We start from the raw sequence: 57,281 nt of genomic DNA on the forward strand, positions 1-57,281 counted from the left end.
GGTGGAGTCGGCCGGTGCGGCGGAGTGCGCGGCGGCGGGACGGGAGGGGGACGGCGGCACGCCGGGAGGGATCGGTGGAGTCGGCCGGTGCGGCGGAGTGCGCGGCGGCGGGACGGGAGGGGGACGGCGATACCATGGCCGTAAAGGTAACCGATGGTTCACTAGTTAACAATAGGATCGGTGAGGGCCCGTGCAGGACGGACGCCCAAGCCGCACCCCAAGCCCCGATCGAAGCCCCTGCAAGCTCTGAAGTCCCTGAAGTCCCGAAAGCGAGAACAAGAGCCGCATGTCGCCCTCTCCCACCGACGTCCGCGCGCAGTGGACCGAGCACAACCCCGGCCTCGACACCTCCCCCATGGAGTTGATCGGCCTGCTCAAGCACGCCACCGGCCTCCTGAACCGGGCGGTGGAACCCCTCTACGCGGGCGCCGCACTCACCGCGCCCGAGGTCGACATGCTGATCCCGCTGCGCCACGCCACCGAACCGGTGATCGCCCGCCGGCTCGCCGAGTGGCTGGGCCTGTCCCGGGCGGGGGTCAGCAAGGCCCTGGGCAAGCTGGAGAAGCGCGGCTTCATCGCCCGTACCCCGAATCCGGCCGACCGGCGGGCCGCACTGGTGACCATCACCCCGGCCGGAGCCAAGGCCGTGGACGAGCTGTTCCCCCGCCAACTAGCCGCCGAAGTGCACCTGTTGGCAGGCCTGGGCGAGGACCGGGACCGGGTACTGAACGCGCTGGAGCGTCTCGTGGAGGTCATGGAGCGCCAAGTCGGGCGCGCGTGAGCGACTCTGACGATCCGTCAGACTGGGGCGTCCCACCGCACATGAAGCGTCGGCGGTTTGCGGAAGACCAGCCCTTGTGGGGCGGTCGGGTGGTCCGGGTCGAGGCGCAGGGCGGGGAGCCCGTCGAGCAGGTGGTGGAGGGCGATACGGGTTTCCAGCCGGGCGAGGTGCGCGGCGAGGCAGTAGTGCGGGCCGTGGGCGAAGGCGAGTTGGAGGCGGGCGTTCTCGCGGCGGACGTCGAAGCGGTCGGGATCGGGGAAGACCGCCGGGTCGCGATTGGCGCCGGTGAGGGAGACGGTGACCAGGTCGCCCTCGCGGATCGCGGCCGGGCCGAGGACGGTGTCGCGGGTGGCGTAGCGGTCCACGACGGCCGCGCCGGGTTCGAGGCGCAGCGACTCCTCGATGGCACCGTCCAGCAGACCCATGTCAGCGCGGACCAGGGCGAGTTGGTCGGGGTGCCGGAGCAGGTGCAGCAGCGCGTTGGTGATCATCGCCTCGGTGGTCTCGATGCCGCCGAACATCAACACAGCCGCGTTGGACGCCACTTCGGGCACCGTCAGCCGCCCGGCGGCCGAGACCAGGAGTGAGGCTCCGCCCCGGTCGGCGACGGTGGCCTCGACGGCCGCCCGCAGTTCCGCGTAGGCGGCTGTACCGGCCGCTCCCGCCTCGTGCCCGGCGGTGATGTCCGAGACCGACCGCACGATGGCGTCGTACCAGGAGAGCACGGTGGACGGGGTGGTGCCGGTCAGGCCGAGCGCCTCGGTCACGACGGCTACCGCCAGGGGGCCGGCGAAGGCGCGTCGCAGTTCGCCGGTGCCCGCCGGTCGCAGCGTGGTGACGAGCCGGTCGGTCTCCCGCTCGATGAACGAGGCGAAGCCGTCCCGCACTTCGCGCGGGCGGAAGGGTGCGGTGAAGGGTTCGCGGTGGCGGGTGTGCCGCTCCCCGTCGAGGGAGAGCATGCTCGGGCCGACGACCTGGGCGGTGGAGAAGCGGGGATCGTCCACCGTGAAGGTGGTGGCGTCCCGCATCACGGCGAGCGCGAGGTCGCGCCGGGTCACCAGCCAGCCGTCCAACTCGGGCAGCCAGGAAACGGGTTCGCTCTCACGGAGCCGCGCCAGCCGTGGATGCGGGTCGCGGGCGAGTTCGGCGAGCGTGGTCCCGGCACCGAGCGGGTAGGCGGCGGCGACCGCACTCATCGCGCTCCAGGTCGGGGCAGAGGGAAACTGGCCATGGCCGAGGCTAACAATCCGGGCACGGCCGACCACGGGTGGGGCCGTACGGCGAGACGGCCGTCACCGCATGCCACCCCGCACTCACCGTGTGTTCCACCACCCGGTCGGTCACCGCCGACGAATACGGGCAACAGATCGAATTCGCCCCGCGCGGGGCGGAGTTTGCGCCATCCTGAACGCCACGAGACGCGGACCCGGTCACAGGAGCACGTCGGGCCTCAACTCCTCTGTCACAACTGCGCACTCAACGCCCTGGACCGGCACCCTCGGCCCGACCCGACGACACCGCACCGCGCCCAGCTCCCGCCACTGAAACCGATACCGACACTTGAGTCACTCTTGATCACTTCATCAGACCCCGACGGACCGGCGATACCCGTGCCTCTCCAGCCCATCCCGTCCGCCCAGGTGACCCCGGCCGCGTCCTGGCGCATTCTTGCTGTGTCACCCACACGGCGCCACAGGGACGAGGTAGAGCCCCGATGACTGGGAGTGCCCAGCGCGAGAAGGGGACGCCCGGACGGCTCGCCGACCTGCTCATCGACGCCTCGACGGAGGCGATCGACGCGGCCGGCGGCCACTCCGGGGGCGTCTACCTGCGGTCGAGCACGCCCGGACTGCTGCGCCTCGCGGTGCTGGCGGGGCTGCCGGGGCCGCTGTTCCGCCCCTGGAACCGGCTGAGCGTCGACAACAAGTTCCCCGTCGCGGACGCCTTCCGGCTCGGCGTCCAGGTGGTCCTGCCGAACGCCACGGAGTGCATGCGCCGCTACCCCCAGTTCGCCGCGAGTCTGCCCTTCCAGTTCGGCTCGCAGTACGTGCCGGTCATGAGCGGGTCGACGACGTACGGCGTGCTCACCGTGTTGCGGCCGTCCGCCGCGGACACCACTTCGGTGCTGTCCGGCCTCGACCGCATGACACGGCTGGCCGAGGAGCTGGGTGCGGCGCTGCGGGCACTGGAGGACGAGCACAAGGACGAGGAGGGGCCCTGCGTCGCCTGGGACGGCGAGCCGGTGTGCGTCCGGACGGCGGCCACGCGCCGCCCCGAGGGCCGGATGGCCCGCTTCGTGTGGGACCCGGCGACGGCCGTCGTCACCGGGGACAGCGCTCTTCACACCCTGCTGGGCGTCGGGCCCGGCGAGTCCCCCGGTACGGCGCAGGCCATCGCGGACGCCCTGGCCCCGAGCGACACGTACCAGGTCATGGCGGCGCTGCGGGCGACCGCCGCCGGGAAGCCGCCGCCGCTGCCCCTGCGGGTGCGGGCGGCGGACGGCTCGGTCCGGCTGCTGGACCTGTGGACGCCCGCCACCGGCCCCGCCCCGCCCGGCGGCGGACATCCGGTCAGCGGTGTCGTCCTGGACCCGGGCCCCGCCCCGGTCTCGGACAGCGCGGCCGATCTGCTGCCGGACGGCGTGTTCTGCCTGGACCGGCTGGGGCTGGTCACCTACGCCAATCCGCGCGCCGCCCAGCTGCTGGGCAGCCCGCGCGAGGAGCTGCTCGGGCGCCCCCTGTGGGAGGGCGTGCCCTGGCTCAACCAGATCGGCTGCGAGGACCAGCTGCGCGCCGCCCTGCTGTCGCTGGGGTCGGTGAACTTCCACGTCCGGCGTCCGGAGGGGCACAAGCAGCCGCCGGAGCCGTACGAGGGCGACTGGCTCGCGCTGGCGGTCCATCCGGGCCACGACCAGCTGACCTGCACGGTCGCACCGTCGACCCGGGTGTCGGGACCGCCGATCCCGCTGGTGCCGGTGCACCCCGAGGGGACGGATGTCCCGGGGAACGGTGTCACCTCCCTCGCTCCGCTGTACCGGCCGATCGTGCTCGCCATCGCGCTGACGGAGGCGGTCACCGCCCGCCAGGTGTCCGCGGTGGTCATGAAGGAGCTGCTGCCCGCCTTCGGCGGCCGCCGGCTCGCGATCTACCTGCTGCAGGAGCGCCATCTGTACCTGGCCTGGGAGACCGGTTTCCCGCAGGGCTTCCTCGCCCCCTTCGACGGGGTCGGTCTCGACACCCGGCTGCCGGGCGTCGAGACCCTCACCACCGGACGCCCGCTCTTCTTCGACTCCATGCAGCAGCTCGCGGAGGCCTATCCGGGTATCCCGCTGGACGCGGAGGTGGGCGCCCGCGCGTTCCTGCCGCTGATCGCGTCCGGCCGCCCGGTCGGCTCCGCCATCCTCGGCTTCGACCGGAACCGCAGCTTCAGCGGCGAGGAGCGCGCGGTGCTCACCGCCCTCGCCGGACTGATCGCCCACGCGATGGAGAAGGCCCAGCGCTACGACTCGGAGGCCGCGCTCGCCCGCGGCCTCCAGCAGGCCCTGCTCCCCCGCCGGCTGTCGGTCCACCCGCAGGTGGAGACCGCCGGCCGCTATCTGCCGGGCACCCAGGGCATGGAGGTGGGCGGCGACTGGTACGACGTCGTGGAGTCCGGCGACGGCCTGGCGCTGGTGATCGGCGACGTCCAGGGGCACGGTGTCCAGGCCGCCGCCACCATGGGTCAACTCCGCAGTGCGGTAAGGGCGTTCGCGCTGGGCGACCGGCCGCCCGACGAGGTGATGAGCGGCACCAACCATCTCCTCATCGACCTCGACCCGGGCCAGTTCGCGAGCTGCTGCTACCTCCGTCTCGACCCGGCGAGCGGGCTGGTCCAGGTCGCCAGGGCCGGGCATCCGCCGCCGCTGATCCGTACCCCGGACGGCCGTACCCGGGTCTGGGACATTCCCGGGGGTGTCGTACTCGGGGTGGATCCGCACGCGCAGTACCCCGTGACGGAACTCCAGCTGGAGCCCGACTCCATCCTGGCGCTCTACACCGACGGCCTCGTCGAGCGGCCCGGCGTCGACATCGACGACGGCATCGCCGCCCTGCGGGTCGCCCTGGCGAAGGCGGGCGGTCCCGCCGCACGGCCGGGCGGGCGTTCCCTGGCCGGTGTCGCCGACCGGCTCACCACGGCGGCCCGGCACACGGCCGACCGTCCCGACGACATCGCGCTGCTGCTCGCGGCCCGGCGCGCCAAGCCCGGCAGGCACCCTTGATCCCGGTTCGGCCCCGGCCCGTCACCGGGTGTGATGCCCCTCGCCTCCTGAGGGCGGGCAGTGTAGACATGGGCTCATGGTCCGCCTGACGGGTCGACCAAGGGCCCGGTCGACCCACCGCCCCGACGGTCTGCGCGCGCAGCGCCCGTACGACCGTGCCCGTCGGGCGCGCGAACACCGGCACCGGCGGACCGGTCTGGCCGGCCGCAGCGTCGCCGGGCAGGTGTTCGTGCTCCAGGTGGTGATCGTGCTGCTGCTGGTCGTGTCGGCCGTGGTGGCACAGGTCCTCCAGGTGCGGCACGACAGCACGCAGGAGGCCCGCAACCGGTCGGTGGCCGTCGCCGAGACCTTCGCCAACGCGCCGGGCACGGTCGCGGCCCTGAAGAGCGCCGACCCCACGGCGATCCTGCAGCCCAGCGCCGAGGCTGCCCGCAAGACGTCCAAGGTCGACTTCATCGTCGTCATGAACACCGACGGGATCCGCTACACCCACCCCAAGCCGGACCGCATCGGCAAGAAGTTCGTCGGGAACATCGCCCCGGCGCTGGCCGGGCACGTAGTCACCGAGGAGATCATCGGCACCATCGGACCGCTGGTGCAGGCGGTGGTGCCGGTCAAGGGCCCCGGCGGCAAGGTCGTGGGCCTGGTGTCGGCGGGGGTGACGAAGGCGAACGTCGGCGGCACCGCCGACCAGCAGCTGCCGCTCCTGCTGACCGCTGCGGGGGTGGCGCTCGGCCTCGCCCTCGGCGGCACGGCCCTGGTCACCAGACGCCTCCAGCACCAGACGCACGGTCTGGGCCCGCACGAGATGACCCGGATGTACGAGCACCACGACGCGGTCCTGCACGCCGTGCGGGAGGGCGTGATCATCGTCAGCGGCGAGGGCCGGCTCCTGCTCGCCAACGACGAGGCACGCCAACTGCTCGACCTGCCCGAGAACGGCGAGGGACGCCTGGTCCTCGACCTCGGACTCGACGCCGAGATGACGGCCCTGCTGGCCTCCGCGCGCGTCGCGACGGACGAGGTCCACCGCGTCGGCGGCCGACTCCTCGCCGTCAACCAGCGCCCCACCGACCTGGAGGGCGGCCCGCCCGGCAGCGTCACCACACTGCGCGACTCCACCGAACTGCGCGCCCTCTCCGGCCGCGCCGAGGTCGCCCGCGAACGCCTCAACATGCTCTACGACGCCGGAGTGGGTATCGGCACCAGCCTGGACGTCACCCGCACCGCCGAGGAACTCGCCGAACTGGCCGTCCCCCGCTTCGCCGACTTCGTCACGGTCGACCTCTACGACGCCGTCCTCAGCGGCGAGGAACCCCAGCCCGGCACCGAGCTGCGCCGCACGGCCTACAGCGGAGTCCGCGACGACGCCCCGCTGTACCCGGTCGGCAAGCAGATCCAGTTCGTGGAGTCCGCCCCGCAGGCGCGCAGCCTCGACACCGGGGACGCGGTCGTCGAACCCCGGCTCGGCGAGGCCCCCGGCTGGCTCACCCAGGATCCGGAACGCACCGCGCAGGTCGTCGAGTACGGCATCCACTCGCTGATCACCGTGCCGCTGCGGGCCGGGGCCCTGATCCTCGGCGTGGTCAACTTCTGGCGCTCCGACAAGCCCGAGCCCTTCGACTCGGAGGAGCTGGCCCTCGCCGAGGAACTGGTCGCACGCGCCGCCGTGTCCATCGACAACGCCCGCCGGTACACCCGCGAGCACGGCATGGCGGTGACCCTCCAGCGCAGCCTGCTGCCCCGCCGCCTCCCCGAGCAGACCGCGCTGGACGTCGCCTACCGCTATCTGCCCGCGAAGGCCGGAGTGGGCGGCGACTGGTTCGACGTCCTGCCCCTCTCCGGCGCACGAGTAGCACTGGTCGTGGGCGACGTCGTAGGCCACGGCCTGCACGCGGCGGCCACCATGGGACGGCTGCGCACCGCCGTCCTCAACTTCTCCGCCCTCGACCTGCCACCGGACGAACTCCTCGGCCTGCTGGACGAGTTGGTCGGCCGCATCGACCAGGACGAGACGACCGAGGACAGCGGCGCCCCGGTCACCGGCGCGACCTGCCTCTACGCCATCTACGACCCGGTCACCCTGCGCTGCACCGTCGCCCGCGCCGGCCATCCGCCCCCGGCGCTGATCCGCCCGGACGGCACCGTCGAGTTCCCCGACGTCCCCGCAGGACCCCCGCTCGGACTCGGCGGACTGCCTTTCGAGACCGCCGAGTTGAAGCTCGACGAGGGCAGCCGACTGGTCCTCTACACGGACGGACTGGTCGAGGACCGGGAACGCGACATCGACGTGGGCCTGGAGATGCTCCGCACGGCCCTCACCCGGGCGGGCGACTCCCCCGAGGACACCTGCCGGGCAGTCCTCGACTCGGAGTTGTCGGTTCGGCCGAGCGACGACATCGCCCTGATCGTCGCCCGCACCCGCGCCCTCGGCGCCGACCGGATCGCCGAATGGCAGGTGCCGTCCGACCCCGCGGCCGTCTCCGACATGCGCGCCTCGGTCACCCGCCAACTCACCCACTGGGGCCTGGACGACCTCACGTTCACCACCGAACTCATCCTCAGCGAACTGGTCACCAACGCCATCCGTTACGGCAACGACCCCGTCCGCGTCCGCCTGTTGCGCGACCGCACCCTGATCTGCGAGGTCTACGACGGCAGCACCACGTCACCGCATCTGCGGTACGCGGCGATGACGGACGAGGGCGGCCGGGGCCTGTTCCTGGTGGCCCAGCTGTCGGAGCGGTGGGGTACCCGGTACACCCCGGCGGGCAAGGTCATCTGGGCCGAACAGGCGTTGTGAGCCCTAGACTTCGCCGAGAATCTCCGCCATCGCCTCACGCCACCAGGACGGCGCGCGCGATCCGGTGCGGCGCAACTCGGCCGGGAGGGCGATCTCGGCTCCGCGCCGAGCGGGCGTCCACATCAGCGGACCGTCCGCGCCCTTCGAGAGCCGTCCGGGTCGCCAACGGCCGTCCCGCTCGGGCCACTTCAGCATGCAGACGGGCCCGCGCCCGACGTCACGGCCCGGCGCAGTCGCATCCTGCGCGTGACCCGGTCGGCGACGAAGACGCCCAGCACGAGGACCACCAGCGCTACCACCATGCGCACATCCAACCAGGTCGCACGGCGGCGCCCGCACCGACTGCGGGCGCCGCCGTGCTCCTCGTCACTCGTCGATCGCCGCCCCGAAACGGGCCGCCTTCGCCGCGCCGCCGAGGTCCGCCGCGCCGTACAGCGAAGAGCCCTCCGCGAGCAGGCCGTTCGGGCCCGCCGGCAGCAACCAGACATAGCCGTCACCGGAGTTCTCGCCCGGTGCGGAGGCGACCAGTTCGGATCGGCCGTCGCGGTTCGTGTCGGCCAGGCGGACCTGGGAGCCCCAGGCGTCGTCGGCCTCGGCGGTGCCGGGGATGTTCGCGGTGTTCTGGTCGAAGGACTGGGCGCCGGTCGCGGTCACACCGTCGCGCGAACCGCGCAACAGCCAGACGGCGCCCGCGTCCTGGACGGTGCCGACGTCCTCGCCGGGCGCGCCGACGGCCACGTCCGCGTAGCCGTCGCCGTCCACGTCACCGACGGACAGGTCGTTGCCCCAGGCATCGCCGTGCTCCGAAGTGCCGGGCACGCCCGGGGAGTTCTGCGACCACCAGTCCGCGGGGCCGGTCGGGCCCGCCGAACTGCCGTAGTAGACAGCGATCTTGCCGCCGTCGTCGCCCTCGGCCCTGTCGTCGGCACTGCTGAGCTGGCCGAGCACCAGGTCGTCGTAGCCGTCGTGGTTGATGTCGCCGGAGGCGGTGCCGAGGCCGCCGTTGAGGTCCTGACGGTACGTCAGCGAGGTCTCGCCGCCCGCGTAGAGGGCCGACCAGCCCTGCTGGTAGTCGTCGTCGGGGCTGTAGCCGGAGATGACCAGGTCGGCGAAGCCGTTGCGGTCGTAGTCGCCGGTGGTGAGGTAGGCGGGCTGGAGGCGGTGGCCGCCCGGGTGGGTGGTCGTGTTCAGGGCGCCCATCGTGTGCAGGATGCCGGTGTGGTAGGCGAAGATCTGGGCACCGTTGTTGTCGAGCACGGCCATCTCGTCGGTGTCGGTCGCCCCGGTGAAGCGGGCCGCCGCCACGGACTGGCCGAACCGGTCGCCCGCCTTCGGGGTCGCGGAGGTGAAGGAGTCGTTGGTCTCGGCTCCGAGGCCCGCCTTCGAGCCGTAGAGGACGGTGACGCGGCCCGCGTCCTCGACACTGCCCTCGTCCTCGCCGGGCGCGCCGATGATCGCGTCGTCGTAGCCGTCGCCGTCCACGTCGCCGGTGGCGATCGCCTGACCGAAGGAGTCGTAGGTCTCCGAGGTGCCGGGGACGCCGGGCGTGGACTGGCTGATGACGGCCGTACGGCCCTTGGGGACCGTGTTGTTGGTGGCGATGCCGTTCGGGGCGCCGTACTGCACGGTGACGTATCCGGCGCCCTCCTTGCCGTCTACGGTGCCGCCCGGCGCGCCGATCAGGACGTCGTCGTAGCCGTCCCCGTTGAAGTCGCTGTTGCGGTCGACGGCGCTGGTGCCGCCCGGGACGCCCGCGTAGCTGGCCGGGGCGGCGACGATGCCGGCGCCGGCCAGGAGCAGGAAGGTCGCGGACGCGACGGCGGCGGAGACCTTCTTGCGTGACACGTTCGTCATGATGTGTTCCCCCGTGGGTCAAATTTGTTGCGGTCAGGGGGTTCGACACGGGACATGACACGGGAGTTGTGGTGCCTCGGTGTGCTGTGACACCTCGGTGACAACTGTTGCGTGGCACAGACGGATCAGCCGAGCGCCCGGTCCAGGTTGAACGCGGCGCTGATCAGGGCGAGATGGGTGAACGCCTGGGGGAAGTTGCCCTGTTGCTCGCCGGTGCGGCCGATCTCCTCGGCGTACAGGCCGAGATGGTTGGCGTAGGTGAGCATCTTCTCGAAGGCGAGCCGGGCCTCGTCGACGCGGCCGGCGCGGACCAGGGCCTCGACGTACCAGAAGGAGCAGATGGAGAACGTGCCCTCGTCGCCACGGAGTCCGTCGGGGCTGGCCTGCGGGTTGTAGCGGTAGACGAGGGAGTCGGAGACCAGTTCCTCGGTCAACGCGTCCAGTGTGGAGAGCCACTTGGGATCGGTGGGTGCGATGAACTTCGCCAACGGCATCATCAGCAGCGCGGCGTCGAGGACGTCGCTGCCCTCGTACTGAACGAAGGCCTGGCGGGTCTCGGACCAGCCGCGGTCCATGATGCGGCGGTAGATGGTGTCGCGGCAACCGCCCCAGTACGGCAGGTTGGCGGGCAGGCCGCGGCGGCTCGCGAGGCGGATCGCGCGCTCGATCGCCACCCAGCACATCAGGCGTGAGTAGAGGAAGTTCTTGCGGCCGCCGCGGGTCTCCCAGACACCCTCGTCGGGCTGGTCCCAGTGGACGCAGACCCAGTCGACCAGGGCGCACACGTCGTCCCACTGGGCGCTGGAGATGGGCTCGGCCCACTTGTCGTAGAGGTAGATGGAGTCGATCAGGGCGCCGTAGATGTCGAGTTGGAGCTGGTCGGCGGCGGCGTTGCCGACGCGGACCGGGGCGGACTTCTGGTGGCCCTCCAGGTGGGGCAGTTCGCGTTCGGTGAGCTCGGTGCGGCCGTCGATGCCGTACATGATCTGGAGCGGTCCCGAGGGGTTGCCGTCGCCGGGGCTGATGTAGCGGGACACGAACTGCATGAACGCCTTCGCCTCGCCGGTGAAGCCGAGGCGCAGCAGCGCGTAGACGCAGAAGGCGGCGTCGCGGATCCAGACGTAGCGGTAGTCCCAGTTGCGCTCGCCGCCGAGCTGTTCGGGGAGGCTGGTGGTGGGGGCGGCGACGATCGCGCCGGTGGGGGCGTAGGTGAGCAGCTTGAGGGTGAGGGCGGAGCGGTGGACCATCTCGCGCCAGCGGCCCCGGTAGCGGGACTGGGACAGCCAGCGGCGCCAGTAGGCGACGGTCGAGTTGAACTCGTCCTCGGCCTCCGTGCGCGCACAGTTCCGGGGTGAGACCTCGCCGTCGACCTGGTCGAGGGCGAACACCTCGGACTCGCCCTCGTCGAGTTTGAAGTCGGCCCACACGTCGACCTCGTCGCACTCCAGGGGCACGGTGGCGGTGAGCGCGAGGGATTTCTCGGCCGACTCGAAGAGGGCCACGTCGCCGAGCATCCGCGCGGTGTGCGGGCTGGCGCCGTAGTCGAACCTGGGCGCGACCCTGGTGCGGAACGGGACCGAGCCGCGTACGCACACCACGCGGCGGATCAGACGGTGCCGGGCCGCCTCGTCCGACTCCCCGGTCACCGGCATGAAGTCCTGGACCTCGCCGACGCCGTCCTCGGTGAAGAACCGGGTGATCAGGACGTTGGTGTCGGGAAAGTAGAACTGTTTGGTGCGGGCGGGCACGGCCGCGGCGAGCTCGAAGGAGCCGCCTCGCTCCGCGTCCAGGATCGCGGCGAAGACGCTGGGGGCGTCGAAGGACGGGCAGCAGTACCAGTCGATCGTGCCGTTGGTGCCCACCAGGGCCACGCTCCGCAGATCGCCGATCAGTCCGTGCTCGGCGATGGGCAGATATCCGGGTCCGGTGGGGGTGTCCTGGTGGGGCGGGGTCTCGACCATCGCGGCAGCCTCCCTGGTACGGGCCCGCGCGGGCCATGTCCAGCTTAGGTTCAGGTTCTCCGTCGGCCACTCTTCCGGATGCACACTGGAGTCGGGCACGGAATCGTGGGAGTGGGACCAACGGCACGTGCCCGGTCTCGACGAGGAGGCACCATGTCGACAGCGCGACCCGATGAAGGATCCGAACGCGCCACCCCGGATGCCCTGCTGCACACCCGCACCGGCACCGAGGTGGCCCCGGAGGACCTGGTCCTGGCCACCGGCCGGGACGTCACGCCCGCGAACCTGGAGTGGGCCAGGAGGAAGATCGAGGCGGAGGGGGCGGCCGCGCTGGACAAACTGCTCCCCTAGCCGTCCTGTGGGCACCTGGTTACCCGTTCACCCTTTCGGAGAAGGCGCTCCGGCTGACAGACTCCGGAGGTGCCCGACTTCGACATGCTTGTGATCGGTTCAGGACCGGGTGGCCAGAAGGCCGCCATCGCCGCGGCCAAGCTCGGCCGCCGGGTCGCCGTCGTCGATCGCCCGAACATGGTGGGCGGCGTCTCCATCCACACCGGGACCATCCCCTCCAAGACCCTGCGCGAGGCGGTGCTGTATCTCACCGGCCTCACCCAGCGCGATCTGTACGGGCAGAGTTACCGCCTGAAGGACGACATCACCGTCGGCGATCTCACCGCGCGGACGCAGCACGTGGTCAGCCGTGAAGTGGACGTCATCCGCAACCAGTTGTCCCGCAACCAGGTCTCGCTGTTCGCCGGCACGGGCCGGTTCGTCGACCCGCACACCATCGCGCTGACCGAAGTCACCGGCCACGAACGGCTGTTGACCGCGGAGAACATCATCATCGCCACCGGTACGCGTCCCGCGCGGCCGGACACCGTCGAGTTCGACGGGCAGACGATCATGGACTCGGACAACGTCCTGGACCTGCCCAAGGTCCCCCGGTCCATGGTCATCGTCGGCGCCGGTGTCATCGGCATGGAGTACGCCTCCATGTTCGCCGCGCTCGGCAGCAAGATCACGGTGGTGGAGAAGCGCGCCGGCATGCTGGACTTCTGCGACCTGGAGGTCATCGAGTCGCTCAAGTACCACCTGCGGGACCTCGCCGTGACCTTCCGCTTCGGGGAGACGGTGGCCGCCGTGGAGCGGCACACGAACGGCACGCTGACGGTCCTGGAGAGCGGCAAGAAGATCCCGGCCGACGCGGTGATGTACTCCGCGGGCCGGCAGGGCCTGACCGACGAACTCGACCTGGACAAGGCCGGGTTGTCCGCCGACCGGCGCGGCCGGATCGACGTCGACGAGAACTACCGCACCGCGGTCCCGCACATCTACGCCGTCGGCGACGTCATCGGTTTCCCGGCGCTCGCGGCGACCTCGATGGAACAGGGCCGTACGGCCGCGTACCACGCCTGCGGAGAGCCGGTGCACCGGATCGACGACCGGCAGCCGATCGGCATCTACACCATTCCGGAGATCAGTTTCATCGGGAAGACCGAGGACCAACTCACCGAGGAGTGTGTGCCGTTCGAGGTCGGGATCTCCCGCTACCGCGAACTCGCGCGCGGCCAGATCATCGGCGACTCGCACGGCATGCTGAAGCTGCTGGTCTCCCCCACCGACCGCACGCTGCTGGGCGTGCACTGCTTCGGCACGGGCGCGACGGAACTCATTCACATCGGCCAGTCGGTGATGGGCTGCGGCGGAACGGTCGACTATCTGGTGGACGCGGTCTTCAACTACCCGACGCTGGCGGAGTCGTACAAGGTCGCCGCCCTCGACGCGACGAACAAACTGCGGCAGATCGACCGACTCGGCGACTGATCGTTCACAGGAGATTACTCGCTGGTCAATCTTGAAAGGTCAAGAGCTACGGCTATCATCACACCCACACACGGTGTGACCGTCCGCCGACGCAGCGATTAAGCGGTATCCGCCATTCCCTTCCGTTGTTCCGGCCGACCACCGACCCGAGGCCACCCCTCTCCGGGTCCGGGGCCGGCCCGCTCAACTCCGCACGTCGTGCAAGACGGAAAGCAGCGCAACCATGAGCAACAACAGGGGCAGAGGGCTGCAGGCCAACGCCCTCGGCACGTTCGACACCGTGGTGATGGCCGTGGCGGGCAGCGCCCCCGCGTACTCGCTCGCCGCGACCACCGCGGTGCTGGTCGGCGCGGTGGGGCTGGCCAGTCCGGCCGCCCTCCTCTACTGCGCGATACCCATGCTGGGCATCGCGCTGGCCTTCAGCTACCTCGGCCGGATCGACGTGAACGCGGGCGCCAGCTACTCCTGGGTGGGGCGCACCCTGCACCCCTTTCTGGGCTTCATCAGCGGCTGGGCCCTGGTGATCTCCGCCACCATCTTCATGGTCGCCGGGTCGCTGCCCGCCGGGTCGATGACCCTGTCCCTCTTCGATCAAGGCCTCGCGGACAACACGGCGTTGTCGACGGTCGTCGGCGCGGCCTGGTTCGTGATCATGCTGCTCGTGGTGCTCGGCGGCGCCCGGCTCACGGTCCGGGCCCAGCTCGTCATGTCCGGTGTCGAGCTGGGGATTCTGGCGCTGTTCGCGGCACTGGCCGTCGTCCACACCGGCAACGCCCGTGTCTTCGACTGGTCCTGGCTGGGCTTCAGCCACTTCGACGGGGTGTCCGGCTTCGCGTCGGGCGCGCTCATCGCCGCGTTCTACTACTGGGGCTGGGACGTCACCAGCAACCTCAGCGAGGAGACCCGCAACAGCCGCCGTACGACCGGACTCGCGGGCCTGATCGGGGTCGGCATCGTGTTCCTGCTGTTCGAGGTGTTCACCATCGCGGTGAACGTCATCCTGTCCTCGCGGCAGATCGAGAGCAACGACGCCAACGTACTGGCCGTGCTCGGTGACGAGATCTGGCCGGGCTGGGGCGGCAAGCTGCTGATCGTGTCGGTGATGCTGTCCACGATCGCCACCCTGGAGACCACGCTCATCCAGGTCACGCGGTCGCTGTTCGCGATGGGCCGGGACCGTACGATGCCGGCCGCGCTGGGCCGGGTGCACCGCACCTGGAACACGCCCTGGGTGGCGATCGTCGTGGTCGGCGGGGTGGCGCTGGCGATGTTCATCGCCTCCAACGCGCTGGGTTCGGTGGGCGAGATCCTCGCCGACGCGATCTCGGCGATCGGTCTGCAGATCGCGGTGTACTACGGTCTGGCGGGCCTCGCGGTGGTCGTCGCGTACCGCAAGATGCTGTTCAAGTCGGCGGGGAACTTCCTCTTCGGCGGGCTGTGGCCGCTGTTCGGTGCCCTGTTCATGTTCTGGATCTTCGTCGAGTCACTGAGCAGTCTGAGCACCGCCGCGATCGCCATCGGCATCGGCGGCCTCGCCGTGGGCCTGATCCCGATGCTCTGGTACTGGAAGCAAGGCAGCGACTACTACCGGCCCTCACGGCTCGACGCCACCCTCGCCGTGGAGACGGACTACGTCCCCGACGACTTCGTGCCCGAACAGTCCCGTGTCCACCAGGGTCTCCCGACGGACTTCTGAGGGGCACCGGATGGCGCGAGACCGCTTCACCCCCGACTTCGACCCCGACTGCGGGGACGCGCCCCTCAGTTCGGCCCGGCACGACATCGTCATCGGCCGCTGGCAGGGCCTGCGGGACCTGCTGCGGAACACCGGTGCGCACTGGCTCGCCCGCGGCCACCGCGTCCGGATGCTCGCGCAGGCCTGCGCCAGCAGTTCGACGGTGGAGTCGTGGCTGGCCGCCGAGCCCGGCAGCGGCGACGCGCTCACCCTGCGGGCGGCCACGGAGACCGCCCGGGCCTTCAACCTGGCCATCGCGGCGGGCCGGGGCGTGCCCATCGACCGCAACCGGATCGACACCGCCGTCATGGCCTGCCTCCAGGCCGCGGAGGTCTATCCGGACGACCCCACGCCGTGGATATCCCTGATCTCCGTCGCCCGTCTCTACCCGGCGGGCGTGCGGCGGCAGGAACTCGCCCGCTGGTGGGACGAGTTGCACCGGCGCGACCCCTACAGCGTCGAGGGCCACCTCCAGGTCCTCCACTACTACTCCTCCCGCTGGCACGGCAGCCACGGCCTGATGTACGACTTCGCCCGCGACGCGGCGGGCGTGGCACCGCCCGGCTGTGCGCTGCCGGTGCTGGTGCAGTACGCGCGGGTCGAGGAGTACCGCTTCGCCCTCAACTCGGCCCTGGGCCAGCAGGCCTCCGTGGGCCTCGGCCAGCACTGGACACATGACGGCGCCGTCAGCGACGTACGCCGGACCTGGCAGCGCTGGATCGCGGCCCGCGAGCAGGGCGCGATCCCGCCCGGCGAACTCCGCGACCTCAACTATCTTGCCCACGCGGCCTGTTATGCGGGGACCAAGGACGTGGCGGCGGACGTGCTCGGCATGATGGGCCGTCGGGCGACGCCGACTCCCTGGTCGTACACCGGGGACGCGGAGAAGCAGATCGTGAAGTGGCGGAAGGAGTTCGGGGTCCGCTCCTGACGGGCTACTCGGCGGACCGCTCCGCCGGCTGGGCCAGGCCCGCCGTCCACTTGTCCTCGATCCGGCCGAACTTCCACACCAGCAGGGCCACGGCCCAGGTCGCGAAGAAGAGGCCGACGATGACGAAGCCGATGACGTTGAGGTCGAGGCCCGCGATCCAGTCCCAGAAGAAGCCGTGCAGGTCGAGCTTCTCGGCGAACAGGCCCAGCAGTTCGACCGTGCCGATGATCAGGGCGACGGCGACGGACAGGCCGGTGATGGTGAGGTTGTAGTAGACCTTGCGGACCGGCTTGGAGAAGGCCCAGCCGTAGGCGAAGTTCATGAACGTGCCGTCGATCGTGTCGAGCAGCGACATGCCCGCGGCGAACAGCACCGGCAGGCACAGGATCGCGTACCAGGGCAGGCCGGAGGCGGCGCCCGAACCCGCGAGCACCAGCAGCGCGATCTCGGTCGCGGTGTCGAAGCCGAGGCCGAACAGCAGGCCCAGCGGGTACATCTGCCAGGACTTGGTGATCGACTTCATGAAGCGGCCCAGGATGCGGTTCATGAAGCCGCGGTTGTTGAGGTGCTCCTCCAGCGCGGCCTCGTCGAAGTCACCCGAGCGCATCTGGCGGAACACCTTCCAGATGCCGGTCAGGATGACGAGGTTGATGCCGGCGATGACGTAGAGGAAGGTGCCCGAGACGGTCGTACCGATGAGGCCGGTGACGTCGTGGAGCTGGGAGTTGTCGTCGCGGACCGGGCCCGCCAGGGCCTTGACGCCGAGGGAGAGCAGGAGCGTCAGGCCGAAGACGATGCTGGAGTGGCCGAGCGAGAACCAGAAGCCCACCGACAGGGGCCGCTTCCCCTCGCTCATCAGCTTGCGGGTCGTGTTGTCGATGGCCGCGATGTGGTCCGCGTCGAACGCGTGCCGCATGCCGAGCGTGTAGGCGGTCACGCCCATGCCGATGCCGAAGGACTTCTGGCCGACGCTGTAGTGCCCGGGCGCGACGATCCACACGAGCGTGAACCAGCCGATCACGTGCAGCGCCAGGATGAAGCCGGCCATGCCGCCGACCCTGGTCCACTCCTGCCGCGTCATGGACGTACGGACGCGATACCAGACCGACGGCCGCGAGGACGCGGCCGTGGCGGGGAGGGTCGGAGCGGACTCGGGGGCGGCCGTCATCGAAGGGGTCTTTCTGCCGGGGACGAGGTCGCGGACTTGCAACCTTGTGCCATCCTCCCGTACCTGCAACCCATTCGCAGTAACGGTCGGCAAAGCCCACGGCAGGTCTTGGTCATGGGAAGGGAAAGTCCCTGGTCAGGTCGCCAGCAGACGCCGCCCCAGCCAGTCCTTGGCATCCCGCACGCCGGGCAGCGCGTAGAAGTAGCCGCCGCCCGTCGGGGAGATGTAGTCGACGAGGGGCTCGTCGATCAGCCGGGTCTGGGTCGCCTCGAACTGCCGCTTCACGTCCTGCTGGTAGCAGCAGAAGACGAGGCCCATGTCGAGGTTGCCGACGGTGTCGATGCCCCGGTCGTAGTTGTAGCCGCGGCGCAGGATGCGCGAGGTGTCGGTGGCCGCGGTGCGCGGGTTGGCGAGGCGGATATGGGCGTCGAGCGGGATCGCCGTGCCCTTGGGGTCCTTGGTGTACTGCGGGATGTCGGTCTCCTTGGCGCCGTCCAGCGGGGCGCCGGTGTCCTTGCGGCGGCCGAACATCAGCTCCTGTTCGCTGAGCGAGACCCGGTCCCAGAACTCGACCAGCATGCGGATGATCCGGATCACCTGATAGCTGCCGCCGCTCGCCCAGGCCGGCTCGCCCTGTCCGTCGCCGACCCAGATCAGCCGGTCGGTCTCGCGGGCGGACTTCACATCCGGGTTGGCTATGCCGTCCTTGAAGCCGAGCAGATTGCGCTGGGCACCGGTGGGGCGCGGGGTGTTCTGGAAGCCGTCGATGCGCCACTTGATCTGCATGCCGCCCCGGGTGTGCCGGGCGATGTCGCGCAGCGCGTGCAGCACCGTGTCCTGACGGGCGGCACACACCTGGAGCGACAGGTCGCCGTGGCACTCGGCGGCGCGCAGGTTGTCGTTCGGGAAGGTCTTCATGGGGGTCAGCCGGCTCGGCCTGGCCTTGGCGAGGCCGTAGCGGTCGTCGAAGAGGGACGCGCCCACGCCGACGGTCACCGTCAGGGCGTCGGCGGGGACCTCCGGTCCGAGGATGCCGTTGTCGGCGGGCGGCGCGCCGACACCGAGGTCGGCGGGAGTACCGCCTGCGGTGAGGAAGCGGGCCCGATCGGTGATCGTCCGCAGCAGATCGGCGAGTTCGGCACGGTTGTCGGCGATCACGTCGAGGGAGACGAAGGTCGCGGCGGCCGGGGCGGGGGTGAGGATGCCCGCCTGATGGGTGCCGTGGAAGGGCACCTTCGCCGCGTTCGTGGTGTCCGCGGCCTGCGCCTGGGTACTGCCGCCGGTCTCGGCGAGCGCGAACGCCCCGCCGGCCAGCACCGCTCCGGCGGCCCCGGCACCGAGCGCCGTCCGGACGAAGGAGCGACGGCCGGCTCCGGCCGGGCAGCCCGGGGTTTCGGCAGTGGACATCGGACGGTTCCCTTCACTACGGCCAGTGCTGTTCGTGTTCTCGGCGCTCATCAGGCGGACTTCCTGATCTCCAGCAGATCCGGCACCGGTGCCAGGTCCTCCAGCAACTGCCCGGTGGCGCCGTTGAGATGAGCTCGGGTCGCCGGGTCGAGCTGCTCGACGGGGGTCCAACCGCCGCTCTGGTGCGCCGAGTCGAGCAGCTTCTGCAGCCGGGCCACGGCGGCGTCGACGGTCGGAAGCAGCGTCGAGGACTCCTTGGTCAGCAACGGCCTGAGTACGGTGAGGAGTTCACGGGTGCCGGCGAGGTTGCTGTCAACGGTCGCGAGGTTGGTGCCACTGCCCTCGTCGGTGTCGCCGGTCAGCTCGAACTGCAGGGCGTTCTCCAGGATCTCGTGGGCCCGCAGCGGCAGATCGCCCGGGTCGAAGTCCTGGGTGGGGAACGCCTTGCGCAACCCCACGACGGCGGTGGCGAGTTGCTGCGCGGGCACCTTCAACTCGCCCGCCGACTGCCCGTGCCACAGCCCGTACTCGATGCGGTGGAAGCCCGCGAAGTCCTTGTCGTCCACTCCCCCGGCCAGCCCGTCGGCCCGGCCGTTGATCTTCTTGTCGAAGTCCTCGAAGGTTCCGTAGGCGGCACCGAGCGAGGAGTACGTGCGGTGCGCGGTGAGCCAGTCGGCGCGCGCCTTGCCGAGGTGGTCGCCCGCGATGTCGGCGCTGAGCTGCCGGGTCTGGGTTTCCAGCGTGGCCAGGCCCTGGTCGACGTACACCCTGTAGGCCTTGAGGGGTGCGGCGAGGTCGTTCTCGGAGACGGGGACGACCGCCTTCACCGTCCCGCCCCCGCCGCTGACGTGCACGGTGGCCGAGGTGACGGCCTTCGCGCCGGTGGGGACGCAGCGCCAGGCGTACGAGCCGCCCGCGACGGTGGCGACCAGGTCCCGGGTGGTGCCCGGGGCCAGGCCCTCGACCTCGCCGTAGACCGCGCCCGTGGTCGGGTCGATGAGATACACCTCGGACGTCTTGTCGCTGGTGTTGTGCATCTGGAAGGTCTGGCGTCCGGTGTCGGGCGCGGTGAAGCCCTTGCCGCACTCCGTCTCGGAGACGGCGACCGTCTCGGAACTCGCGGGCTTGGGGCGGGCGAAGGCGACGACGAGCCCGGCAACGACGGCGGGTACGGCGACCACGGCGACGGGGACCACCCAGGCGGGGCGGCGGCGCGGGGACGACACGGACTCCGGGGCCGCCGGTGCGGGCGTGGACTCCGGTGCGGGCTCCGCCTCCGGCGTCTTGACGCGCTCGGCACGCGGAGCCCGCACGCCTCGCACGCCTCGCACGAACAGCGGCAGGACCACGGCGAGATAGCCGACGTAGCCCACCACCTGGAGCCAGGTCATCGTGGGCATCAGGTTGAACACGCCCTGGATGAGCGTGCTGTACCAGGAGCCGGCGTCGACGCTGCCGCCGAGGTCGAAGGCGTACGTCGTCAGGCCGGGCAGGACGCCGCCCTCCTGGAGGTCGCGCAGGCCGTAGCCGAGGACGCCGGCGGCGATGACGATCAGGACGACGCCGGTGGCGGTGAAGAACTTCGTCAGGTTGATCCTGAGGACCCGGCGGTACAGGCCCCAGCACAGGCCCGCCGCGAGGACGAGGCCGATGGCGGCGCCGGCCAGGGGGCCGGAGGACTCGCCGGCCGCGCGGGCGGTGGTCCACAGGAACAGGGCCGTCTCCAGGCCCTCGCGGCCCACCGCGAGGAAGGAGGTGAGCATCAGGACGCCCGCGCCCATGCCGAGGGCGCCGGTCACCTTCTCCCTGATCTCGCCGGAGAAGGTGCGTGCCGAGCGGCGCATCCAGAACACCATCGCGGTGACGAACGCGACGGCGATCACGCTGAGGACACCGCCGAACGCTTCCTGGGCGGTGGCGGAGAGGTTCGCCGCGGTGAACGTGAGCACGGCGCCGAAGCTCAGCGCGAGGGCGATCGCGGCCAGCACACCTGTCCACACCTGCGGCAGGCGGGACCTGGCGTCGGCGCGGACGAGGGTGGCGACCAGGATCGAGACGATGAGTCCCGCTTCCAGCCCCTCCCGCAGCCCGATCAGAAAGCTCGGAAACGCGTCGTCCCACATTGGGCGCGAACCCTCCTTGGTTAGTGAAGGCATGCCTTACTTCGCGGACCATCATGACTACATGCGTGTAGTCCATCAGTCATGAATCGGCAACGACCGGGCAAAAGTGCGGAACTCCTCACGCCCTGCGATCGTCTACAGTTGAGTAGACCGTCTACAGATTTGTAGTCAGAGATGGATGTCGTACGGGACATCCGACCGGCGAAGGGCCTCGCGACGATGACCACACCCCTGGACCTGGCGTCCCAGCTCGCCGTCAATGTGCTGGACGCCAAGTCGCTGCTGGCCGCCTTCGGTGTGCTGGGGGTCGGCGTGGTGATGTTCGCCGAGACGGGGTTGCTGATCGGGTTCTTCCTGCCCGGCGATTCCCTGCTGTTCACGGCGGGTCTGCTCTGCACGGGCGGCGCGGACAGAGCCGTGAAGCTGTCGCTCCCGCCCCTTCTGGTCGCGGCGGCGGTGGGCGCACTCGCCGGAGCGCAGTGCGGCTATCTGCTCGGCCGGAAGGCGGGCGGCGCGCTGCTCACCCGCAGCCGCTCGCCGCGCCTGCACGAAGGCGCCCGGCGGGCCGAGGAGTTGCTCGACCGGTACGGCCACGCGAAGGCGGTGGTGCTGGCCCGCTTCGTGCCCGTGGTGCGGACGGTGCTGAACCCGATGGCGGGCGCGCTCGGGGTGTCCGTCCGGACGTTCACCGTGTGGCAGGTGGTGGGCGGTCTGGTGTGGAGTCTGGGACTGACGCTCGCCGGTTACGCGCTCGGTTCCTCGGTCCCGAATGTCGACAAGTATCTGCTGCCCATGGTCGCCCTGATCGTGGTCGTGTCGCTGCTCCCCCTCGCCGCCGAGGTGCGCCGCTCCCGCAGGGCGGCCCGGGTCGGGGAGGCGCGCTGATGGTCCTCGTCGCCTTCCAGGGTTCCTCGATCGACGGCTCGGCCTACGAGGACGTGGTGAACTCGGCGCAGCAGGCGCCCGGTTGGCTGGACGACACGGTCTCGGTGTGGTCGACGTACGGGCTCGCGGTGTTCGCCGTGCTGATGGTCGTGGGCTGGTGGCGGGCGCGCCGGGTGGGTGCCGAGGCGGCGGTGACGGCACTGGCCGTGCCGCTGGTCGTGGTGGCCGCCTACGGAATCGACACCCTGCTGAAGTCGCTGGTGCGGGAGAACCGCCCCTGCCAGAGCCTGCGGGTGGTCACGCTGGAAGCCTGTCCGGCGCGGGGCGACTGGTCCTTCCCCAGCAACCACGCGACGATCGCGGCGGCTGCGGCGGTCGCCCTGTTCTTCGTCTCCCGCCGGCTCGGCGCGCTCGCCGCGGTGGCCGCGCTCGCGATGGCGGTGTCCCGGGTGTGGGTCGGGGTCCACTATCCGCACGATGTCGTGGCGGGCCTCCTGGTCGGCACGCTCCTCGCGTTCGGCGCGATGGTCCTGGTGCGGCGCCGACCGCAGTCCCTGGCACGGCGGATCACGGCCGGCCGGCTGCGACCGCTGGTGGTGTCATGAACCGCAAGGACGTCGCCGAACTGGCGGGCAGCGTGGGGGTGGGTGCCTGGACCGCGTTCGGTGTGCTGAGCATGGTCGTGATCGGGCGGGAGGGTGTCCCGCTGTTCACGGACGAGGACCTGCTGTCGTGGTCCGTCGCCCACCGCCCAGACATGGCGGTGGCGGTGGCTCGCGGTGTGACCGCGACCGGCACGGGCATCGTCCCGTACGCCCTCGTCGTCCTCGCCGGACTCCTCACCGGCCGCACCGTGCGCCGCCGCCTGCTCGCCGCTGCCCTGGCCGTGGCCTGCCTCGCCGCCGGACAGGGACTGCGCTACGGCGTGATGACGCTGATCGCGCGGCCCCGCCCGCCGCTGGCCGACTGGGCCGGACACGCCTCGGGCTGGTCGTTCCCCTCGGGCCACACCACCACGGCGGCGATCACCGCAGGCCTGGTGATCCTCGCGACACGCGTGCGTGCTCCGCACGGACGGGCCGCGCTCTGTCTGGTCGTCGGCTGCTGGGGCGTGCTGGTCGGGCTGACCCGGGTGTATCTGGGCGTGCACTGGTTCACCGACGTGCTCGGCGGCTGGCTGTTCGCCGTCGGGTGGCTCGGCGTGTGCCTGTGCGGGGCGGCCTGGTGGCTGCCGGCGTGGCTGCTCGCGGACTCGCCGGACGGAGCCGTACCACCACGGGAGGAGCATGCGTCCCGGAGTTCCGCGGCATAGCCGGTCGCCGTCGCCGGCCGGGGCCGGGCGGTGCGCTCCCGACTCCGCCGTGTCGTCCAGGCCGTCCGGTGGGTCGACCTCCAGCTCGAACCAGACCTCCTTGCCCTCCTCGACGAAGCGCCCGCAGCCCGGCACCGCCGGTCGAAGGCGGCCTTCCGGCTGAATACACACGGGGCCTGTTCCCCGACGATCACCGACGGACCATCCGTGCCACGCCGGTTCGTGGGGTCAGCTGCCGCCCAGCCGTAGGAGAACGGCGGTAGCGGCCCGGGGCAGCGACACCGTCAGCCGTCCCTCGGACGCGTCCCACTCCACACCTGCGTCGGCGGTCGCCGGATACAGCACCACGGGGTCGACAAGAGCGCCGCGCAGGTGGGGGACGGCGAGCGCGCAGTCCACGGCGCCGTCCGACTCCCGCCGCCAGACGGTCACATAGGTGGACCGAGTGCCCCGGAGCCCGTGGGCGATCCAGTCGTCGTCCCAGCCGGACAGGCCCAGCGGCCAGAACGGGTGCGCGGCGGCGATCTCCGCCCTGATGTCCTTGTAGACGGAGAGCGCGGAGCGGACGAGGCCGAACCGTTCGTCGTCCATGCGGTTGAGGAAGCCGGAGAGGTGGATACGGCCCAGCAGTGCGCCGGTGAGGGTGAAGGCGATCTCGTCCGGGCTCTGGTCGGGCTGGGGGTAGGCCCAGACGGCGGCCTGCTCCGGTGCGGCGGCGGTGGCGGCCGAGGCGGCGATGGGCGGATAGCGCAGCGGGTCCTGCTGGTCGCTGGTGGACTGGACCTGCGCCACGGCGAGTTGGGCGTAGTCCATGCGCAGACCGCCCGATCCGCAGTTCTCCAGGACCAGTCGGGGGTGACGGTCGAGGAGTCCGGCCATCCAGTCGAGATGGGCGCGGTGGTGCCCGAGCAGTCCCGCGCCCGCGCTTTCCGGGCCGTTCTCGGTTCCCGGGCCGATGTTGATGTTGTAGTCGAGCTTCAGATAGCCGACACCCCACTCGCCGACGAGCCGGTCCACGACCTCGTCGAGGTGGGCGCGGGCGGCCGGGTGCCGCAGGTCCAGGTGGTGCCGTCCGTGTTCCGTGACGCGCAGACCGCCGCGCCGGAAGAACGCCTCGGGCGGCAGGGAGTCGGCCAACGGACTCCGGACGCCGACCACTTCGGGCTCCAGCCACAGCCCCGGCGTCATGCCGTGCTTCCTGATGGCGTCCAGGACCTCCTGAATACCGCCCGGGAAGCGGGCGGGCGCGGCCTCCCACGCTCCGACGGAGTCCCACCAGCCCTGGGCGTCGTCGTACCAGCCCGCGTCGATCACGAACACCTCGGCACCGGCGCTCGCCGCCGCCTCGACGAGGGGCAGAAGCCGCTCGGTGGTGGGGTCGCCCATCAGGGTGTTCATGTAGTCGTTGTAGATCACCGGGAGTCGGCGATGGTCGGGGTGGTCGCGGCGGATGCCGCGGCGGTAGTCGGTGAGGGTCGCGAAGGCCGCGTCCAGACCGCCGCTCTCCGTGTGAACGAGAACGGCCGGGACGGTGCGGAACTCCTCGCCGGGCGCCAGGGTTTGGTGCCACTGGTGATGGGCGTCGTCCGGCCCGTACAGGGCGACAAAGGCCGCGCCTTCACGCTCTCCGGTCTCGAAGCGCCAGCCAGCGCTCGACTCGATCTGCCACAGCCACGCTCCGCCGTCGCGGTCGGTGAGGGCAGCGACCGGCAGCTGGCGCCCGGTGGACCAACTCCCTTGCGAGTAGCGCTCGAAGCAGCCGCGCCCCTCATGACCGTGGACGGACCGGTTCAACTCCACGACCTCGTCACGGAACCGGGCCCGGCGCCAACGGCATTCGGCGAGCCAGCTGTTGTCCGCCCAGTGCAGCGTCAGACCGTCAACTCCCTTGTCGGGACCGGCGATACCGCCGAGCGTCAGGGTCGTCACGCTCTCCACCCGGACCGGCTCGACGCCCTCGTTGACCAGCCGCACCCGCGAGCGCAGAGAACCCGAGCCGGCAACCGTCTCCAGGGTGACCTCGGCGACCAGCCCGGTCACGGGGTCGGCCAGCCGGATCGTCGTACGCTCCGCACTTCCGTCCCGTACGGTCTCGTGATCACGGTAGGCGAGGCGTTCGCCGACGGCCGTCTCGATGAAGCGCTCTCCCGACCACAGGCGCCCGTGCCCGGTCGCGGTGACCTCGACGAGCGGGACCAGGCGGGCCCAGTCCTGGCCGGGTGCTCCCAGCCGGACCGCTCCGGCGGTATCGACGAGGGCGTGCAGCTTGAGCGTCGGATGCGACCAGACGCGGGACGGCTCGGTTGTTCCCACGGCACTGGTCAACGCGTTGTCGGCTTCCACCCGGACAGTTTCGCTCAGGGTGCGACGGTCGGGCCGTCCGGGTGACTCTGCCGCTGTTCGACCATCTCGCGGGTCAGCGCCTCGGTCTCCGGTTCCGGCAGCCGCTCGAAGCCGTCCTCGGTGATGACCGACACGATGGGGAAGATACGGCGGTTGATGTCGGGACCGCCGGTGGCCGAGTCGTCGTCGGCGGCGTCGTACAGCGCCTGCAGCGCGGTCAGGGCCGCGTCGCGCCGGGACATGCCCTGCTGGAACAGCTTCTTCAGGGCGCCCCTGGCGTACGGGGATCCTGAGCCCTCGGCGTGGAAGTCCGGCTTCTCGTAGGTGCCGCCGACGACGTCGAAGGTGAAGATGCGGCCCTTGGCGCCCTCGGGGGCGGCGGGGTCGTAGCCGACGAGAAGCGGTACTACGGCGAGACCCTGCATGGCCTGGCCGAGGTTCTGCCGGATCAGGCCGGCGAGGCGGGTGGCCTTGGCGTTGAGGGTCATCGGGACGCCCTCGATCTTCTCGAAGTGCGTCAACTCGACCTGGTACAGCTTGACCATGTCGACGGCGAGCCCGACCGTGCCGGCGAAGGCGACCGCGGTGTGGTCGTCCGCCGGGTGGACCTTCTCCAGGTCGCGTTGCGCGATGACGTTGCCCATGGTGGCCCTGCGGTCGCCGGCGATCAGTACACCGTCGCGGAAGGTGAGCGCCAACACCGTGGTGCCGTGCGGGAATTGGCCGTCCTTCGCGCGGACGCCGTCCGGGAAGGGGCGGCGGGTGGGCAGCAGCGCGGGCCGGTGCGCGGCCAGGAAGTCGGTGAAGGACGAGTTTCCGGGAGTGAAGAACTCCTCCGCCGGCCGGCCGTCGTTCTCGTTCCCCGCCATGCAACTCCCCCTCGTCCGTGGGTCGACAACGGTCTCCTACCTGAACCGGTGGGACGGGAAACGCCGTTCGGTGTCAGAGGTCCTTGCGGCGGACAAGTACCCCGAGCACCAACAGGCCGGGAATCAGCGGCAGCCACACGGTGAGCAGCCGGTAGCCGAGGACGACGGACGCGGCGGCCGACGCCGTGGTTCCCGAGGCGGTGAGGGCGAAGACCAGGGCGGCGTCGAGGGAGCCGATACCGCCCGGGGTGGGCAACAGGGCGGCGGCGCTGCTCGCGGCGAGATACAGAAGCGCCACCCTGGCCGGGGACAGCGGCAGTTCGACGGCCTGCGTGACGCAGATCAGCACCAGGGAGTGCAGCGCGGCGAAGGCCAGCGAACCGCCCCACAGGGCCACGGCCCGCTGCGGCCTGGCGTGCACGGCCCGGATGTCGGCCAGCACCGCCGCGAGCGCACGCCGACACCGGGGCCACAGCGGGCAGTTGAGCAGTACGGCCGCCAGCGCGACGACCGCGAGTGCGACGCCCACCACGCCCACGGAGATGTGCGGGACGCGCAGCACGCCCGGGCAGGCGGTGGCGAGGACGCCGATCAGCACGATCCGGACGACCACGCCGGCGGTCGCCTTGACGGCGAGGGCGCTGGCCGAGCGGCCGACCGGGAGCCCGCAGCGCATCAGGAAGCGCAGGTTGACGGCGCCGGCGCCGAGTCCTGCGGGCAGCACGTGGTTGGCGGCCGACGCGGCGAACTGCGCGGCCACCAGCCGTCCGCCGGGCAGCCGCTGGGGCACCGCGCCCTGCTGGGCGAGTGCCGAGGACACCCAGGTCCCGAACGCGGCCGTCCCGGCCACCAGCAGCCACCCCTGATCGGCGACGGCGAGCCGCCCGGCGCCGTTCGCGAGCACGGGCCAGTGCCGCTGGAGCAGACAGGCCACGGCCACGAGCACACAGAACGTCAACGCGCCCTGCCAGTAGGCACGTCGGCGCCGGGTGCCGGTCGCCGCGGTGAGGCCCGGGGGTGCCGTCATGCGCCTCCGCTCCTCTCGGAGGCCGGGGCGACGCGCAGATCCAGTGGGCCGTAGTGGTGGACGGGCCAGTCGTGGGCGTACGCGGGTGGGCGGCTGCCGGCCGGTGTGATGTCGGCGACGGGCATACGGCGGGCGGTCCGGTCGATGACGGTCCGGTTGGAGTTGGCGTTGTGCCCCTCGGTCGCGGCGGAGGCGCAGCCCGTGTAGAAGGCGACCGGGATGGCGTCCTGCCCGGTGAGCAGGCACGGTGCGCGCACACCCAGGCGGTGGAGTTCGGCGGCGGTGCGGGACCAGTCGCGGTGCTGGGCGTCCGTACGACTCACCGTGCGTTCCAGGACGGTGAGTTGGACCGCCAGATGCCCGGCGAGCCCCACCGCGAGCAGGGCCACCGCGACCCGCCGCCACGCTCCGGTCGGTCTGGTGACCAGGTGGACCAGCGCGTCCGCGACGGGGATCGCCGCCAGCGCGTAGGCGGGCAGCAGAAAGCGCGGGGCCGCGTAGCCGATCATGAAGAGATACGGGAAGGCGGCTGTCGCGGCACAGGCGAAGGGCACGAGGGTGGGCGCGGCGCGCCGGGCGCGGACCGCGACGACCAGCCCTGCGACGGCGAGCACGGGCAGCACGAGCCACCAGACGTCGACCGCCGGGTTGGGCATGGCACCCGTGCACGGGCGGCACAGGGTACGTCCGCCCAGGCTGCGCAGCTGGTCGGTGACCGCGAAGTGCCAGCCGAGTCCGCCCTCGATCGCCGAGGCGTCGTGCAGTCGCTGCGTGAGGCCGCCGTAGCTGACGTACGCCTCGATCACCCATTCCAGGGCGCCGGAGGCGAGCCCGGCGAGAAGGACGGTGAGCAGCCGCCAGTGGCGTGCGAAGAGGCAGAGGGCGAGGAGGGGCAGGGTCGCCCACACCGCGTCGGTCGGCCGCATCCACGCCATCAGGGACGCGCTCGCCGCCAGGCCCCACAGGGCGGTCCGGCCGGAGTGACCAGTCCCGGCGTCGTGGTCGGCGCGGGCCCGCAGGAAGCAGCCCGTCGCGGCAAGGGCACCCACGGCGACCCAGTAGTTGGGCATGGCCTGTGGGCCGTAGAAGAGCGTCACCCAGAGGGAGGCGAAGAGGGTGCCCGCCACGGCCAGGACGCGGACGGGGAACAGGGTGCGCCAGGCGCGCAGTGCGAGGAAGAGGGCCAGACCGGAGAGGGCGGCGAGGTAGACGCGGAGCAGGGTGGTGGACGAGGACCAGGAGGTGACGGGTGCGACGAGGAGGGAGATGCCACGGGACCGGGGTGCGCTGAAGAAGGCGGCGGGGGCGTGCGCGCTGATCTGGCTGACGTACACGGTCTCGTCCCAACCGAGGCCCAACCCCGGGCGTACGAGCGCCAGTTGGGCCACGGTGAAGGCGGCGGCCACCAGCGCGAGGGGGTACTCCGAGCGGCCGGACGCGGTCGGCGGTCCGGGCCGTCGGGTCCCAGCGGGTGTCGCGTATGTGCTGCCGGACATGGTCCACCCTCCCCCCTACAGTTTGTAGGGTTACCGGCACCCTACAGCCTGTAGGAGGAGAGGCGGGAGCCGGAGAAAACATGGACAAACTATCCCGCCCGGGGTGTGGCCGCGGCCTGTAATTCGGCCAAGCGACTGACAGCCCTGTGCGCTCAGCCCCCGACACCCCGGTCGAGTTCTGCCGACCGATCCCCCTCGGCGCATCCGGCACCGCAGAGGTTCCTGCGGCCTTCTTCGCGACCACCCGCTTCAGAGCAAGGTCGTGTACTGAACCTGCGGGCCCCAGTCGGCGGAGTCCGCGGGATTGCTGTCGCCGAAAATGGTGTCCATGGAGTTCGCGTTGGCCACCACACCCAGATCGCGGATGTGGTTGTCACCCGCCGTGCCGGTGCCCAGGTTGTCGATGGAGCATCCCCGGACGACCATCTCCCCCGCGGCGGCGTTCGTGGAGAGATCGGTGGCGTGCACCGTGTTCTGGACGCTGCCCACCATGCCCAGCCTGGACCGGGGCACCCAGGCGTAGCTGATGTCGTAGCTGTAGGCATCGTCGCCATTGAGGTCCTCGACGCCGTGATCAACTGGCTGTTGTTCTCCGACACCGCGATCTTGCCAAGGTGGTGGTCCTCGCTGTCGTAGGTGAAGCGGAACCCGGTGAGCACGAAGACGAAGTCCCCGGCCGGCCGGGTGAGGAGGGTCCGGGTGCACTCCTCGCGCAGTTCCCGTGGAACGTCGCCTGACTATGCCGGTCGGATCGACCCACTCGCGGGAGACGCGGTAGTTGCCGTCGCCGTTCAGGTCGGCAAGGCGATCTCGACCGCCGACTGCTGCGCCAGGGGCATCGCCTCGACCTGGCGGATGTGGTGGTCGCTGTGACCTACCAGGCCTGACGTTCGCCGCCACGACGTCCGGCAGGGGCGGTACCCGGGATGCGGGCAGTCCCGGGTGCCGCCCTGTCAACTCTCCGTTGTTCAGCTGACGTTGACCGCGCTCCAGGCCGCGGCCACCGCGTTGTACTCGGTGGAACCGGAGCCGTACAGGTCGGCCGCCGCCGAGAGGGTGCCCGAGCGGGCGCCCGAGTAGTCGGTCGTCGACGTGAAGTACTCGGTCAGCGCCTTGTACCAGATCTGCAGCGCCTCGGCGCGGCCGATGCCGGTGACCGTGGAACCGTCGTACGTCGGCGAGTCATAGCTGACACCGTTGATCGTCTTCGAACCGCTGCCCTCGGACAGCAGGTAGAAGAAGTGGTTCGCCACGCCCGACGAGTAGTGCACGTCCAGGTCTCCGATCGAGGAGGACCAGTAGTCCGCCGAGCCGCCGTCCTTGCTGGGCTCGTCCATGTAGCGCAGCGGGGTGCCGTCGCCGTTGATGTTCAGCTTCTCGCCGATGAGGTAGTCACCCGGGTCGGACGAGTTGTTGGCGTAGAACTCCACGCCGGTGCCAAAGATGTCGGACGTCGCCTCATTGAGACCACCCGACTCGCCCGAGTAGTCCAGGCCGGCCGTGTTGGCGGTGACGCCGTGGCTCATCTCGTGGCCGGCCACGTCCAGCGAGGTCAGCGGGTGGGTGTTGCTGGACCCGTCGCCGTAGGTCATGCAGAAGCAGTCGTCGTCCCAGAACGCGTTCACGTACGAACTGCCGTAATGCACACGGGAGTAGGCACCGACACCGTCGTTCTTGATGCCGCTGCGGCCGAAGGTGTTCTTGTAGAAGTCCCACGTCTCCTGCGCGCCGTACGCGGCGTCGGCAGCAGCGGTCACGTCGGTGGTGGAGCTCGAAGCGGCGCCCGTGCCCCACGTGTTGGTCGTGTTGGTGAACAGAGTGCCTGTGCCCGAGCTGGTGGTGTGCTTCAGGTTGTACGTCTTGTGACCGCCGCGCGAGGCGTCGGTCAGCGAGTACGTCGTGCCCGACAGCGTGGTGGTCAGGCTGACCGTGCCCGAGTACAGCGTCTTGCCGGTGCCGGTCGCGTTCTCGACGCCCTGGTACTCGAAGAGCTTCTTGCCGGTGGCCGCGTCGGTGATGACGTGCAGCCGGTTGGGGGTGCCGTCGTCCTGGAGGCCGCCGACGATCGTCTCGTAGGCGAGGACCGGCGAGCCGCCGCCGGCCCAGATCACCTTGCGGGCACCGTCGGCCGCGGATTTCGCGGAGCCCAGCGTCTTGGCGGCGCTCACCGCCTGCTTCTCGGCCTTGGCGGCGGTGATCTTCGGCGTGAGCGAGGCGACCTTGATGGTGGCCTTCGTCGCCTTGGTCACGCGCTCGGTCTTGCCCGTCTTGCCGATGGCGACGACCAGGTCTCCGCCGAGGACCGGGAGGCCCGCGTAGGTGCGCTCGTAGCGGGTGTGCACCGTGCCGTCGACGTCCTTGACGACCAGCTTCTCCTTGGTGCCGAGACCTATCTGCTGGGCGGTCGCGGCGACGTCGGCCTGGGCCTTCTGGATGAGCGAGGCGCGAGCGGCGTTGGACAGCGCGGCGGGTGAGCCGGCCGTGCGGGCCACGGCCAGGGACCCTGCCGGGGCCGGGGCAGCGGTCGCACCGGTGATCAGACCGGTGGCGAGGAGGGCTCCGGCGGCAACGGCGGTCGCGATGGCCAGAGTTGTGCGCTTGTGGCGCGCGTAGAGGGGGGTCACGCAAGCTCCTTGGTGGGGGGATCCCGGTCGGCGTGGGGGCGCCGGCCGGAACGGATGTGACGTTGCTGAGCTCGTGCGGCGGGTGGAGAGAGGGTGGCATTTACGACGCGTACATGTCAGGGCTTCTTGAGTGATGTTGGTTGAAAATTTGCTGTTCGGTTAACGTCGCGGGAATGCGAACGGGCGCTGCCCCGGAGGGGGAACTCCGGGGCAGCGCCCTGCTGTTGCACCTCGGCGCACGGTCTGCGGGAACGCCCTCTTCCGGCTGGTGAGAGTGGTTCTGGACCAAAGACACTCACCCGGCTCGCTGCTGTGCGGACGGAAACCGGGGACGGTGCGCGCGAGTTGGGCCTGCACGACCAAGAGCCGGTCAAGTTCGGGTCGTGCTTCCGATGAGACGGCAGCGCCGGAATCGCCGCCCACAGCAGCACCACCCGGGCGGTCGGCAGCCCGATCGCCTGGACGACCCGACGGGGAACCCGAGGCATCGCGCCCGTCCTCACACCTTGAGATCTGCTCTGCTGCTACCTCCCGGCTCGGCGCCCCGCAACGGCTGCTGCCAGACGGGGCGCGGCGAACGCGGTCCCGCAGGTGAACCGCATCAGCGGTCCGAAGGTGGCGGCCGCCTGGATGCCCGTGAAATGCAGGCCTGGTACGGAGGACTGGAGGCCCGCGTCGAGATGCGGGTACCCGGCAGTGCGGGTGAGTCCGGCGCGCAGCTCGGGAGCCAGGAAGTCCAGTCCGTCCAGGCGGACTTGGTAACCGGTGGCGGCCAGGACGTGCTGCGCCGCAACCGTGTGCGTGCGACCTTCGCCGTCCCTGGTGGTGAGCAGGATGCCCTCGTCCTGCCGTCGCGCGCCCGTGATGTGCTCTCCCAGCCGCACGGGGACGGCTCCGTCGAGCCGCGGCTTGAGCCACCAGGACCCGAATGGGCCGAGCACCCGCTTGACCAGCCGCAGTCGGGTGGCCGCGGGCAGGAAGCGGAAGGCGGCGGCGTGATGCACGACGCCGTACAGCCCCCAGGACCGTCCCAGCGGGGTGTCGGGCTGCCAGTGCGGGGGCGGGGTCGGTCCCGCACCGAACACCAACTTCCTTGCCCGCACCAGCAGTTGGACACGCGCGTCGGCCTCGTGCAGCAGGGCGGCGCTCTCCTGCGCGGACTGACCGGCGCCCACCACGACCACCTCACGCCCGGCGAACGCCGCCAGGTCGGCGTGGTGCGAGCTGTGGGAGACGAGCCCCTCCGGCACGAACTCGGCGAGTGGCTCGGGGACGTGCGCGAAGCCGTCCATACCGCTGGCCACGACGACAGTCGACGCCCGGAGTTCCTCGCCCGAGGCGAGCTTGAGGTGGAAGCCGTCGGCCTGCCGGTCGACGCCCAGGACCCGGACCTGCTCCACCTCGGGCACCAACTCCTCGGCGAACCAGCGTCCGTAGCGCACGAACATCTCGACGGGCACCTGGTCGTGCCCGGTCAGCCGGATCTCGCCCGCTTGCAGGGCGTAGTCGTCCAGCGTGAACCCCGGGCGCGGCGCGGACAACATCGACGCGTTCGGCGGTGACTTCAGCAGCATGCCCGCGGGCATGTTCTCGGCCCAGCTCGCCATCGGCGAGCCGAACACCCTGACGTGCAGGCCACGCGCCTTCAGATGCGCGGCGGTGGACAGGCCGTAGGGGCCCGCCCCGATGACGACGACGTTCTTGGACATGATGGGAATTCCCCCCTGGCGCGGCTCAGTTGGGCAGCCCGCGCTCCGGCATGGCATGGCATGGCATGAAAGATCGGAACTTCAGATGCACGCCGAGAGCCGCCGCGTCCGCGGCGACCAGGAGGAAGAGGGCGGACCACGCCTGACGACCGTGTCCGCAAGCAGGATCTGGAACGGGACACCGGGTGCCGGCCCCGCGTACGTGCGCCACGCGGCGCAGACGGCCGCGGTCAGGTCGACGGGCGTACGGACCGGAACGAGCAGCCTGCACATCCGCTCGCGCAGATGCTCCCACTCGCGCCCGGCGACGTAGAGCACTCGTCGGCGGCAGGTGTCCACACCGCGCAGCAGCACCGCGCACAGCACGGTCAACAGCAGGTGCGCGATCACCACCGGCCAGCCCGCGTGCACGGAGGAAGGCCACACCGCGTGTGCCGGAACGGAGATCGCGTCGTCGGACCGTACGAACCAGTAGCCCACGACCAGCTGCGCACCGGCCGCCAGCACCAACTGCCGTACCAGCGGCTTGTCCTGGCCCGCGCCCGGCAGCGCGATGCCGAGGAGCAGACACGCGGCGAGAGCGCGCACCAGCCACGAGGGGCTGGAGTCGAACGCCAGATGATGGACCGTGGAGGCGACCGCGGTCCCGAGCACGGAGAAGAGCCCCGCCCGGGCAGCCACCACCGGCACCACCCGCGGCCTCCGGCCGTGGCGGCGCACACCGGACACATGCACCGAACCCCCCATGCCCCCCATCATGGGGCGCGGGTCGTGCCCGTGTCACCACCGCGTCCGCCACTGACCGTCGATGTCGCGCCGTCGTTACGGCCGTGCCGGACTACGGCCGTTCCGGGCGCACACCTTGCACGTACCGCAGCCAGGGCCGTACGTCACCGCGGTGCCGCACCTCGAAGCCCGCCTCCGTGACGAGCCCGTCGAGGAGGTCCACGCGGTAGTCGGCCATCACGTGTCCGGCGCTCGCGGCGACCAAGTGGCGTACGGCCCGGGTGCGCGGCGGCCGGAAGTCTGCGACGAGCAGCCGTCCGCCGGGGCGCAGGACGCGGTACATCTCGCGGAGCGCGGCCGGGCGCAGGTCTTCGGGGAGGTGGTGGACGGCGAGGCTGGTGACGACGGCGTCGAAGGAGGCGTCAGGCGCGGTCAGCTCCTCGGCGACGCCGGTCTCGTACGAACAGTGCGCTTCGCTCGTCTTCCCGCGGGCGTACTCGACGACCTCCGCGGAGGGATCGATACCGAGGACGGAACCGGTGAGTCCGACGGCCTTGGCCATGCGGCGTGTCAGGTAGCCAGTGCCGCAGCCCACGTCCAGGACCCGGTCGCCGGGCCGGGCACCACTCAGGCGCGCGAGGCGGCCGTACGCGCGCGGGCGCATCCCGCCGAAGCAGAGGGCTCCGCACAGCTCGTAGCCCCGCGCGTGGGCGATGGTCAGACCGTCGGTGTCCGGATGCGGGTGTCCGTGCTGGAGAAGCTGTCCGAGGTTCTTCACGATCGGGCCCCTTACTTAGTCGTGACTAAGTCCATGGCCGCAGCTTAGTCACGACTAAGCAGGATCGACAAGGGGCCGTACCATGCGGGTGTGAGCGAGTCGACGAAGCAGACGCGGCGGAGCACCGGACGGGTGCGCATGACCCCGACCGAGCGGCGGGAGTCGATCCTGACCGCCGCCACGGAACTGTTCGCCGACACCGGCTACCAGCGCACGAAGGTCTCCGCCGTGGCCGCCCGCGTCGGCGTCAGCGAGCCGGTCGTCTTCCAGAACTTCGGCACCAAGTCCGCGCTGTACCGGGCGGTCCTGAACCGAGCCGTATCCCACGTCTGCTCGACGCTCACCGAGGCAGTGGAGTCCGGCCGGCCCGTGACCGACCTGCTCGCCGGCTTCCTGAAGCCGGAGCACATGGTCCGCTTCCACTCCAGGGGAGCGCTGGGCTTCCTTTTCGCTGACGCGTTCACACTCACCGGGGAACCCGAATTGCGGGAGGCGGTCCACGCCGCGCACCAGCAGTTCGCCGACACCTTCGCCGGATTGGTCCGTGAGGGGCAGCGCGAGGGCGTCCTCCGCGCCGACCTCGACCCGCACGCAGCGGCCTGGTGGCTGATGTCCCTGCTGCACGCCCGCACCTTCCGCACAGCCTTCATGCCCGAACAAGCAGTCCTGGAAGAGCAGTTGGTATCCATGACGCTGGAGACTCTGACCGGCCACTGAGTTCGAGCCGCCGTCAGGCCGACCGCCTTGCCGGACCCGGCGATCACGGGTCACCGAGGCGCACTCGAACGAAGGCGCGAGGCCCGGGCCGACAGGACAGAAGGGGTGACAAGTCGCGCACCAGGGCTCATCATGGCAATTTGACGGAGGGGGGACATTGCGCACTCTTGATGTAGGCCGCCGTGGCCACCTGCCACCTCTGGCGATGATGGCAGCCGCCCGCGCGGGGATGTTTTCCCTGCTCGGGACCATTGTCACGGTGATCGTGCATGACCTGGCCTTTGAATCGAACCCGTCCCGGCTCGTCAAGGCACTTGCGGCTTGTTTCCTGTTCGCCGTGGCCCTGCCTGGTGCTGGGAGCAACAAGTCTCTCCGTACCCAAGTGCTGTTGGCGTTCGGCAGCCAGGCCGTCATCGGTTACTGGTTCGTCCTCGCCGACAGCTCTGTCACGTTCCGCGAACACGGACTGCTGCCGTCTTCCGTGCTCGCAGGATGGCCCGTGGTGATCGGCCACGTCCTGCTGGCCCTGCTCTGCGCCGTCCTGCTGCACGGACTCGACGACAGTGTGCGCCGCGTGCTGTACGCAGCGGGGACGGAGTGGTGCGCGTTGCGCGCACTGCTGCGCAGGCTCCTGGTTCCTGGTTGCACCCCGTACGAAGTGGCAGAGTTCGGGGCCGCCTGGCGCGTGAGCTCCGGGCCGACTCGGGCTCCCCGGTCATCAGTTCTGCTGGCCGGCGCAGTGGTGCGTCGCGGCCCACCGCTTCTTCCCCTGCCGTACGCCGCCGGCTGATCCATCACGGCGGTACCTGTACGGCTTTCGGTGCACTCACCCGTCCCTTTCGGGGACGGTTCTGTCCGTCATTCCGGCACGCGGGCTCTGCGCGAGTCCCGTGGCGAGGGGAAGTCCTTTGAACCACATGTCACATGCGACGCGAGCGTTCGCGCCCGTCGTCACGGCGGGCCGTACCGGCCGGTCCACCACAACACACCGGAAGGCCCGAGGCCATGCTGCTGCTCGGGTCCTCGCCGAGTGCGTCGGCGCTCACCCAAGGCGTACGTACGAGTTGTGCACCGAGCGCGGCCGGGCGGCAATCGCCTGTCCCCGCTCGGACTCCGGGTTCGTCCCATCGGCCACGGAACTCTGCTTCTCCGCGACCCAGACGGCGGCCCGGGAAGGAGTGGACCGATGACGGCAGCAAGTAGGGCAAAGTCCGGGGCTAAGCGGCTCCTGGAACGCACAGGGTTCCAACTCGTGCGCAGCACAACCCCTCAAGGTGGCGTCGATGATTTCATCCCCTTCGAGCCGACGATGCGGGCCGCGCGGGCGGCCGGTCTGTCGGTCGGCGACTACATCGACGAGGTCATGAACGGAACCCCGGGGGCCACCCAGTCCACCGTCGACGAACTACGGACCCTCGGCGTCTTCGCCGCGATACCGGACACGGTGCTTGAGATCGGCCCCGGGTCCGGGCGGTACCTGGAGAAGACGATGAAGGAGTGCTCACCGACCCGCTACGAGATCTACGAGACGGCAGAGCCCTGGGCCAACTACCTGGTGAACACCTTCGGCGTGGTCGCCCAACCGGTGACAGGATTCAGCCTCGACGCCACGCCGGACAACAGCGTCGACCTCGTCCAGGCCCACAAGGTCTTCAACACCCTGACCTTCCTCGGCGCCTGCCGCTACTTCTTCGAAATGGCCCGTGTCACACGGCCGGGTGGACGGATCGTCTTCGACGTCATGACGGAGACCTGCCTCGCCCCGGAGACGATGCGTGTCTGGGCAATGAAGGGCGGCTCCGGTCACGATTCGTTCCCGGCCGCCATGCCCCGCCGCACATGCGTGGACCTCTTCGCGACGCTCGGCTTCACCCTTGAGGCCAATTTCCTGGCTCCCCTGGGCGTGGCCTCCACGGAGGTGCTCGTCTTCAAGAAGACGGCCTGACCTGCTGCAGGCCCTTCTGCTTGGCAACCGGCGGGGACGTGTCACGCGGAGCATCAGGGACTCTGGGTTCTCCCCTACCAAGTGACAGGGAGACTCAAGAGACCGCAGACCCGACTTCCGTTCGTCCATGCGAGTTCCTGTGCTGTACCCACGAGCGCGAGGGTAGGAAATTCCCGAATCACCGAGCCTATGGCCACTTGCAACTCGACGCGAGCGAGGTTGGCTCCGAGACAGTAGTGAGGGCCATACCCAAAGGCGAGGTGCTTGTCGACAGCACGTCCGATATCGAACGTATCGGGGTCACGAAAGTGCTGCGGGTCGAAGTTCGCGGCCACGACAGGCGCGAGGACGCCCTGACCTTCCTCTACGGTGGCCCCAGACGGAAGCAACACGGTTTCGGTTGCCACTCGCAACAGCCCTCCGTGGCCTGGGACTTCCATACGGAGGATCTCTTCTACGGCAGTGGGCACGAGCCCTGGATCGTGGCGCATTGCAGTGAGTTGGTTCGGGTGCCGTAGGAGGGCGAGAACGCCGCGGCCGATGACGTTGCCGGTGGTCTCGTGGCCCGCAACGATCAGCCCTCGTACCATGCGCGCCAGTTCGTCCGAGCTGAGCCGGTCGTTCTCGTCGTGTGCGTTGATGAGGTCGTCGAGCAGATCTTCGCCTGGGTTTGTACGGCGCGCGGCAATGAGGTCGTCGACGTAGGTGATGAACTCCGCGGCGGCCTTGGAGCGCTCCGGTGCAGAAGCGGTGCTGGTGGACAGGAACGTGTCCGACCAGCTGCGGAAATAGGGGCTGTCCTCAGCCGGGACACCGAGCAACTCGCAGATGATGTTGATCGGCAGCGGAAAGGCGAAGGCTGCCATCAGGTCGACCGGACGCGACCCGACACGCATCTCCGTAAGCAGTTGGTCTGCGACAGCTTGGATCCGGGACCGCCAACTCTCCGCCCTTCGGGGAGTGAACGCCGCCTGCACTATGCGCCGAAGCCGGGTGTGATCCGGCGGGTCCATGTTGACCAATGCGTTCGGGTCGTCGGAGAAGTCGGCGTCGGGCAGCATGCGCGGAGCGCCGTCGTAGCGCAGGTTCCGGCTGAAGCGCGGGTCCGCGTAGACCACTCGCACATCGTCATAGGCGGTGGCGAGGAGGACTTCGTCGCCGCTGGGTAGCACCACGGGTGCCAGTGGGCAACCGCGTCGCCTGCTCTCGTACGCTCCGGGCGGGCTGCCATGGGATCCCGGCGGGAACGGGAACGTGGCCTCGTCGTTGGTTGTCTCGGTGGTGTCCGGCACCATGGAACTCCTCCCAGGTAGATGCTCGGCCGGATCTATCTGATGGAGCGTCAACTCTGCAGATCCTCTGAAGATTCAGCGTGATGCGCAAGGCTCCGGCGCCTCCGAAACGGGCGCCGCCGTCTCCAGCGCAAACGCCGTAACGCCATCCAAGTCTCGCGGGCCGCCCGCCCTGTTTCCCAACACCTCGCACCGCCGGACCAGTTGGAGCTCTTCCACCTGCCGCGGGACTGGACCCGCCTGGACGACCGGCACCTCCCGGCCCTACCCCCGGCCGCCCTGATCCTGCTGAACGACTTCGTCGACGACATCGAGAGCCGTGGCTGGGACGCCAGCCGCATGAGCGGGAGCATCCGCACCCTGCGTGTCCTGCTCGCCCACCTCGGAGCCGACGCTCCGCTGCCGGAGGAGGACGTGCGGCTGATCGCCCGCCGCGAGCACTTTCACGGCGCCCGCGTCATCAACTACCTGCGCGTGAGCGGACGCCTTGCCTCCGACCGGCATTCGGATGCGGCTCTGGGCCGGGCCCGGCACCTCGCCGACACCGCCCCCGTACCGTTCCGCGGCCCGCTCCACCGGTGGATCGACGTCCTGTACGGCACAGCCCGACGACCCAGCCGGCCGCTCGCCCCGTCGACCGCCTGCTCCTACCTGCTCCTACCTGCGCCTGGCCGCGCCCGCGCTGTGCACCTGGTACGAGGACGGCATCACCGATCGGCGGGCCGTCACCGTTACCCACATCAAGCAGGCCCTCGAACCGGTCCAGGGAGAAGCCGCCAAGTCCCGGGCCACCGCCCTGCGCTCGCTGTTCCGCGCCCTCAAACGGGAGAAACTCATCTTCCGCGACCCGGCCCGCAACGTCTCCCTCACCACCGCCGTCGTGCTGCCCAGGCCGCTGGCCGACGACATGCTGCGCGGCACTCTCGACCGCCTCCCCAACTCTCGCGACCGGCTCAGCCTCGTGCTCGCCGCCGTGCACGCCCTGAGCACCCACGACCAGCGCCACCTGCTGCTGGACGACCTCGACCACAGCCGCGCCACCCTCCGCGTGCGCCGCACCGGCAAGCCCGTCCACACCGTCTACCTGGACGAACTCACCTACCGCCCGGCACGGCAGTGGTTCGCCGCCACCAGCCCTTACATGCTGGTCACCGTCCGCACTACCACCGACGACACCCGACCCCGGTGTCGATCGAGGCGATCAACAAGCCCCTGCGCGCCCAGGGCCACCAGGCCGGCCGCCTGCGCGTGGACCGCATCCTCAACGAGGCCCAGCACAGCGACGACCCCCTCCACCTCATCCGCCTCTTCGGCCTCTCCCCCCGCGCTGCCATGAAGTACGTCCACTCCGCGCACCCGCACCCGCACCGCAGCCAGAGCGACCCGATCATGTCCTGAGCAGCACGAACTGTAGGAATCCGAGGCGCTTGTGCCCTCCGACCCGGGACGTTGCGGTAATGGAGCACGGGTCCCTCGGTGCCGGTACCTGGGCAGTGGATCAGGCTGTCTGTCGGTACGAACTGCGCACTCCACTCGCGTGCTTGCGGCCTCGGCGAGTGTGTCGAGCGGCGACCGAGGATCACTGGCCTTTGTCCTTGCCCGGTGATGCCAGGTTTCTGGGCGATCTGAGGTACGGGCACACCCTGACGCTCGCGGCGTTCGGCCATGAGAGCAGCCGGCGCACCCCGAAGCGAGCCGAGGTGGCCATTTCCCCCGGGTCTGCAATTACTTGGCTAGCCACACGATTGCTGATACGTTAATCATGTGGCTAGCCACGCTTTCTCTTGAACTTCCCCCGCAGATCCGAGGAGACCCCATGTCCCACGAGAACTCTCTAGTGAAGCCTCCGATCAATCAACGCGTGCTGACCCTCGGCATCACCGCTGATGCGCTTTCGCCGGACGACTTCCCGCCGGGGGTGGCGACGCTCGAAGAGCTGGTCGCCATGCGGGAGCGCAGCTGGGCTGCGCTCCAGGCGACGGGCATCGACGGCGAGGCGGGCTATGTCAGCCTGGACCCCGACGAGGCCGAGGCCGAGCTGCGTCGGCTGTTCGACGCGCACTCGTACGGGGTGGTGCTCATCGGCGGCGGCATCAAGAACGTCCCGGAGTACACCGTCCTGTTCGAACGGATCGTCAATGTGCTCATCGACCTCCAGCCCGACATCCGGCTGAGCTTCAGCTCACATCCGACGAACGTGCCCGAGGCGCTGCAACGCTGGCTCAAGAAGTCCTGACAAAGACGTCTCGCGGAACTGGGCGTTGGACGCGGCGGTGGGTGGTGAGGCAGGCGGCGAAGCCGGGGAAGGCTTCGTGGATGTCGTCGTGTCGTTCCCAGCGGATCCGCAGCCGGCGCAAGCCCTGCAGCCAGGCGATCGTCCGACTCCCCGCACAATGGGGAGCTTGAGTCGCAAGCTCCGACAGCAGGCAGCTCGTCATCACCGTCAGCACCCGTCCGCTCGACCAGGCGGCCACGGCCCGGCCGACGACGCCGGGCATGTGCGAGGCAAGCGCGTCCTGACTGTCGGCTGAGCACGCCCGTCCACTGCCTCCCCAGGCGGCAGGGCGGCCGACTGCACCGACTACCCCACCCACACTGGCTGAGGATCCGAACCATGCCCACCCCCGAACCCCGCATCCCCACGACGGCTGACGCAGGACCGATGAGCTACGCGATCTTCCAACTCGCCCGCGCCCACCGCGCCTACGCTGCCGCTCTGCTGCGCGAGATGGACCTGCATCTCGGACAGGAACTGGTACTGATGCACCTTTTTGACCGGGACGGCCAGTCCCAGTCCGAGCTGATCGAGTGCCTCGGCGTGGACCACTCCACCATCTCCAAGGCGCTACGCCGCATGCAGGACGCCGGCCTGGTCGTCCGCGAGCCGGCCGCACATGACCGGCGCGTCATGGTTGTCCACCTCACCGGCAAGGGCCGGGCGATGCACGAGCCCATCACGGCCCTGTGGCGGACCCTGGAGGAGACCACCGCCCGGAATCTGTCGGAGCAGCAGGCGGAGTCCTTCGTCGAGACCGCCTACGCCATCACCGAGGCGATCAGCAGCCGCGGGTTGCCCGAGGAAGAGTCCGCCTGACTCCCCCGGTGTGCATCCCAGGCCCCCGTACGCCACACCGCACATGAAAAAGGGGCCCGCGGACTGGGGCGCACACCGTCCCGCATGCGGCACGACCACCTCCAGTCAGGCCATGCCACCTCCCCTGTACCGGCTGTTCCGGACGCGGCACCTGGCGGCGAGGCGCACGACCCATCTGCCACCACGGCCCGCCCCCCGTCCGGCACGCGGACACCCACGCCCGCAGCCACCGCCCACCAGCCTGACCGAAAGTGAGACCCCATGCCTGCCACCGACTCAACCACCCTCCCAGTCCTCGTCGTCGGGGCGACCGGCTCCCTGGGGAGTAAGGTCGTCGACGAACTACTCAAACGCGGCAAGAACGTCCGGGCCCTGGTGAGACCGGCCACCGACGCCGGCCGGCTCGAAAGCCGGGGCGTTCAGATCGTCCGCGGCGACATGCTCGACGTCGACTCGCTCGTGGCCGCCATGACCGGCGCCGACGCCGTCATCACCACCGCTGCCGGCTACACCCGCGGCGGCAAGAACGCCCACGACATCGACACCCTCGGCAACGCCAACCTCGCCGAGGCCGCCCACCGCACCGGCATCCGGCGGTTCGTCCTGACCAGCATCCTCACCAGCGACCAGACCCCGGATGTCCCGCACTTCTGGCACAAGAAGCTCGCCGAGGACAAACTCGAACAGCTCCGCGTCCCGTTCGTCGCCCTGCGCCCGGGGGCCTTCCTCGACCAGGTCGCGACCATGGCGGGCAACCCGCTCGACAAGGGCCGCCTGATCTGGATGTCCAAGGCCACCGTTCCGCTGACCTTCGTCCGCACTTCCGATCTCGCGGCCTACCTGGCAGCCGCGGTCGACGCCGACGCCCAGGCCGGTGAACGCATCGACATCGGCTGGGAGCGTCCGGTCAGCATGCGCGAGGTGGCCGACCTGATGGGTCACCGGGCCGGAAAGAAGATCAAAGTGTGGGCCGTCCCCTCCGTCGTCGTCCGCGCCTCAGGAGCTCTCGTCGGCCGCTTCAATCCGGTGGTCAAGGACATGGCCGCAATGTTCGGCTGGTTCGACACCGGACGCTACGTCGCCGACCCCCGCCGCCAGGAGCAGCTGTTCGGCCCCGTCCCCACGGCCGAGGACACCCTCGCCCAGTTCACCGACGAACTGCGCACCGCACAGCACCGGTGACAGGGCCGCGTCCCAGTCTCGCCGCCCAGCGCCTGACCAGGACGCCCCGGGCCAATCCGCTAGCCCCGGCAAAGGAAACACTCATGAACGGATCGACCCTGCAGGCGTTCGCCGCCGAGTGCGCGCAAGAACTTCCCGGAACCCAGCTGGAGCACCCCTTCGGTCCGGACTGGGAGGTATTCAAGGTACGCGGCAAGGTGTTCATGCTGATGACCGAGGTCCCCGGACGCCCCGTCGTGATCCTCAAGGCGGACCCCGGCGAGGCCCAGGCCCTCCAGGAACACAACACCCACATCACCCCCGGCTACCACATGAACAAGAAGCACTGGATCACCCTGGAGAGCGGAGAAGGCGTCGACGAGGAGCTCCTCACGGAGCTCGTCACCGACTCCTACCTGCTCGTCGTCTCCCACCTGCCCAAAGCCGAGCAGCCCGTCGACCCGCACACCTACGGCACCAGCACCCGCGCTGGCCGCTGAGCGCGTCCGGTGACCGCCTTCAGGTCACCGCCCGGCGGCCCTCGCTCTCCCCGACGTCAGCAACGGCTACCCCTTCACCCCCGGACTCGACGCGTACAAGGTCGCGGACAAGGTGTTCCGGGTCGTCACCGACGACCCGGACGAACAGATCATCACGGTCAAGTGCGAGCCCGAGCACACGCGGGCTCCGCAACGCGGCTCCCCCGAGCGCAGGCCATACGAGCCCCTGCTGCCCCAACCGGCTGGAAGATCGCGGTCCCAACCTCGGAGCTCGGCCGACAGAAGTAGAACCACCGGGGGCCACCCCGCGACAAGTACCGGCTTCCATTCCAAAGCCGGTGCCGCCGCGACGTTCGCGGCCAGCGAGACCGCAATCCCCAACAGAAAAGCTGTCCATACAGCGCCCCGTGCTCGGCGCGTCCGCAGCCCCGACGGCTTCAACAACCCCGCTGTCGCAAGCAGCAGCAACCCGTCAACAGACAGAGGCCACAACGAAGCACTGACCGCATCCGCTCCCCCTGGCTGGCGAACTCCCGCTGGTGTACGTACGAGGCATACGCGGCCACCCCCGCCACAACCAGCGCGCACAGCGGACGGATCCACGCGTCGAGGTCAAACCCGCGCATGGCGCCGGTGCTCGCCCACTGCTCGTCGGCGCCGCTCATCAAGCCCACCGCCCAGCCCCCGGATCGAGTGCACAACCCGTGCACACTTCCGCGGAAACTCCCGGGAACTCGCAGGTAGAAGCAGGAAGCCCCCGGACGCACTGATCGGCCTCGGCCAGGCAAAAGAGCCAGGTCAGAGCGCCAACTGTAGACATATGGCACCCTACAAGCTGTAAGGTGACGCCCATGGCTGGCACAGACCCGCGGGCCCGGGCGGAACGGCGGAGCGCCGGTGAGCTGGAGAGCGAGGTCCTCGCCGCGCTCTGGGCGACCGACCGACCGCTGACACCGGCCGAGGTCCAGGCCGAGATCGACGGCCCGCTCGCCTACAACACCGTGCACACCATCCTCAAACGGCTCTACGACAAAGGGCTCGTGCTCCGCGATGCGGACGGGCGGCGTGGCGCGTACCGGCCGGCGAAGAACGCGGCCGAGCTGACCGCCGAGGCGATGCACGAGGCGCTGGACCGAGGGCCGGATCCGATCGCCGCGCTCCAGCAGTTCGTGAGCGGACTGCGGCCCGAGGAGGAGAAGGCGCTGCGCGACCTGCTGGCCGGGGGCGCGGGATGAGGTTCGACGTCTACACGCCGTTGCCGCTGTCGGTGCTGCTCGCCGTGATCAGCCCGGCGATCGGCAGCCGGGTGGCTCCGGCGCTGGCCGCACGGGTGCTGACCGCCGCCGCCGTGGTGACCGCGGCGGCCACCTGCTGGTCTCTGTTCCTGCTGGCGGCGACGCTCGTCGGGGACGCCCCGCCGGTCGTCGCCGAGGCCCGGCAGGACGGGCGCCGGCTGGCGGAACCGGTGCCCGAGGTGATCGGGATCGCGGCCGGTGTCGCCCTCGCCGTGCTCCTCGTGTCCGTCCAGGGTGCGGTGAGCGCCGACCGCCGTACGCGACGGGCGCTGCGGCGGCTGTGCGAGGGGCACCCGGCGGACACCGAGCTGATCGTCGCCGCGTCCCCCGAACCACAGGCGTTCGCCATCCCCGGCAAACCCGGCCGGATCCTGGTCACCGCGGGCATGCTGAGCGCCCTCGAACCGGCCGAACGCCGGGTCCTGCTCGCTCATGAACGCGCCCATCTCGCCCATCGGCACGCCCTGTTGGTGACCGCGACGACGATCGCAGCCGCGGCCAACCCACTGCTGCGGCCCGTGCGGGGCACGGTCGCGTTCCTGGTGGAACGATGGGCCGACGAGCGGGCGGCGGACGCCGTCGGCGACCGGGCAACCACGGCCCGCGCCCTGGCCCGCGCCGCCCTGAGCGCCGAACACCCGCGCCCCACCTGTGCGTTGGGCTTCACCGACCGTGCGGTCACTCGGCGGATCGCGGCGCTGCAGACGATCCCGCCCCCGCGCCTCTGGCCCCTCGCGGCGGCCGTCCTCGCGCTGGGCGCGCTGCCCGCGCTCGGCGCGGCCGACGCGACGGACGATCTGTTCCGGATGTTGGCCGGGGTCCTCACCTAGACGGAGGCAACCAGGTGCCCCGGTCTGAGCGGACGGTCGTTGCCGTCAGCGGCCTCGGGGCTTGCCGCGCTTCGTTCCCTTGGCGCCGCCGGAGGAGCCGCGCGGACTCCTGCCCGTGGTGCCGGTCTTGCCGCTCGTCTTTCCGGTCGTCTTGCCAGTCGTCTTTCCGCCGACGGGTTTGCGGCGCGCCGGGGCTTCGGTGCGCTTCCCCGTCCCCTTCGTCTTCGGCTGGGCCGGTGGCGGGGTGCGGCCCCGGGTGCTGTTGACCGTGCGCCCCCGGACGATGCCGATGAAGTCCTCGACCAGGTCGGTGGTCGCCTCCTCGGGCCAGGAGAGGGCGACGTCCGACTGGGGGGCGTCCAGGACGGTCCGGTAGGTCAGGTCCTTGCGGTGGTGCAGCCGGGCGAGGGACTGGGGGACGTAGAGGATGCCGATGCCCGACGCCACGTGGTCGATCGCGTCCTCGGTGGTCGCGGGACGCTCGAACGCGGGCTCCCCGGGCGGCTGTTCCCAGCCGAGGACGTCGTCGAGGGGGTGCAGGACGACCTCGTCGGCGAGCTCGTCGAGGGACACCTCTTCAGCCGCCGTCACGACATGGTCCTTGGGGGCCACGACCACGGTCGCCTCGGTGTAGAGGGGGATCGCGCTGAGAACCGTACGGTCGACCGGCAGCCGTACGAGTCCGGCGTCGGCCTCGCCGCGCCGCAGCACGTCGGACGCCTCGGCGGCCGGGACCGGTACGAGGGTCAGGGGGACGTCGGGCCGGCGCTCGTTCCAGATCCGCACCCACTTGGCGGGCGTCACCCCGGGGACGTACGCGAGCCGGAACATGGGGGATGCTTCCGAGCCTGTCACCCCGCAAGGTTACCCGCCGTGGTCGGAGGCCCCTTACACGGTCGATACTCTTGACGGTATGAAGTCGCACCAGACCACCCAGACGATGAAGCCCGCCACGGCGGCGAAGAAACTGGGTGTGTACCTAGAGGCCACACCCGCCGAGTTCCAGGAGGGTGCCGTCTCCCGCGCCGAGCTGAACGAGTTGCAGGCCAATCCGCCCCAGTGGCTGCGCGAGCTGCGCGCCAACGGCCCGCACCCGCGCCCGGTCGTCGCGGCCAGGCTCGGCGTGTCGATCGCCGGTCTCGCCCGTGGCGGGGTCACCGAACCGCTCACCACCGAGCAGATCGAGGCGCTGAAGAAGGACGGCCCCGAGTGGCTGGAGAAAGAGCGGGCCACCCAGGCCGAGGTCCGCAAGGAAGCCGAGCGGATCAAGAACAAGACGAACGCCGACAACGGCTGACGGCCGCGGGGCGCCGGCGTTCAGGACGGCGACGCGCACGGTGACGGACGGCCCGGCCGGGACGGAGAAGCCGCTCGCGCTGTACCGGCAGGTCGCGGCCGACCTTGGCCGGTAGATCGGCGAGGGCCGCTACGGCTCCGGCGGACGGCTCCCTGCCGAGGGCGAGCTCGCCGAACGCCAGGGCGCCTCCCGGGGCACGGTCCGCCAGGCGATGCCCGTGCTGCGCACCGAGGTCCTGATCGCCTCGCGGCACGGCACCCCTACGGGTCGTGATCGGGACACCGAGGCCGCAGGGCTTCGGCGGACTCCTCAGCTTCACGCGCTGGGCGCGCTCGACGGGCGAGGAGCCTGACGGCCGGATCGCCACTGAGGAGACCCGGCCCGCCGACGCCACCGAGCCCGAACGGCCGCGGCCTCCGGCCGGGGCCGAGATCCACGCGGTACGGCGGCTACGGTCGCTGTCGGGGCGACCGGCGATGGAGGAGCGCACCGTGTATCCGTCCGCAGTGGGCGAGTTGCTCACCGGGCTGCCTCCGGACACCGTGGTCCTGGAGGAGTCGGGGGTGCTGTTCGCGGACGCCCAGCACACCATCGACCTGTGCCGCGCCGACGCCGAGGACGCCCGACTGCTCAACTGCCGGCCCGGCGACCCGCTGCTGCGCGAGCGGCGCTGCAGCACCGACCCCGCGGGGACCCCGACCAGATGGTCCGAGGACCGCTGTCTGCCGGAGACGGTGGCCTTCACCGTCCACAGCTCGGCCACCTCGGGCTCACTGGCCCGGCGGTCGCCGGACGAGGCGTGAGCGGCGACCCGGAGAGCGCTGAACCGGAACAGCTTCTGGCCGTCGCGGGGGTCGCGGCATCGGGGGCAGGGACAGCTGTCCCGCAACCACGCGAGCGGAAGTTCTTCTAGAGACTGTGACGTCCTCATCACTCTCTCGCCGAGCTGTACAGCCAACTTCCCCGACAGAGCGAACGTCTCGGCGCCGGATGAGCGACCGGTGACGCGCCGACCCCTCGCCCATGACCCAGCCCGACGTCAGTCCGGCAGCAGGCGCAGGCCCGAGACGAGGACGTCGACCAGCCGGAGTGCGTCGTAGCGGTCGTCGCCCTCCGCGCCGACGCACAAGTTGCCGACGCCGCGCATGAGTTCGTAGGCGGTGAGGTCGGACCGGACCTCGCCGGCCGCGGCTGCCGCGTCGAACAGTTCGGCGCACACGGGCAGGAGGCGGTCGAGGAAGTAGGAGTGCAGCGACTCGAAACCGGCGCTGTCGGACCGCAGCACCGAGGCGAGCCCGTGCTTGGTGACCAGGAAGTCGACAAAGAGATTCACCCACTCCCGCAATGCCACGTAAGGACTGGCGCTGCCGGCCAGCAGCGCCGGACCTGCTTCGGCACAGGCCTCGACCTGGTGGCGGTAGACGGCGATGACGAGATCCGCACGGGTGGGGAAGTGGCGGTAGATCGTACCGAGTCCGACACCGGCCTCGCGGGCGATGTCGCGCACCGGCGCGTCCACGCCGGAGGCGACGAAGACCTTGGCCGCCGCGTCGAGCAGCGCCTCCTTGTTCCGCCGGGCGTCCGCCCGCTTGGACTGAGCCGCGCCGTTCTCACTCACTACGCACTTTCTCCACTTCGAGACGCACTGGCCAGGGCCCACTGAACCAGGCAGGGCTTGCTAAACGGAACACTGTTCCGTATCGTTTCGGAACGAGGTTCCGCTTGGTCATGATGTCAGAGCCGGGCCGGGCGACCAAGCCACGCCTCCCATCCCACCGCCCCCTTGCTCCCCTCCTTCCTATCCCATCGTCATGCCTCGTCGAAGGACGGACGCCACCATGCCCCACACCCCACGACCCAGCTTCGGCATCATGACCGCCCCCATGCAGGTCGGCTACCACGACCTCCTGCGCGTCTGGCGCGAGGCGGACACCGTCCCGGAGATCGAGCACGCCTGGCTGTTCGACCACCTCATGCCGATCGGCGGCGACCCGGACGGACCCGCCTACGAGGGCTGGACCCTGCTCTCGGCGCTCGCCGCGCAGACCCGCCGGCTGCGGCTCGGTGTGATGGTGACCAGCAACCGTTTCCGGCCGCCCGCGCTGCTGGCCAAGATCGCCACGACCGTCGACATCGTCTCCGGCGGCCGGCTCGACTTCGGCATCGGTGTGGGCTCCCGCCCGGACCATCCGCTGGCCCGGCGCGAGTACGAGGCCCACGGTCTCCCCTTCCACGACTCCGCCCACGCGGTGGCGAGTCTCGCCGAGGCCTGCACGGTGATCCGGCGGCTGTGGACCGAGGAACGGCCCTTCGACTTCCACGGCGCACACCACCACCTCACCGGAGCCTTCGGCAACCCCAAGCCCGTCCAGCGCCCACACCCCCCGATCCTCATCGGCGGACGCTCGGCCGCGACCCTCCGCGTGGTCGCCGAGCACGCCGACCTCTGGAACATCCCCGGCGGCGACATCGCGGACGCCGTCGCCCGCAGCGCGCTCCTCGACCGCTACTGCGCCGAGATCGGCCGCGACCCCGCCTCCGTCACGCGCTCCATCCACTTGTCCGTGTCGTACGAGAAGCCGGAGGTCACCAGAGACGCCATCCGCGAGGCGGTCGACGCGGGCTTCCACCACATCGTCCTCGGACTGTCGGCGCCCTACCCCGCCGGTGTCGCCCGTTGGGTCGCCGACGAGTTGATCGACAGGGCCGCCTGAAAGTCCCGCCCCATCAATCCCGCTTCATCAGTCGCGCCCTCATCAGTCGTGCGGAAACGAGTGGTGCTCGTGCGCGACCCGCCAGCGGCCGTCCTCCTTGCGCAGGCCGAAGGTGAGCCGCAGGCGCAGCGTGGGGTCTTCGGCGAGTTCCTCCGGGGTGCCGCAGCGGAGCAGGGCGTGGGCGTAGGCGACATCCGTGCCGGCCGTGATGTCGAGGGTGTCGATGTCGAAGCGGGCGCCCTGTGCCTGCCACTCGAAGATCGGCGGCCAGCTGGCGCCGTAGGCGGCGAGACCGTGGATGCCGGCGTGGGGTGGCGGGACGTCGTACATGACGAGGTCGTCCGTGTGGTCCGCCAGTACGCCTTGGAGGTCGCCGCGGTGGACGGCCTCGGCCCAGTCGGTGATGAGGGCTCGGATCTGTGTCGCGTCGTCGGGCATGGACGGCTCCTGTTCCTGTCCCCCACTCCATGGTCTCTCTGCTGACCGAATCCCCGATCTTCGGCACGTCATCGCCCCGGTCGGGCGACCGAGACGGATGGCACACTCTCCCTGTGCCTCTGACCTTCGACGACCTCCTCACCCGTGCCAGCGCTCTCGTCCGGCCCGGCCGGCGTGCCGTTCTCGGCATCGCCGGCAGCCCGGGCGCGGGCAAGACGACCCTCGCCGAGCGTCTGGTGCGGGAGCTCAACGGGACCGGCGAGCCATGGGTCGCACACGTCCCCATGGACGGCTTCCACCTCGCCGACGTCGAACTGGACCGGCTCGGCCGCCGCGAGCGCAAGGGCGCGCCCGACACCTTCGACGCGGCCGGGTACGCGGCGCTGCTGCGGAGGGTGCGGGAGGAGACCGACGAGATCGTGTACGCGCCGGGCTTCGAGCGGGTCCTGGAGCAGCCGATCGCCGGTGCGATCCCGGTGGAGCCGGCGGCCCGGCTGGTGGTGACGGAGGGCAACTACCTGCTGCTGGAGGCGGGTTCATGGGCGCTGGTACGGCCGTGTCTGGACGAGGTGTGGTTCTGCGAGGCCGGTGAGGGCGAACGCGTCCGCCGGCTCGTCGCCCGGCACGAGGAGTTCGGCAAGGACCACGAGACCGCCGTGGCCTGGGTGTTGGGCACGGACCAGCGCAACGCCGACCTCGTCGCCACGACGCGCGGCCGGGCGGATCTGGTGATCCCCCCGGCCGTACTGCCCTCGCCGAACGGCGTACCCCGCGGCTGAGGGTTCACGCCTGGAGCGTCAGCTCCGGCTCCCCGTGGGCGTCGCCCGCCGCGTCCCCGATCACCGCGGCGAACGCCTCGGTACGGACGGTCAGTTCGCCGTTCTCGCCACTCGCGAACTCGGCGGTGAGCGGACCGGTTCCGGGGCCGTAGCGGACGACGAACACGTCCAGGTCCTCCGGTGCGCCCGGTGCCGGGTCGGCCTCCAGGGCCGTGGAGGTGACCAGGTGGCTCCAGCCCTCGTCGGGGTTGCCGTAACCGCGCGGGTCCGCGGCGAGGGCGAACGCCGCCTCCTGCTGGGAGAGTTCGGAGCGGGCGTCGAAGTGGTCGGCGCCCTCGCCGGTCGGGTGGGTGAGGCGCAGGGCGCCCACAGAAGTGACGTCGCCCTCCGCCGTCCTGCGCACCCGGTCCCCGTCGTCCGCCGCGTAGGGCAGCCCGGCGAGCAAGTACGGTGCCCCGTCGAGCCGTTCGACGGCGACCGTCGTCCACAGGCTCGTGCCGTCGGTGACGTACAGGGAGCGGATGTGCCGCAGGACGTGGTCGCGTCCGACGACCGGCTTGGTGACCAGCTTGGCGGTGAGTCCGTCGGCGCGGAGGTCACGGACCCGTACCTCGCCCATCGGGCGGCACAGCAGGAAGCCGTCGAGCACCGGGCCGAAGCCGTGCTGGCGGTTGACGGCCGCGGGCAGGTAGTACGTGCCGTCGGCCTCGACCACTGAGGGAGTCATCTTGCTGTCGAAGGCCACCGACACGGTGCCGGCGCGGAGTTGATGGCGGATCGGCTCCGTGGACGGGGTGCGGTGCCAGGGCGTGGTGTCCTGGATCTGCCAGACCAGCATCCACGCGAAGTGGCCGTCCACTCCCCCGTCGGGCTTGACCGCGTACCGGGCCCAGCGGCTGTCGCCCCGGTAGCGGCCGATGTCCGAGCCGATACGGGCGCCGAAGTAACGCAGCCCTAGGACCGATTCGAAGGCGGAGTGCTGCTCGCTGTAGCGCGGACCGCCGTTGTCGAAGCCGCCGTTGGTGAGGCGCGCGTCGATGTAGCGGGCCAGTGCCTCCCCGTCCTCGGCGAAGACGTCCTCGCCGCTGACGATGTGGGCCTTGGCGAGGAACGACAGGGAGATCGGGCCGTAGTTGTTGTCGTACGCGCCGCCGTGCTCGGGCGGGAGGAGGGCGCCGCGGTCGCGCACGCGGTGGGCGCGGATCTCGTCCGCGTACACGGCGAGCGCGCGTTCGCGCACCAACTCCCCCTCCGCTGACGGCAGATGACCGGCCAGCATCAGGCCTCCGACCACACAGCCGATCGCCTGGTTGCCGGCCTCCTGCGGATTGAAGAAGGTCGCCTCCGTGAGCCAGCGCCAGTAGCCGTGCGCCAACTCGACGAGAGCGGTGCGCTGTTCGTCGTCGACGAGTCCGTCCGCCCCGTCGAGGATGTTGACCGCCTGGAGCAGCGCCCACACCGTGCTCGGCCAGTCGCCGATGGGGTGCGCGCCCGCCTCCAGGACGTAACGGGCGTACGGGAGACCGGAGTTGCGGACCTTCAGGTTCGGGTAGCCGGGGTTGTCCTCGGTGTAGACGCGCTCGCGGAGATGGAAGGCGAGGCTGTGCCGCACCGCCTCCGGCAGCCGCTGGTCCTTGCCGCGCTGCCAGGCGAAGGCCAGCAGGGACGTGATGCCGAGCGAGGTGTCCCCGATGTCGTCGTGGCAGTCGGGGTGTTCGAGGTTGCCCTCCGGTGTGATGCGCCGCAGCGCCTGCTCGACGACGTCGGCGAGGACCGCGTCGTAGGCCTCCGGGGTGTCGGGGAGGTGGTGCAGCGGGCCGCGCTGGTGGAGGAGGTGCACGGGTGGATCAGCCCTTCATGCCGGGGGTGGCCGTGGCGTGGGTCGTCGGGGTCAGAAGACGGGTGCGGGGCGGCGGGCGCGCAGGGCGACGCTCATTGTCTGGGGGCCGTTTCCACCGATGTAGACACGGTTCCCGGTCGTCGCGTCGGTGCCGCCCACCACCGTGTAGTCCTGGCCCGGGTCGTACCGTAGTACGTCGCCGCGGTCCGGCCCGGCGAGGTGTTCGCCCGCTTCGACGTCGACCTCGACACGGATCTCGTCGTCGCCGACCCGGTAGGTCAACGGTCCGGTCGTCAGGCACCAGCGTCCCTCGCCTATCGGTGCGGCGCCCGCTACAACTCCCCCTGGACGGAAGGTCAGTTCGAGGGCCCAGGGCACCGCTGGGCCACTGATGTCGATCCGCAGGTCGGCCCCGTCCTCCCGCACGTCGACCTCGACCCGGGTCGTGTGGGAGACCTCGTCCTGAGGGCGGTCGGGGAAGGCCATCGCCGCGGAGAAGCGGCCCTCGTCCACCAGGCGGTAGGCGCCGTCGTCGCGCCTCCGGTCCTTCGGGAGCGGCTGGTAGTAGGCGGCGGTGAGGGTTTGGGTGAGCCGGTACCGGTTGTCGGCGAGCTGTTCCATGTCGGCGGCACGGAACGGGCCCTGGTCGAAGAACGCTCGCGAGAGGCGGACCGCGTCGAGGACGGCGGCACCGGCGAACAGGCGCAGGAAGGTGGGGTTGCAGGCGAGGCCCGAGCGGATGCGCCGGTGCTCGGGCACGTCGGAGCCGCCGTACACCACGGTGTGCGCGGTGGCCGAGACGCGTGTGGCTAGGCGTGCGGTGGGGAGGTACCGGTCGCGCGGGAGCTTCTCCGTGTCCGGGGCCGGCAGGGCGCGGCACAGATCCGGGGTGAGGAGGGTCTGAGCGAGCAGGTCGGGGTCGTTGACGCCGTCGGCGGCCGCCAGGCGGGCCGCGCGGGCGAAGTCGCCCCGGCCGGTGCGGATCGCGAGCAGCCGGTAGTGCGGCAGGTAGGGCCACAGCGCGAACGAAAGCTTCTGGTCCTGGCGGCGCGAGTGGACGGTCTCCACCGTGCCGTCCGGCCTGATCAGGTCCAGGGTCGCGGCGAGGTTGCGTTCGACGGCGTCCAGCAGGTCGGCACGCCCGAGCACCTCGGCCAGCAACAGCAGCGACGGGTTGGTCACGATGGACGCGTAGACGGCGCTCCGCTCCGAGTACAGCCCCTCCGCGTCGATGTCCACGCCTTCGGCGAGCCACTGCTCGGCGCGGTCGAGCAGCCGGTCGTCGGGGAACGACCGGTGCAGACGGGCGAGCGCCGCGCTCAGCTCCCAGCGGTGGTTCGGGGTGTGCACCCCGCCCGCCAAAAGGCTTTCGGACGCCGCGCCGGCGATCTCGGCGAGCGCGGCGGCGACGTCGCGCAGTTCCGGCCCCGCGCCTGCGGCGAGGACGTGCGCGTCGCACACGTCGTTGACGGTGAACGCGGAGTCCGGCGGCGACTGCACGTTGTCGCCGCCCGCGAAGAGGCCGGTGGCGGTCTGTGCGGTCCGGAGGGCGCCGAGGTGGGCCAGCGCGGCGGCCACGGCGTACCCGCTGCCGTGCAGGGCCGAGTCCGGGGAACGGTGTGCCGCGACCAGAGTCTTCACCCGGCGGGCCAGGGCGCGGTGGGTCACACCGGCGAGCCGCCCGTCGGGGTCGGCCGCCAGCGGGGCGGCCGACCGGTCGGCGGCGGCGGCCACCGCGCGGACGAAGTCGTGGTCGAGCGGGGTGGACAAGGTCAGTCCTTCAGGCCGGCGTTGATGTCGGCGCCCATGACATAGCGCTGGAAGACCAGGAAGATCACGATCAGCGGGATCATCGAGATGACCGAAGCGCCCAGCAGGACCGACCAGTTGATGTTCTGCGCGCCGACGATGCTCTGGATGCCGATCTGCACGGTGAACTTGTTCGGGTCGTTCAGCATCAGCAGCGGCCAGATGTAGTCGTTCCACCGCCACTGGAAGGACAGGATGGCGAGGGTCAGCATGATGGGCCGGGAGAGCGGCACCATGATCCGCAGGAAGATCGACAGTTCGCGGGCGCCGTCGATGCGGGCTGCTTCCACGAGTTCGTCGGGGACCGTGATGAAGAACTGGCGGAACATGAAGCAGCCGGTCGCGGTGAGCACGGCCGGGAGGATGATGCCGGCGAACGAGTTGTAGAGGCCGAGGTTGCGGACCACCAGGAACTCGGGGGCGAGCATGACCTCGCCGGGCAGCATCGTGGTGGCCAGGATGCAGATGAAGAACGCCTTGAGCCACTTGTTGTCGTACTTCGCCAGCGCGTAACCGGTGCAGCAGCTGACGCCCACCGTGAGGACCGTGGTGATCACGCACACGATGGTCGTGTTGATGAAGTACTGGGAGAAGTTGGCGCTGCGCCACGCCGCGGAGTAACCCGACAGGGTGGGGTTGTGCGGAATGAAGGTCAGCGGATACGTGAACAGGTCCCCGGCCGGCTTGAGGGAGCTGAGGATGAACCACAGCACCGGCAGCCCGTACAGGCCCGCCAGGACCCACAGCAGTGTCGTCGCGGGAACCGCACGCCGGAGACCGCCGTCGCGCGAGTTGCGGGGTCGCTTCTTGGAAACGGTTCGTCCGGAACCGGCGTCGACCTTGCGCGGCATGTCTGTGGTTGTCATCGGTTCTCCACCCGCCGGTTGACGATCAGCTGGATGATCGCGACGGCCATCAGGATGAGCATGAGCACGAACGACGCGGCGCTCGCGTAGCCGATCTGGCCCCGTTGGAAGCCGGTCTGGTAGATGTACTGGACCAGCAGGTTGTTCGAGGTTCCGGGTCCGCCGTTGTTGAGGGAGACGAACACCGGGTACTCCTTCATCGCGTTGATCGTGTTGAGCAGGATCACGATGAACGAGGTGGGCGCGATGCTCGGCAGCGTGATGCTGATGAACTGGCGCCAGGGACCGGCTCCGTCGAGCGAGGCGGCCTCGTAGTACGACACCGGCACGTTCTTGATCGCCGCGATGAACAGCAGCATCGAGAAGCCCGTCCAGGCCCAGGACGCCGCGAACACCACCACGATCAGCGACAGGTCCGCGTTCGACTGCCACGGAACGGCCGAGCCGCCGAACTTCTCGATGAGGTAGTTGACCAGACCGAAGTTCTCACCGAACAGCCACCGCCACAGGACACCCACGACGATGGGCGACAGCAGCCACGGGATGAAGAAGATGACACGGGCGACGGACGCGCCCTTGGCGTGCTTGTTCACCACCAGGTTGGCGGCGAGCAGCGAGAGCGCGAAGTTCAGCGGCACGAAGAGCACGGCGTACAGCAGCGTCCGGGTCAGCGCGTCGTAGAAGGTGGAGTCCCCGAACAGGTTGTGGTAGTTGTCCAGCCCGATGAACTGGAACGCCCCCACACCGGTGTAGTTCGTGAAGGAGTAGACGAGCCCGATCACCGCCGGCCACACGAAGAACAGCGCGAAGAGCACGACGTTGGCCGCGATGAGGACCAGCGGCGCGAGGGTGTAGGTGCTGCGTCGTTTCCTGGGCGGCCTCACGGACACGTCCGCGGCGCTTTTTGTCATCTTCCTGACTTCCGTGCTGGTGGATGGATTGCTGTGGGCCCACGCCGTGAGCCCGGCACACGTGGCGGCCAGGGCCGGGCGGCGGTGTCGATCCCGCCGCCCGGGCCCTTGGCCCTACGATCAGCCGCCGACCGCCGTGTTGTAGCCGTCCACGATGTTCTGCAGGGCCTTGTCGACCGACTGCTGGCCGTTGATCGCCTTGCCGAGCTCCGTCTTGGTCGGGTCGGTGGCGAGGCTCTTGCCCTTCAGCACCCAGTTCGTCTGCGCGTTGTTGAAGTAGCCCGAGATCGGCGCGTACAGCGGGATCTCCTCGTTGTACAGCTTGAACGCGGCCTGCGCCGCAGCCGACTTGAAGGGGTACTTCGGGCTCAGACCGCTCTCGACCGGGAGGAAGCCGGAGGTCTCGACCAGCTCGGTGTACTGCTTCGGCTCGTACACCCAGGACAGGAACTTCTTCGCGGCGGCGGAGGCCGCGCTGTTGTTGTTGAAGCCCACCATCATGCCGCCGCTGTTGACGTCACTGGCCTGCACCGGCTGGGCCGGGGTCGGGACGCTCGCCCACTCGAACTTCTTGATGCTGTCCGCGAAGGAGGCGACCTGCCAGACACCGGACCAGTAGGCGACGACGTCACCGCTCTGGAACATGGCCGACGGGTCGGCGCCGCTCGTCCACACCGACTTCGGCATGGTCTTGTCGTCGTTCAGACCGACGAAGTACTTCACGGCCTTCTTGGTCGCGTCGTCCACCGAGAACTTGCCGGAGGAGTCCGCGTGGACGTACTTGCCGCCCATCTCGTACACCATGGCGCGGAGCCGGGACGGCGACTGGTCGAAGGTCAGGGAGTACTTGGCGCCGGTCTTCTCGCGGACCTTGTTGGCCGCCGCGATGAACTCGTCCCAGGTCCAGGTGTTCGAGGGCGAGCTCGGGACGGCGACGCCGGCCTTCTCGAACAGCGACTTGTTGATGAACAGGCCGGACGCGGTGACGTCCGAGGGGATGGCCAGCACCTTGCCGGACGAGTCCTTGGCGAGGAAGTTGGAGTTGATGTTGTTGGCCTTGTTGCCGGTGATGGAGCTGAGGTCGATCAGCTTGCTCGACCAGATCGGGTCGAGGGCCGGCACGTCGGCGACATCCGGCAGGGAGTTCGCCTGCGCGGCGTTGTGCAGCTTCGTCGGGTA

General features: G+C 70.3%; 50 protein-coding genes (1 of these 50 running past the window's edge). 25 read left to right on the forward strand and 25 right to left on the reverse strand.

The features are described from left to right. Positions 1-286 precede the first annotated feature (286 nt). Positions 287-781, forward strand: coding sequence for a MarR family winged helix-turn-helix transcriptional regulator (locus tag ACWDEW_RS38640; RefSeq protein ID WP_450519436.1), 495 nt, complete (start codon positions 287-289; stop codon positions 779-781). A 17-nt stretch (positions 782-798) separates the two neighbouring features. Here the strand turns inward: ACWDEW_RS38640 and ACWDEW_RS38645 are convergent, their stop codons facing one another. Continuing rightward, positions 799-1,977: a cytochrome P450 gene (locus ACWDEW_RS38645; RefSeq protein ID WP_450519438.1), complete on the reverse strand. Its 1,179-nt coding sequence runs from the start codon at positions 1,975-1,977 to the stop codon at positions 799-801. Between the two features lie 518 nt (positions 1,978-2,495). Between ACWDEW_RS38645 and ACWDEW_RS38650 the strand changes: the two genes are divergently transcribed. Next, the gene (locus ACWDEW_RS38650) at positions 2,496-5,039 is read left to right on the forward strand and encodes a SpoIIE family protein phosphatase (RefSeq protein ID WP_450519440.1); all 2,544 of its coding nucleotides are present in this window, start codon (positions 2,496-2,498) and stop codon (positions 5,037-5,039) included. A 76-nt stretch (positions 5,040-5,115) separates the two neighbouring features. Then, positions 5,116-7,842, forward strand: coding sequence for a SpoIIE family protein phosphatase (locus tag ACWDEW_RS38655; RefSeq protein WP_450519442.1), 2,727 nt, complete (start codon positions 5,116-5,118; stop codon positions 7,840-7,842). Between the two features lie 3 nt (positions 7,843-7,845). Here ACWDEW_RS38655 and ACWDEW_RS38660 read toward each other — a convergent pair whose 3' ends face one another. From ACWDEW_RS38660 to ACWDEW_RS38670, 3 genes are all read right to left on the reverse strand, one after another. Next, positions 7,846-8,037: a hypothetical protein gene (locus ACWDEW_RS38660; RefSeq protein ID WP_450519444.1), complete on the reverse strand. Its 192-nt coding sequence runs from the start codon at positions 8,035-8,037 to the stop codon at positions 7,846-7,848. 171 nt (positions 8,038-8,208) lie between these two features. Beyond that, positions 8,209-9,696 (reverse strand): esterase, encoded by a 1,488-nt coding sequence (locus ACWDEW_RS38665; RefSeq protein ID WP_450519446.1) that lies wholly within the window; start codon positions 9,694-9,696, stop codon positions 8,209-8,211. 125 nt (positions 9,697-9,821) lie between these two features. Beyond that, entirely contained in the window at positions 9,822-11,657 is a 1,836-nt protein-coding gene (locus tag ACWDEW_RS38670) for a glycoside hydrolase family 15 protein (protein ID WP_450519448.1), read from the reverse strand. A 153-nt stretch (positions 11,658-11,810) separates the two neighbouring features. On the opposite strand from ACWDEW_RS38670, the gene ACWDEW_RS38675 reads away from it, so the two are divergent. The 4 genes from ACWDEW_RS38675 (at position 11,811) to ACWDEW_RS38690 (ending at position 16,147) form a co-directional block, all read left to right on the forward strand. Further along, positions 11,811-12,008, forward strand: a complete 198-nt coding sequence (locus tag ACWDEW_RS38675) for a hypothetical protein (protein ID WP_450519450.1) — start codon at positions 11,811-11,813, stop codon at positions 12,006-12,008. A gap of 69 nt (positions 12,009-12,077) precedes the next feature. Next, positions 12,078-13,481, forward strand: a complete 1,404-nt coding sequence (gene sthA, locus ACWDEW_RS38680; RefSeq protein ID WP_262058772.1) for a Si-specific NAD(P)(+) transhydrogenase — start codon at positions 12,078-12,080, stop codon at positions 13,479-13,481. Positions 13,482-13,704: 223 nt separating this feature from the next. Continuing rightward, on the forward strand, positions 13,705-15,177 hold the full coding sequence (locus ACWDEW_RS38685) for an APC family permease (protein ID WP_450519452.1): 1,473 nt from the start codon (positions 13,705-13,707) through the stop codon (positions 15,175-15,177). Between the two features lie 10 nt (positions 15,178-15,187). Further along, positions 15,188-16,147, forward strand: a complete 960-nt coding sequence (locus tag ACWDEW_RS38690; RefSeq protein WP_450519454.1) for a hypothetical protein — start codon at positions 15,188-15,190, stop codon at positions 16,145-16,147. 4 nt (positions 16,148-16,151) lie between these two features. Here the strand turns inward: ACWDEW_RS38690 and ACWDEW_RS38695 are convergent, their stop codons facing one another. From ACWDEW_RS38695 to efeU, 3 genes are all read right to left on the reverse strand, one after another. Further along, the gene (locus ACWDEW_RS38695; protein WP_450519456.1) at positions 16,152-17,315 is read right to left on the reverse strand and encodes a HoxN/HupN/NixA family nickel/cobalt transporter; all 1,164 of its coding nucleotides are present in this window, start codon (positions 17,313-17,315) and stop codon (positions 16,152-16,154) included. A 135-nt stretch (positions 17,316-17,450) separates the two neighbouring features. Further along, positions 17,451-18,722, reverse strand: a complete 1,272-nt coding sequence (gene efeB, locus ACWDEW_RS38700; protein ID WP_450519458.1) for an iron uptake transporter deferrochelatase/peroxidase subunit — start codon at positions 18,720-18,722, stop codon at positions 17,451-17,453. 50 nt (positions 18,723-18,772) lie between these two features. Then, entirely contained in the window at positions 18,773-20,845 is a 2,073-nt protein-coding gene (gene efeU / locus ACWDEW_RS38705) for an iron uptake transporter permease EfeU (protein ID WP_450519460.1), read from the reverse strand. Between the two features lie 219 nt (positions 20,846-21,064). Between efeU and ACWDEW_RS38710 the strand changes: the two genes are divergently transcribed. The 3 genes from ACWDEW_RS38710 to ACWDEW_RS38720 are packed head-to-tail and all read left to right on the forward strand — an operon-like array spanning position 21,065 to position 23,042. Continuing rightward, a complete protein-coding gene (locus ACWDEW_RS38710; RefSeq protein WP_450519462.1) occupies positions 21,065-21,730 on the forward strand; it encodes a DedA family protein in 666 nt (221 codons plus the stop codon). Continuing rightward, entirely contained in the window at positions 21,730-22,335 is a 606-nt protein-coding gene (locus ACWDEW_RS38715; protein WP_450519464.1) for a phosphatase PAP2 family protein, read from the forward strand. The genes ACWDEW_RS38710 and ACWDEW_RS38715 overlap by 1 nt, the downstream gene beginning before the upstream one ends. After that, positions 22,332-23,042 (forward strand): phosphatase PAP2 family protein, encoded by a 711-nt coding sequence (locus ACWDEW_RS38720; RefSeq protein WP_450519465.1) that lies wholly within the window; start codon positions 22,332-22,334, stop codon positions 23,040-23,042. Before ACWDEW_RS38715 ends, ACWDEW_RS38720 begins: the two co-directional genes overlap by 4 nt. Before the next feature lie 228 nt (positions 23,043-23,270). Here the strand turns inward: ACWDEW_RS38720 and ACWDEW_RS38725 are convergent, their stop codons facing one another. The 9 genes from ACWDEW_RS38725 to ACWDEW_RS38765 all read right to left on the reverse strand — a co-directional run bounded on the left by ACWDEW_RS38725 (position 23,271) and on the right by ACWDEW_RS38765 (position 34,614). After that, a complete protein-coding gene (locus ACWDEW_RS38725) occupies positions 23,271-25,385 on the reverse strand; it encodes an alpha-galactosidase (protein ID WP_450519467.1) in 2,115 nt (704 codons plus the stop codon). A 14-nt stretch (positions 25,386-25,399) separates the two neighbouring features. Continuing rightward, positions 25,400-26,254, reverse strand: a complete 855-nt coding sequence (gene prcB, locus ACWDEW_RS38730) for a proteasome subunit beta (RefSeq protein WP_450519469.1) — start codon at positions 26,252-26,254, stop codon at positions 25,400-25,402. A 73-nt stretch (positions 26,255-26,327) separates the two neighbouring features. Next, a complete protein-coding gene (locus ACWDEW_RS38735; protein ID WP_450519471.1) occupies positions 26,328-27,281 on the reverse strand; it encodes a lysylphosphatidylglycerol synthase transmembrane domain-containing protein in 954 nt (317 codons plus the stop codon). Further along, positions 27,278-28,777, reverse strand: a complete 1,500-nt coding sequence (locus tag ACWDEW_RS38740) for a hypothetical protein (RefSeq protein WP_450519473.1) — start codon at positions 28,775-28,777, stop codon at positions 27,278-27,280. Before ACWDEW_RS38740 ends, ACWDEW_RS38735 begins: the two co-directional genes overlap by 4 nt. Positions 28,778-29,026: 249 nt before the next feature. After that, the gene (locus ACWDEW_RS38745) at positions 29,027-29,290 is read right to left on the reverse strand and encodes a hypothetical protein (RefSeq protein ID WP_450519475.1); all 264 of its coding nucleotides are present in this window, start codon (positions 29,288-29,290) and stop codon (positions 29,027-29,029) included. Between the two features lie 455 nt (positions 29,291-29,745). Next, positions 29,746-31,401: a M4 family metallopeptidase gene (locus ACWDEW_RS38750; RefSeq protein ID WP_450519477.1), complete on the reverse strand. Its 1,656-nt coding sequence runs from the start codon at positions 31,399-31,401 to the stop codon at positions 29,746-29,748. A gap of 524 nt (positions 31,402-31,925) precedes the next feature. Then, positions 31,926-33,110, reverse strand: a complete 1,185-nt coding sequence (locus ACWDEW_RS38755; protein ID WP_450519479.1) for an NAD(P)-binding domain-containing protein — start codon at positions 33,108-33,110, stop codon at positions 31,926-31,928. Positions 33,111-33,191: 81 nt separating this feature from the next. Next, a complete protein-coding gene (locus ACWDEW_RS38760) occupies positions 33,192-33,857 on the reverse strand; it encodes a hypothetical protein (protein ID WP_450519481.1) in 666 nt (221 codons plus the stop codon). 91 nt (positions 33,858-33,948) lie between these two features. Continuing rightward, positions 33,949-34,614 (reverse strand): class I SAM-dependent methyltransferase, encoded by a 666-nt coding sequence (locus ACWDEW_RS38765; RefSeq protein ID WP_450519483.1) that lies wholly within the window; start codon positions 34,612-34,614, stop codon positions 33,949-33,951. A gap of 90 nt (positions 34,615-34,704) precedes the next feature. Between ACWDEW_RS38765 and ACWDEW_RS38770 the strand changes: the two genes are divergently transcribed. The 3 genes from ACWDEW_RS38770 to ACWDEW_RS38780 all read left to right on the forward strand — a co-directional run bounded on the left by ACWDEW_RS38770 (position 34,705) and on the right by ACWDEW_RS38780 (position 37,276). Further along, a complete protein-coding gene (locus ACWDEW_RS38770; RefSeq protein ID WP_450519485.1) occupies positions 34,705-35,331 on the forward strand; it encodes a TetR/AcrR family transcriptional regulator in 627 nt (208 codons plus the stop codon). A 205-nt stretch (positions 35,332-35,536) separates the two neighbouring features. Beyond that, on the forward strand, positions 35,537-36,121 hold the full coding sequence (locus tag ACWDEW_RS38775) for a hypothetical protein (RefSeq protein ID WP_450519487.1): 585 nt from the start codon (positions 35,537-35,539) through the stop codon (positions 36,119-36,121). Between the two features lie 396 nt (positions 36,122-36,517). Beyond that, positions 36,518-37,276 carry a methyltransferase domain-containing protein gene (locus ACWDEW_RS38780; RefSeq protein ID WP_450519489.1) on the forward strand — a complete coding sequence of 253 codons (759 nt, stop codon included), beginning with the start codon at positions 36,518-36,520 and terminating at the stop codon, positions 37,274-37,276. A 74-nt stretch (positions 37,277-37,350) separates the two neighbouring features. On the opposite strand, the gene ACWDEW_RS38785 is transcribed toward ACWDEW_RS38780, so the two are convergent. Continuing rightward, positions 37,351-38,571 (reverse strand): cytochrome P450, encoded by a 1,221-nt coding sequence (locus tag ACWDEW_RS38785; protein WP_450519491.1) that lies wholly within the window; start codon positions 38,569-38,571, stop codon positions 37,351-37,353. A 505-nt stretch (positions 38,572-39,076) separates the two neighbouring features. Here ACWDEW_RS38785 and ACWDEW_RS38790 point away from each other — a divergent pair. From ACWDEW_RS38790 to ACWDEW_RS38820, 7 genes are all read left to right on the forward strand, one after another. Continuing rightward, entirely contained in the window at positions 39,077-39,904 is an 828-nt protein-coding gene (locus tag ACWDEW_RS38790; RefSeq protein ID WP_450519493.1) for a hypothetical protein, read from the forward strand. A gap of 480 nt (positions 39,905-40,384) precedes the next feature. Beyond that, positions 40,385-40,804, forward strand: a complete 420-nt coding sequence (locus ACWDEW_RS38795) for a hypothetical protein (protein WP_450519495.1) — start codon at positions 40,385-40,387, stop codon at positions 40,802-40,804. A gap of 378 nt (positions 40,805-41,182) precedes the next feature. Beyond that, positions 41,183-41,662, forward strand: coding sequence for a MarR family winged helix-turn-helix transcriptional regulator (locus ACWDEW_RS38800; RefSeq protein ID WP_450519496.1), 480 nt, complete (start codon positions 41,183-41,185; stop codon positions 41,660-41,662). A 261-nt stretch (positions 41,663-41,923) separates the two neighbouring features. After that, the gene (locus ACWDEW_RS38805; protein WP_450519498.1) at positions 41,924-42,844 is read left to right on the forward strand and encodes an SDR family oxidoreductase; all 921 of its coding nucleotides are present in this window, start codon (positions 41,924-41,926) and stop codon (positions 42,842-42,844) included. A gap of 83 nt (positions 42,845-42,927) precedes the next feature. Beyond that, a complete protein-coding gene (locus ACWDEW_RS38810; RefSeq protein WP_450519500.1) occupies positions 42,928-43,323 on the forward strand; it encodes an MmcQ/YjbR family DNA-binding protein in 396 nt (131 codons plus the stop codon). An 851-nt stretch (positions 43,324-44,174) separates the two neighbouring features. Continuing rightward, positions 44,175-44,558, forward strand: a complete 384-nt coding sequence (locus tag ACWDEW_RS38815) for a BlaI/MecI/CopY family transcriptional regulator (RefSeq protein ID WP_427924594.1) — start codon at positions 44,175-44,177, stop codon at positions 44,556-44,558. After that, positions 44,555-45,448, forward strand: a complete 894-nt coding sequence (locus ACWDEW_RS38820) for a M56 family metallopeptidase (RefSeq protein WP_450519501.1) — start codon at positions 44,555-44,557, stop codon at positions 45,446-45,448. Before ACWDEW_RS38815 ends, ACWDEW_RS38820 begins: the two co-directional genes overlap by 4 nt. Before the next feature lie 45 nt (positions 45,449-45,493). On the opposite strand, the gene ACWDEW_RS38825 is transcribed toward ACWDEW_RS38820, so the two are convergent. Further along, the gene (locus ACWDEW_RS38825) at positions 45,494-46,303 is read right to left on the reverse strand and encodes a LysR substrate-binding domain-containing protein (protein WP_450519502.1); all 810 of its coding nucleotides are present in this window, start codon (positions 46,301-46,303) and stop codon (positions 45,494-45,496) included. 58 nt (positions 46,304-46,361) lie between these two features. On the opposite strand from ACWDEW_RS38825, the gene ACWDEW_RS38830 reads away from it, so the two are divergent. The 3 genes from ACWDEW_RS38830 to ACWDEW_RS38840 all read left to right on the forward strand — a co-directional run bounded on the left by ACWDEW_RS38830 (position 46,362) and on the right by ACWDEW_RS38840 (position 47,548). Beyond that, complete coding sequence (locus ACWDEW_RS38830) at positions 46,362-46,745, forward strand: DUF5997 family protein (protein WP_450519504.1); 384 nt, start codon at positions 46,362-46,364, stop codon at positions 46,743-46,745. 115 nt (positions 46,746-46,860) lie between these two features. Then, on the forward strand, positions 46,861-47,097 hold the full coding sequence (locus tag ACWDEW_RS38835; protein ID WP_450519590.1) for a GntR family transcriptional regulator: 237 nt from the start codon (positions 46,861-46,863) through the stop codon (positions 47,095-47,097). Next, entirely contained in the window at positions 47,015-47,548 is a 534-nt protein-coding gene (locus ACWDEW_RS38840) for a GntR family transcriptional regulator (RefSeq protein WP_450519506.1), read from the forward strand. The genes ACWDEW_RS38835 and ACWDEW_RS38840 overlap by 83 nt, the downstream gene beginning before the upstream one ends. Before the next feature lie 236 nt (positions 47,549-47,784). Here the strand turns inward: ACWDEW_RS38840 and ACWDEW_RS38845 are convergent, their stop codons facing one another. Next, entirely contained in the window at positions 47,785-48,363 is a 579-nt protein-coding gene (locus tag ACWDEW_RS38845) for a TetR/AcrR family transcriptional regulator (protein WP_450519507.1), read from the reverse strand. A gap of 220 nt (positions 48,364-48,583) precedes the next feature. Between ACWDEW_RS38845 and ACWDEW_RS38850 the strand changes: the two genes are divergently transcribed. After that, on the forward strand, positions 48,584-49,459 hold the full coding sequence (locus ACWDEW_RS38850; RefSeq protein ID WP_450519509.1) for an LLM class flavin-dependent oxidoreductase: 876 nt from the start codon (positions 48,584-48,586) through the stop codon (positions 49,457-49,459). Between the two features lie 42 nt (positions 49,460-49,501). Here ACWDEW_RS38850 and ACWDEW_RS38855 read toward each other — a convergent pair whose 3' ends face one another. After that, positions 49,502-49,897: a nuclear transport factor 2 family protein gene (locus ACWDEW_RS38855; RefSeq protein WP_450519511.1), complete on the reverse strand. Its 396-nt coding sequence runs from the start codon at positions 49,895-49,897 to the stop codon at positions 49,502-49,504. Between the two features lie 113 nt (positions 49,898-50,010). On the opposite strand from ACWDEW_RS38855, the gene ACWDEW_RS38860 reads away from it, so the two are divergent. Then, positions 50,011-50,676, forward strand: coding sequence for a nucleoside/nucleotide kinase family protein (locus tag ACWDEW_RS38860; protein WP_450519512.1), 666 nt, complete (start codon positions 50,011-50,013; stop codon positions 50,674-50,676). Positions 50,677-50,680: 4 nt separating this feature from the next. Here ACWDEW_RS38860 and ACWDEW_RS38865 read toward each other — a convergent pair whose 3' ends face one another. From ACWDEW_RS38865 to ACWDEW_RS38885, 5 genes are all read right to left on the reverse strand, one after another. Continuing rightward, positions 50,681-52,516, reverse strand: a complete 1,836-nt coding sequence (locus tag ACWDEW_RS38865) for a hypothetical protein (protein WP_450519514.1) — start codon at positions 52,514-52,516, stop codon at positions 50,681-50,683. A 51-nt stretch (positions 52,517-52,567) separates the two neighbouring features. Next, positions 52,568-54,286 (reverse strand): hypothetical protein, encoded by a 1,719-nt coding sequence (locus ACWDEW_RS38870; protein ID WP_450519515.1) that lies wholly within the window; start codon positions 54,284-54,286, stop codon positions 52,568-52,570. A gap of 2 nt (positions 54,287-54,288) precedes the next feature. Beyond that, positions 54,289-55,191 carry a carbohydrate ABC transporter permease gene (locus ACWDEW_RS38875; protein WP_450519517.1) on the reverse strand — a complete coding sequence of 301 codons (903 nt, stop codon included), beginning with the start codon at positions 55,189-55,191 and terminating at the stop codon, positions 54,289-54,291. Continuing rightward, a complete protein-coding gene (locus tag ACWDEW_RS38880) occupies positions 55,188-56,102 on the reverse strand; it encodes a carbohydrate ABC transporter permease (protein ID WP_450519519.1) in 915 nt (304 codons plus the stop codon). The genes ACWDEW_RS38875 and ACWDEW_RS38880 overlap by 4 nt, the downstream gene beginning before the upstream one ends. Positions 56,103-56,222: 120 nt before the next feature. Continuing rightward, positions 56,223-57,281, reverse strand: the 3' portion of a protein-coding gene (locus ACWDEW_RS38885) for an extracellular solute-binding protein (protein ID WP_450519521.1). It continues 264 nt past the right edge of the window; the window shows 1,059 of its 1,323 coding nt (coding positions 265-1,323); its start codon lies beyond the right edge, outside the window; its stop codon occupies positions 56,223-56,225.

Source organism: Streptomyces sp. NPDC001100 (assembly GCF_053598575.1).

Bases quoted from the DNA above. Each gene is read 5' to 3' on its own strand.
- ACWDEW_RS38640 (WP_450519436.1), top strand. From the start codon at position 287: ATGTCGCCCTCTCCCACCGACGTCCGCGCGCAGTGGACCGAGCACAAC.
- ACWDEW_RS38645 (WP_450519438.1), bottom strand. From the start codon at position 1,977: ATGAGTGCGGTCGCCGCCGCCTACCCGCTCGGTGCCGGGACCACGCTC.
- ACWDEW_RS38650 (WP_450519440.1), top strand. From the start codon at position 2,496: ATGACTGGGAGTGCCCAGCGCGAGAAGGGGACGCCCGGACGGCTCGCC.
- ACWDEW_RS38655 (WP_450519442.1), top strand. From the start codon at position 5,116: ATGGTCCGCCTGACGGGTCGACCAAGGGCCCGGTCGACCCACCGCCCC.
- ACWDEW_RS38660 (WP_450519444.1), bottom strand. From the start codon at position 8,037: ATGCTGAAGTGGCCCGAGCGGGACGGCCGTTGGCGACCCGGACGGCTC.
- ACWDEW_RS38665 (WP_450519446.1), bottom strand. From the start codon at position 9,696: ATGACGAACGTGTCACGCAAGAAGGTCTCCGCCGCCGTCGCGTCCGCG.
- ACWDEW_RS38670 (WP_450519448.1), bottom strand. From the start codon at position 11,657: ATGGTCGAGACCCCGCCCCACCAGGACACCCCCACCGGACCCGGATAT.
- ACWDEW_RS38675 (WP_450519450.1), top strand. From the start codon at position 11,811: ATGTCGACAGCGCGACCCGATGAAGGATCCGAACGCGCCACCCCGGAT.
- ACWDEW_RS38685 (WP_450519452.1), top strand. From the start codon at position 13,705: ATGAGCAACAACAGGGGCAGAGGGCTGCAGGCCAACGCCCTCGGCACG.
- ACWDEW_RS38690 (WP_450519454.1), top strand. From the start codon at position 15,188: ATGGCGCGAGACCGCTTCACCCCCGACTTCGACCCCGACTGCGGGGAC.
- ACWDEW_RS38695 (WP_450519456.1), bottom strand. From the start codon at position 17,315: ATGACGGCCGCCCCCGAGTCCGCTCCGACCCTCCCCGCCACGGCCGCG.
- efeB (WP_450519458.1), bottom strand. From the start codon at position 18,722: ATGTCCACTGCCGAAACCCCGGGCTGCCCGGCCGGAGCCGGCCGTCGC.
- efeU (WP_450519460.1), bottom strand. From the start codon at position 20,845: ATGTGGGACGACGCGTTTCCGAGCTTTCTGATCGGGCTGCGGGAGGGG.
- ACWDEW_RS38710 (WP_450519462.1), top strand. From the start codon at position 21,065: ATGACCACACCCCTGGACCTGGCGTCCCAGCTCGCCGTCAATGTGCTG.
- ACWDEW_RS38715 (WP_450519464.1), top strand. From the start codon at position 21,730: ATGGTCCTCGTCGCCTTCCAGGGTTCCTCGATCGACGGCTCGGCCTAC.
- ACWDEW_RS38720 (WP_450519465.1), top strand. From the start codon at position 22,332: ATGAACCGCAAGGACGTCGCCGAACTGGCGGGCAGCGTGGGGGTGGGT.
- prcB (WP_450519469.1), bottom strand. From the start codon at position 26,254: ATGGCGGGGAACGAGAACGACGGCCGGCCGGCGGAGGAGTTCTTCACT.
- ACWDEW_RS38735 (WP_450519471.1), bottom strand. From the start codon at position 27,281: ATGACGGCACCCCCGGGCCTCACCGCGGCGACCGGCACCCGGCGCCGA.
- ACWDEW_RS38740 (WP_450519473.1), bottom strand. From the start codon at position 28,777: ATGTCCGGCAGCACATACGCGACACCCGCTGGGACCCGACGGCCCGGA.
- ACWDEW_RS38755 (WP_450519479.1), bottom strand. From the start codon at position 33,110: ATGTCCAAGAACGTCGTCGTCATCGGGGCGGGCCCCTACGGCCTGTCC.
- ACWDEW_RS38760 (WP_450519481.1), bottom strand. From the start codon at position 33,857: ATGGGGGGTTCGGTGCATGTGTCCGGTGTGCGCCGCCACGGCCGGAGG.
- ACWDEW_RS38775 (WP_450519487.1), top strand. From the start codon at position 35,537: ATGATGGCAGCCGCCCGCGCGGGGATGTTTTCCCTGCTCGGGACCATT.
- ACWDEW_RS38780 (WP_450519489.1), top strand. From the start codon at position 36,518: ATGACGGCAGCAAGTAGGGCAAAGTCCGGGGCTAAGCGGCTCCTGGAA.
- ACWDEW_RS38785 (WP_450519491.1), bottom strand. From the start codon at position 38,571: ATGGTGCCGGACACCACCGAGACAACCAACGACGAGGCCACGTTCCCG.
- ACWDEW_RS38790 (WP_450519493.1), top strand. From the start codon at position 39,077: ATGCGGCTCTGGGCCGGGCCCGGCACCTCGCCGACACCGCCCCCGTAC.
- ACWDEW_RS38795 (WP_450519495.1), top strand. From the start codon at position 40,385: ATGTCCCACGAGAACTCTCTAGTGAAGCCTCCGATCAATCAACGCGTG.
- ACWDEW_RS38800 (WP_450519496.1), top strand. From the start codon at position 41,183: ATGCCCACCCCCGAACCCCGCATCCCCACGACGGCTGACGCAGGACCG.
- ACWDEW_RS38805 (WP_450519498.1), top strand. From the start codon at position 41,924: ATGCCTGCCACCGACTCAACCACCCTCCCAGTCCTCGTCGTCGGGGCG.
- ACWDEW_RS38810 (WP_450519500.1), top strand. From the start codon at position 42,928: ATGAACGGATCGACCCTGCAGGCGTTCGCCGCCGAGTGCGCGCAAGAA.
- ACWDEW_RS38815 (WP_427924594.1), top strand. From the start codon at position 44,175: ATGGCTGGCACAGACCCGCGGGCCCGGGCGGAACGGCGGAGCGCCGGT.
- ACWDEW_RS38820 (WP_450519501.1), top strand. From the start codon at position 44,555: ATGAGGTTCGACGTCTACACGCCGTTGCCGCTGTCGGTGCTGCTCGCC.
- ACWDEW_RS38830 (WP_450519504.1), top strand. From the start codon at position 46,362: ATGAAGTCGCACCAGACCACCCAGACGATGAAGCCCGCCACGGCGGCG.
- ACWDEW_RS38850 (WP_450519509.1), top strand. From the start codon at position 48,584: ATGCCCCACACCCCACGACCCAGCTTCGGCATCATGACCGCCCCCATG.
- ACWDEW_RS38855 (WP_450519511.1), bottom strand. From the start codon at position 49,897: ATGCCCGACGACGCGACACAGATCCGAGCCCTCATCACCGACTGGGCC.
- ACWDEW_RS38875 (WP_450519517.1), bottom strand. From the start codon at position 55,191: ATGACAACCACAGACATGCCGCGCAAGGTCGACGCCGGTTCCGGACGA.
- ACWDEW_RS38880 (WP_450519519.1), bottom strand. From the start codon at position 56,102: ATGACAAAAAGCGCCGCGGACGTGTCCGTGAGGCCGCCCAGGAAACGA.